Annotated in this window: 51 protein-coding genes (2 of these 51 cut by a window edge); 36 read left to right on the plus strand and 15 right to left on the minus strand. The window is 50.8% G+C overall.

Features of this window, described 5'->3' with window-relative positions:
- The 21 genes from Q7T66_RS07205 to Q7T66_RS07305 all read left to right on the plus strand — a co-directional run.
- On the plus strand, positions 1 to 1,274 hold the 3' portion of the coding sequence (locus Q7T66_RS07205) for an NAD(P)/FAD-dependent oxidoreductase (RefSeq protein WP_304932651.1). 85 nt of this gene lie to the left of the window's left edge; the window shows 1,274 of its 1,359 coding nt (coding positions 86–1,359); the start codon falls outside the window, past its left edge; the stop codon is at positions 1,272 to 1,274.
- Positions 1,275 to 1,299: 25 nt separating this feature from the next.
- Positions 1,300 to 2,112, plus strand: a complete 813-nt coding sequence (locus tag Q7T66_RS07210; protein ID WP_304932652.1) for a DUF1365 domain-containing protein — start codon at positions 1,300 to 1,302, stop codon at positions 2,110 to 2,112.
- Positions 2,109 to 3,359 carry a cyclopropane-fatty-acyl-phospholipid synthase family protein gene (locus Q7T66_RS07215; protein ID WP_304932653.1) on the plus strand — a complete coding sequence of 417 codons (1,251 nt, stop codon included), beginning with the start codon at positions 2,109 to 2,111 and terminating at the stop codon, positions 3,357 to 3,359. Before Q7T66_RS07210 ends, Q7T66_RS07215 begins: the two co-directional genes overlap by 4 nt.
- 86 nt (positions 3,360 to 3,445) lie before the next feature.
- On the plus strand, positions 3,446 to 3,979 hold the full coding sequence (locus Q7T66_RS07220; protein WP_304932654.1) for a DUF3833 domain-containing protein: 534 nt from the start codon (positions 3,446 to 3,448) through the stop codon (positions 3,977 to 3,979).
- 36 nt (positions 3,980 to 4,015) lie between these two features.
- Entirely contained in the window at positions 4,016 to 4,783 is a 768-nt protein-coding gene (locus Q7T66_RS07225; protein ID WP_304932655.1) for an SDR family oxidoreductase, read from the plus strand.
- Entirely contained in the window at positions 4,780 to 5,238 is a 459-nt protein-coding gene (locus Q7T66_RS07230; RefSeq protein WP_304932656.1) for a nuclear transport factor 2 family protein, read from the plus strand. The genes Q7T66_RS07225 and Q7T66_RS07230 overlap by 4 nt, the downstream gene beginning before the upstream one ends.
- Positions 5,239 to 5,568: 330 nt before the next feature.
- Positions 5,569 to 7,830 carry a TonB-dependent receptor gene (locus Q7T66_RS07235; RefSeq protein WP_370691619.1) on the plus strand — a complete coding sequence of 754 codons (2,262 nt, stop codon included), beginning with the start codon at positions 5,569 to 5,571 and terminating at the stop codon, positions 7,828 to 7,830.
- Positions 7,830 to 8,963, plus strand: coding sequence for a PepSY domain-containing protein (locus Q7T66_RS07240; RefSeq protein WP_304932657.1), 1,134 nt, complete (start codon positions 7,830 to 7,832; stop codon positions 8,961 to 8,963). The genes Q7T66_RS07235 and Q7T66_RS07240 overlap by 1 nt, the downstream gene beginning before the upstream one ends.
- A gap of 17 nt (positions 8,964 to 8,980) precedes the next feature.
- Positions 8,981 to 9,493: a sigma-70 family RNA polymerase sigma factor gene (locus tag Q7T66_RS07245; protein WP_304932658.1), complete on the plus strand. Its 513-nt coding sequence runs from the start codon at positions 8,981 to 8,983 to the stop codon at positions 9,491 to 9,493.
- Positions 9,494 to 9,504: 11 nt separating this feature from the next.
- Positions 9,505 to 10,518 (plus strand): FecR domain-containing protein, encoded by a 1,014-nt coding sequence (locus Q7T66_RS07250; RefSeq protein WP_304932659.1) that lies wholly within the window; start codon positions 9,505 to 9,507, stop codon positions 10,516 to 10,518.
- Positions 10,519 to 10,670: 152 nt separating this feature from the next.
- Positions 10,671 to 13,124 carry a TonB-dependent receptor gene (locus Q7T66_RS07255; protein WP_304932660.1) on the plus strand — a complete coding sequence of 818 codons (2,454 nt, stop codon included), beginning with the start codon at positions 10,671 to 10,673 and terminating at the stop codon, positions 13,122 to 13,124.
- 222 nt (positions 13,125 to 13,346) lie between these two features.
- Positions 13,347 to 13,856 (plus strand): sigma-70 family RNA polymerase sigma factor, encoded by a 510-nt coding sequence (locus tag Q7T66_RS07260; protein WP_304932661.1) that lies wholly within the window; start codon positions 13,347 to 13,349, stop codon positions 13,854 to 13,856.
- Positions 13,853 to 14,842 (plus strand): FecR domain-containing protein, encoded by a 990-nt coding sequence (locus Q7T66_RS07265; protein ID WP_304932662.1) that lies wholly within the window; start codon positions 13,853 to 13,855, stop codon positions 14,840 to 14,842. The genes Q7T66_RS07260 and Q7T66_RS07265 overlap by 4 nt, the downstream gene beginning before the upstream one ends.
- A 106-nt stretch (positions 14,843 to 14,948) precedes the next feature.
- A complete protein-coding gene (locus Q7T66_RS07270; RefSeq protein WP_304932663.1) occupies positions 14,949 to 17,435 on the plus strand; it encodes a TonB-dependent receptor in 2,487 nt (828 codons plus the stop codon).
- Positions 17,436 to 17,640: 205 nt separating this feature from the next.
- Positions 17,641 to 17,841 (plus strand): hypothetical protein, encoded by a 201-nt coding sequence (locus Q7T66_RS07275; protein WP_304932664.1) that lies wholly within the window; start codon positions 17,641 to 17,643, stop codon positions 17,839 to 17,841.
- Positions 17,842 to 18,267: 426 nt separating this feature from the next.
- Positions 18,268 to 18,759: a chemotaxis protein CheW gene (locus Q7T66_RS07280; RefSeq protein ID WP_304932665.1), complete on the plus strand. Its 492-nt coding sequence runs from the start codon at positions 18,268 to 18,270 to the stop codon at positions 18,757 to 18,759.
- Between the two features lie 37 nt (positions 18,760 to 18,796).
- Positions 18,797 to 20,494 (plus strand): methyl-accepting chemotaxis protein, encoded by a 1,698-nt coding sequence (locus Q7T66_RS07285; protein ID WP_304932666.1) that lies wholly within the window; start codon positions 18,797 to 18,799, stop codon positions 20,492 to 20,494.
- 409 nt (positions 20,495 to 20,903) lie between these two features.
- Complete coding sequence (locus tag Q7T66_RS07290) at positions 20,904 to 24,365, plus strand: response regulator (protein WP_304932667.1); 3,462 nt, start codon at positions 20,904 to 20,906, stop codon at positions 24,363 to 24,365.
- Positions 24,365 to 25,186, plus strand: a complete 822-nt coding sequence (locus tag Q7T66_RS07295; protein ID WP_304932668.1) for a protein-glutamate O-methyltransferase CheR — start codon at positions 24,365 to 24,367, stop codon at positions 25,184 to 25,186. The genes Q7T66_RS07290 and Q7T66_RS07295 overlap by 1 nt, the downstream gene beginning before the upstream one ends.
- A gap of 2 nt (positions 25,187 to 25,188) precedes the next feature.
- Positions 25,189 to 25,785, plus strand: coding sequence for a chemotaxis protein CheB (locus Q7T66_RS07300; RefSeq protein WP_304932669.1), 597 nt, complete (start codon positions 25,189 to 25,191; stop codon positions 25,783 to 25,785).
- A gap of 2 nt (positions 25,786 to 25,787) precedes the next feature.
- On the plus strand, positions 25,788 to 26,948 hold the full coding sequence (locus tag Q7T66_RS07305; protein WP_304932670.1) for a hybrid sensor histidine kinase/response regulator: 1,161 nt from the start codon (positions 25,788 to 25,790) through the stop codon (positions 26,946 to 26,948).
- 125 nt (positions 26,949 to 27,073) lie between these two features.
- Here the strand turns inward: Q7T66_RS07305 and hmpA are convergent, their stop codons facing one another.
- Together hmpA and Q7T66_RS07315 are read right to left on the minus strand one after the other, a co-directional pair.
- Complete coding sequence (gene hmpA, locus Q7T66_RS07310; RefSeq protein WP_304932671.1) at positions 27,074 to 28,270, minus strand: NO-inducible flavohemoprotein; 1,197 nt, start codon at positions 28,268 to 28,270, stop codon at positions 27,074 to 27,076.
- Positions 28,271 to 28,351: 81 nt separating this feature from the next.
- Positions 28,352 to 28,807 carry an Rrf2 family transcriptional regulator gene (locus Q7T66_RS07315; protein WP_304932672.1) on the minus strand — a complete coding sequence of 152 codons (456 nt, stop codon included), beginning with the start codon at positions 28,805 to 28,807 and terminating at the stop codon, positions 28,352 to 28,354.
- 252 nt (positions 28,808 to 29,059) lie between these two features.
- On the opposite strand from Q7T66_RS07315, the gene Q7T66_RS07320 reads away from it, so the two are divergent.
- Positions 29,060 to 29,317: a hypothetical protein gene (locus tag Q7T66_RS07320; protein ID WP_304932673.1), complete on the plus strand. Its 258-nt coding sequence runs from the start codon at positions 29,060 to 29,062 to the stop codon at positions 29,315 to 29,317.
- 42 nt (positions 29,318 to 29,359) lie between these two features.
- Here Q7T66_RS07320 and Q7T66_RS07325 read toward each other — a convergent pair whose 3' ends face one another.
- Positions 29,360 to 30,961, minus strand: a complete 1,602-nt coding sequence (locus tag Q7T66_RS07325; RefSeq protein WP_304932674.1) for a sensor domain-containing diguanylate cyclase — start codon at positions 30,959 to 30,961, stop codon at positions 29,360 to 29,362.
- Between the two features lie 211 nt (positions 30,962 to 31,172).
- On the minus strand, positions 31,173 to 31,562 hold the full coding sequence (locus Q7T66_RS07330; protein WP_304932675.1) for a YkvA family protein: 390 nt from the start codon (positions 31,560 to 31,562) through the stop codon (positions 31,173 to 31,175).
- Between the two features lie 150 nt (positions 31,563 to 31,712).
- Between Q7T66_RS07330 and Q7T66_RS07335 the strand changes: the two genes are divergently transcribed.
- The gene (locus Q7T66_RS07335) at positions 31,713 to 32,645 is read left to right on the plus strand and encodes a 5'-nucleotidase (RefSeq protein WP_304932676.1); all 933 of its coding nucleotides are present in this window, start codon (positions 31,713 to 31,715) and stop codon (positions 32,643 to 32,645) included.
- 108 nt (positions 32,646 to 32,753) lie between these two features.
- Here the strand turns inward: Q7T66_RS07335 and Q7T66_RS07340 are convergent, their stop codons facing one another.
- Positions 32,754 to 35,066 (minus strand): NADP-dependent malic enzyme, encoded by a 2,313-nt coding sequence (locus tag Q7T66_RS07340; RefSeq protein WP_304932677.1) that lies wholly within the window; start codon positions 35,064 to 35,066, stop codon positions 32,754 to 32,756.
- Positions 35,067 to 35,507: 441 nt separating this feature from the next.
- Between Q7T66_RS07340 and Q7T66_RS07345 the strand changes: the two genes are divergently transcribed.
- The 4 genes from Q7T66_RS07345 (at position 35,508) to Q7T66_RS07360 (ending at position 38,877) form a co-directional block, all read left to right on the plus strand.
- A complete protein-coding gene (locus Q7T66_RS07345; RefSeq protein ID WP_304932678.1) occupies positions 35,508 to 36,695 on the plus strand; it encodes an NAD(P)/FAD-dependent oxidoreductase in 1,188 nt (395 codons plus the stop codon).
- A gap of 193 nt (positions 36,696 to 36,888) precedes the next feature.
- A complete protein-coding gene (gene thiL, locus Q7T66_RS07350; RefSeq protein WP_304932679.1) occupies positions 36,889 to 37,848 on the plus strand; it encodes a thiamine-phosphate kinase in 960 nt (319 codons plus the stop codon).
- A 1-nt stretch (position 37,849) separates the two neighbouring features.
- Positions 37,850 to 38,374 (plus strand): phosphatidylglycerophosphatase A, encoded by a 525-nt coding sequence (locus Q7T66_RS07355; protein WP_304932680.1) that lies wholly within the window; start codon positions 37,850 to 37,852, stop codon positions 38,372 to 38,374.
- A gap of 2 nt (positions 38,375 to 38,376) precedes the next feature.
- Positions 38,377 to 38,877: a CinA family protein gene (locus Q7T66_RS07360; protein WP_304932681.1), complete on the plus strand. Its 501-nt coding sequence runs from the start codon at positions 38,377 to 38,379 to the stop codon at positions 38,875 to 38,877.
- Between the two features lie 233 nt (positions 38,878 to 39,110).
- Here Q7T66_RS07360 and pyrF read toward each other — a convergent pair whose 3' ends face one another.
- The gene (gene pyrF / locus Q7T66_RS07365; RefSeq protein WP_304932682.1) at positions 39,111 to 39,926 is read right to left on the minus strand and encodes an orotidine-5'-phosphate decarboxylase; all 816 of its coding nucleotides are present in this window, start codon (positions 39,924 to 39,926) and stop codon (positions 39,111 to 39,113) included.
- 117 nt (positions 39,927 to 40,043) lie between these two features.
- Here pyrF and Q7T66_RS07370 point away from each other — a divergent pair, with 117 nt between their 5' ends.
- From Q7T66_RS07370 to Q7T66_RS07385, 4 genes are all read left to right on the plus strand, one after another.
- Entirely contained in the window at positions 40,044 to 40,943 is a 900-nt protein-coding gene (locus Q7T66_RS07370; protein ID WP_304932683.1) for a DMT family transporter, read from the plus strand.
- 98 nt (positions 40,944 to 41,041) lie between these two features.
- Positions 41,042 to 41,635, plus strand: coding sequence for a LemA family protein (locus Q7T66_RS07375; protein ID WP_304932684.1), 594 nt, complete (start codon positions 41,042 to 41,044; stop codon positions 41,633 to 41,635).
- Positions 41,636 to 41,649: 14 nt separating this feature from the next.
- Positions 41,650 to 42,459 carry a YgcG family protein gene (locus tag Q7T66_RS07380; protein WP_304932685.1) on the plus strand — a complete coding sequence of 270 codons (810 nt, stop codon included), beginning with the start codon at positions 41,650 to 41,652 and terminating at the stop codon, positions 42,457 to 42,459.
- Positions 42,459 to 42,971 carry a TPM domain-containing protein gene (locus Q7T66_RS07385; protein WP_304932686.1) on the plus strand — a complete coding sequence of 171 codons (513 nt, stop codon included), beginning with the start codon at positions 42,459 to 42,461 and terminating at the stop codon, positions 42,969 to 42,971. Before Q7T66_RS07380 ends, Q7T66_RS07385 begins: the two co-directional genes overlap by 1 nt.
- 90 nt (positions 42,972 to 43,061) lie before the next feature.
- On the opposite strand, the gene dacB is transcribed toward Q7T66_RS07385, so the two are convergent.
- Positions 43,062 to 44,534 (minus strand): D-alanyl-D-alanine carboxypeptidase/D-alanyl-D-alanine-endopeptidase, encoded by a 1,473-nt coding sequence (dacB, locus tag Q7T66_RS07390; protein WP_304932687.1) that lies wholly within the window; start codon positions 44,532 to 44,534, stop codon positions 43,062 to 43,064.
- 385 nt (positions 44,535 to 44,919) lie between these two features.
- Between dacB and Q7T66_RS07395 the strand changes: the two genes are divergently transcribed.
- Together Q7T66_RS07395 and Q7T66_RS07400 are read left to right on the plus strand one after the other, a co-directional pair.
- On the plus strand, positions 44,920 to 45,972 hold the full coding sequence (locus Q7T66_RS07395; RefSeq protein ID WP_304932688.1) for a HEAT repeat domain-containing protein: 1,053 nt from the start codon (positions 44,920 to 44,922) through the stop codon (positions 45,970 to 45,972).
- Positions 45,969 to 47,363, plus strand: a complete 1,395-nt coding sequence (locus tag Q7T66_RS07400) for a glycosyltransferase family 2 protein (protein ID WP_304932689.1) — start codon at positions 45,969 to 45,971, stop codon at positions 47,361 to 47,363. The genes Q7T66_RS07395 and Q7T66_RS07400 overlap by 4 nt, the downstream gene beginning before the upstream one ends.
- A gap of 53 nt (positions 47,364 to 47,416) precedes the next feature.
- Here Q7T66_RS07400 and Q7T66_RS07405 read toward each other — a convergent pair whose 3' ends face one another.
- The 7 genes from Q7T66_RS07405 to rpsP form a co-directional block, all read right to left on the minus strand.
- Positions 47,417 to 50,284: an EAL domain-containing protein gene (locus tag Q7T66_RS07405; protein ID WP_304932690.1), complete on the minus strand. Its 2,868-nt coding sequence runs from the start codon at positions 50,282 to 50,284 to the stop codon at positions 47,417 to 47,419.
- A gap of 284 nt (positions 50,285 to 50,568) precedes the next feature.
- Positions 50,569 to 51,525, minus strand: a complete 957-nt coding sequence (locus Q7T66_RS07410) for a CobD/CbiB family protein (protein ID WP_304932691.1) — start codon at positions 51,523 to 51,525, stop codon at positions 50,569 to 50,571.
- 112 nt (positions 51,526 to 51,637) lie between these two features.
- Positions 51,638 to 52,303: a CoA pyrophosphatase gene (locus tag Q7T66_RS07415; RefSeq protein WP_304932692.1), complete on the minus strand. Its 666-nt coding sequence runs from the start codon at positions 52,301 to 52,303 to the stop codon at positions 51,638 to 51,640.
- Between the two features lie 361 nt (positions 52,304 to 52,664).
- Complete coding sequence (rplS, locus tag Q7T66_RS07420; RefSeq protein WP_304779382.1) at positions 52,665 to 53,051, minus strand: 50S ribosomal protein L19; 387 nt, start codon at positions 53,049 to 53,051, stop codon at positions 52,665 to 52,667.
- 144 nt (positions 53,052 to 53,195) lie between these two features.
- Positions 53,196 to 53,942, minus strand: coding sequence for a tRNA (guanosine(37)-N1)-methyltransferase TrmD (gene trmD / locus Q7T66_RS07425; protein ID WP_304932693.1), 747 nt, complete (start codon positions 53,940 to 53,942; stop codon positions 53,196 to 53,198).
- Positions 53,943 to 53,968: 26 nt separating this feature from the next.
- Complete coding sequence (gene rimM, locus Q7T66_RS07430; protein ID WP_304932694.1) at positions 53,969 to 54,502, minus strand: ribosome maturation factor RimM; 534 nt, start codon at positions 54,500 to 54,502, stop codon at positions 53,969 to 53,971.
- A 27-nt stretch (positions 54,503 to 54,529) separates the two neighbouring features.
- Positions 54,530 to 54,781 carry a 30S ribosomal protein S16 gene (gene rpsP / locus Q7T66_RS07435; protein ID WP_112993119.1) on the minus strand — a complete coding sequence of 84 codons (252 nt, stop codon included), beginning with the start codon at positions 54,779 to 54,781 and terminating at the stop codon, positions 54,530 to 54,532.
- A 258-nt stretch (positions 54,782 to 55,039) separates the two neighbouring features.
- On the opposite strand from rpsP, the gene Q7T66_RS07440 reads away from it, so the two are divergent.
- From Q7T66_RS07440 to Q7T66_RS07450, 3 genes are all read left to right on the plus strand, one after another.
- A complete protein-coding gene (locus Q7T66_RS07440) occupies positions 55,040 to 55,459 on the plus strand; it encodes an NINE protein (RefSeq protein ID WP_304932695.1) in 420 nt (139 codons plus the stop codon).
- 232 nt (positions 55,460 to 55,691) lie between these two features.
- A complete protein-coding gene (gene amt, locus Q7T66_RS07445; protein WP_370691620.1) occupies positions 55,692 to 57,158 on the plus strand; it encodes an ammonium transporter in 1,467 nt (488 codons plus the stop codon).
- Positions 57,155 to 57,541 carry a hypothetical protein gene (locus tag Q7T66_RS07450; RefSeq protein WP_304932696.1) on the plus strand — a complete coding sequence of 129 codons (387 nt, stop codon included), beginning with the start codon at positions 57,155 to 57,157 and terminating at the stop codon, positions 57,539 to 57,541. The genes amt and Q7T66_RS07450 overlap by 4 nt, the downstream gene beginning before the upstream one ends.
- A 46-nt stretch (positions 57,542 to 57,587) precedes the next feature.
- Here the strand turns inward: Q7T66_RS07450 and Q7T66_RS07455 are convergent, their stop codons facing one another.
- Positions 57,588 to 57,671: the end of an acyl-CoA dehydrogenase gene (locus tag Q7T66_RS07455; protein ID WP_304932697.1), read on the minus strand. 1,707 nt of this gene lie beyond the right edge of the window; only the last 84 of its 1,791 coding nucleotides appear in the window; its start codon lies off the right edge, out of view; it ends in the stop codon at positions 57,588 to 57,590.

Here is a 57,671-nt window from a genome sequence, read left to right on the forward strand (position 1 = left end):
ACGTCACCTTGTTTGAGGCGAATGACTATTTTGGCGGTCATACGCATACCGTCGACGTCACGCTGGACGGCTATACGCATGGCGTGGATACGGGGTTTTTGGTGTTTAACAAAAAGACCTATCCAAATCTGATCGCCCTCTTCGCTGAGCTCAAAGTAGAAACTGCGGCGACCGACATGTCCTTCTCGGTCAAGCTGCCGCTTGCCAATCGCACACTCGAATGGGCAGGCGGCAATCTGGATGCGGTGTTTGCACAAAGACGCAATATCGTCAGCCCACGCTTTCACCAGATGCTGCGCGACATCCTGCGCTTTAACCAGAACGCGACAAAGCTGGCGATGGATGAAGAATCCAGCTTTGAGCTACAGACTGAATCAGGCCAGGAAATGAGCTTGGGCACCTACCTTACCCAGCAAAGCTACAGCAAAGAATTCCGCGAATGGTATTTACTGCCAATGGCGGGTTGTATCTGGTCCTGCCCGACCGAGCAGATGCTGGAGTTTCCACTGAAATCATTCCTGCACTTTTGCCACAACCACGGACTGCTGCAAATTAACGACAGACCGCAATGGCAAACCGTCAGAGGTGGTGCACGACGTTATGTCGACAAGATGCTGGCAAAGATTCCGAACAAACATTTGAATACAAGTATCGAATCGGTCACGCGCACCACCATCAGCAATGTCACCAAAATTAAAGTGCAGACACGACTAGGCAACGCGCTGAGCGAACAAACCTTCGATCACATCGTACTGGCCTGTCATAGCGACCAATCATTACGCGCACTGAAAGATCCACGGCCGGCAGAAAAAACACTGCTGTCTTCTATCACTTACCAGCCGAATACCGCGGTGCTGCACACCGACACGACCTGTCTGCCGAAACAAAAGAAAACCTGGTCAGCGTGGAATTATCAAAGCGGACAAAGTGGCAGCGAGCCGCGCGTCTGCGTGCATTACCTGATCAACCAGTTGCAACCGCTGCCGTTCAAACAGTCGGTCATCGTTTCGCTCAACCCTATCGATGCGCCACGGCCGGACAGCGTACTCGGCAGCTATGAGTATGCGCATCCGGTATTTGATGCCAAGGCGATCGCAGCGCAACGCAGGCTGCCATTAATTCAGGGCAAACAGAACACCTGGTTTGCTGGCGCCTGGACCGGTTACGGCTTTCATGAAGACGGTTTGAAGTCAGGCTTGGCAGTTGCGCAAGCAATCATGGAACAAGCAGAAGAATTTGCAATCTATGCACCGCGGGTACTTGAAAGCGCATAATAATTTTAATAAAGCCAGACAGATCATGAGCGCCATCAATCAACCGCAATTATGCTTTGGCACCGTGCGCCACAGTCGCTTGCGCCCTGCTGCCCATGCGTTCAACTACGGCGTGTACTTCATGCGCTTGCCCTTGCGCACGATGGCCAATTCTCATACCGGAATTAGTCGTTTATCGCGGCTGTTCTCGCACAACCGTTTCAATCTCTTGTCGTTTTACGACAAAGATCACGGAGATGACAAACATCCGCCCTTGGTATGGATAGACGCATTGCTGGAACGTGAAGGCATCACCGATGCCGATGGTGAAATCTGGCTGCAAGCTTTCCCGCGCGTGTTGGGCTATGTGTTTAACCCCGTGTCGTTCTGGTTCTGCCATCGCAGCGATGGCGAGCTGCGCGCAGTGCTATGCGAAGTACGCAATACCTTTGGCGAATGTCATCGCTATCTGCTCGATACCGGCGAGGCCATGCCGTATGGCATAGAGCTGAGCGCACGCAAAGTCTTCCATGTCTCACCTTTTTGCGAAGTCCAGGGTGACTACCGTTTTCGCTTCATGCGCACCGCACAAAGCTATGTAAACGATAAAGATGGCGTGGTCGAACGCACAATCGCGCGCATCAATTATGACGATGCTGCGGGGCCATTATTGCTGACCAGTCTGTCCGGAATATCACGACCATTGAGCAATGCCGCGGTTGCCCAAGCATTCTTTTTTTATCCACTGATGACCTTCGGCGTCGTCGCAAAAATCCATTGGCAGGCATTGCGCCTGTGGATCAAGCGCGTGCCATTTTTCAGAAAACCACAGCCACCTTCCCATGAGATGAGCCGATGACTACCAACTCACTAGAACAACAATCATTTGCTTACGATGCGCCAACAGGGCTGCAGGTCGATGTACTGAACACATCGGATCTGCCATCGCAGGTCAAATTCATCCTGCAACTTTTAGGCAAGATGGAACACGGTGCCTTGCGTATGGAAATGCCGGACGGACGCGTTGCGCACTTCGGCAATGGCAGCACTCCAGTAACGCTTTCGCTAAGCAACTGGGAAATCTGCAACGCCTCTTTAAAGTCCGGCGATATCGGTTTTGCGGAAACCTTCATCAATGGCAATTGGCGCACTGACAATCTGCCAGGTCTGATCGAAATCTTTATCCGCAATCGTCAGCAAATTGAATCGGTTATTTACGGCACATGGTGGGGTCGCCTACTGTATCGCGTGCGTCATTTATTCAATCGTAATTCGCGCAACGGCAGCCGCAAAAATATTCATGCGCATTACGACATTGGTAATGACTTCTATCAGTTGTGGCTGGATCCATCGATGACGTATTCCAGCGCACTGTTCAAGGATGCTCACACCGATAATTTGCAGCATGCGCAAGATGCAAAATATCAACGCATTCTGGAGCAACTTCAATTACCAATGTATGCCCGCGTATTAGAAATAGGCTGCGGCTGGGGCGGATTTGCCGAGTTGGCAACCACCTCAGGCGCACATGTGACCGGACTGACACTTTCGACCGAACAACTGGAATTTGCCAATCAACGTTTGGCAAAAGCCGGCCTGAACAATCGAGCCGAATTGATGTTGAAAGATTATCGGGATGCGGATGGTCAATTCGATGCGATCGCTTCCATCGAAATGTTTGAAGCAGTTGGTGAAGCGTATTGGCCTAGTTACTTCGAGTGCATTGCGCGCAACCTCAAACCGCAAGGGCGCGCCTGCATCCAAACTATCGTGATCGATGATGCCTTGTTCGAGCGCTATCGCAAAGGTACAGACTTTATCCAGCAATATATTTTCCCGGGCGGCATGCTGCCTTCGCCTTCTGTATTCAAACAGCAAGCGGAACAACATGGCTTGCGCGTGGTCGATGAATTCAAGTTTGGCATCGATTACGCCCGCACACTTGAACAATGGCGCGACGCTTTTAAAGAGCGTTTGTCGCAAGTACGTGAGCAAGGTTTTGATGATCGGTTTTTGCGGACGTGGGAATTCTATCTGGCGTATTGCGAAGCGGGATTCCGTGCGGGAAGTATCGATGTGATGCAGTTCACCTTAGAAAAAAACTGAAGTATCAATACATGCGCAGTGCATGCTCATTACATGCGTCATGTATTGCGTCGACATAAATAGCAAATCACATGAAGAGGCAAGCTATGCGATATTTAAAATTAGTGCTGGCAACAATCGCAGCAACCATGCTCGTATCCTGCGCGCAAATCGAGCCGTCGCATTACGCAGCCGAGAAGCCGGTACTCGACATCAAGCAATACTTCAACGGTACGCTGGATGCATGGGGTATGTTCCAGGACAGATCGGGAAAAGTGGTTAAGCGCTTTACCGTTGTTATGCGTTGCACATGGGATGGCGATGTCGGCACACTGGATGAAGACTTCACCTATTCAGACGGCACCAAACAAAAGCGCGTATGGACTATTAAACAGGTTGCGCCCGGCAGTTATATAGGCACGGCATCGGACGTGGTTGGTGAAGCCATCGGCACTGCATCCGGCAATGCCTTGAACTGGAAGTATGTGCTGGCCTTGCCGGTAGATGGCAAGGTTTACAACATGCAGATGGATGACTGGATGATACTGATGGATGATCGCGTAATGCTGAACCGCACTGCGATGAGTAAATTTGGTGTCAACCTCGGTTCGGTGACATTGTCTTTTACCAAGCGTCCTTAAACATTATTTGACGATGTCACTCCACAAGAGCACTCCATGAATCCTCGCATCACAGATTGGCATAATAAACGCGTCTGGATCGTTGGCGCATCCACCGGCATAGGTGCAGAAACTGCGCGAATGCTGCTAGACAAAGGCGCATGCGTTGCGCTTTCTGCGCGACGCACAGAGATGCTGAACGAGATCGCCAACGGCAACCCAAACGCATTGGTCGCAGCGATGGACGTCACTGATCACGCAACGGTGTTGGCAGCGCGCGATGCGATCTTGCAGCAATGGGATGGCTTCGATTTGATCTTGCTAGTGGCGGGCAGCTATCAGGAAATGCGTGCAGATAGCTTCGACCTTGCTATCGCTAATCAAATGATCGATCTGAACTTGCGTGGCGTCTTGAATTGTCTGGACACCGTACTGCCAAATTTAATCGCGCAAGGTAAAGGCGGTATTGGTATTGTCGCCTCAGTCGTCGGATTTAGCGGCTTGCCGAAAGCGTTGATTTACGGCCCGACCAAGGCTGCCTTGATCAATCTGTGTGAATCACTTTATCTAGACCTGCATCCACGCGGCATCGCGGTACATTTGATCACACCGGGATTTGTAGATACACCGTTGACGCAAAAAAATGACTTCCCTATGCCTGCGTTGATGTCAGGCACGGATGCGGCGCAAGCGTTGGTGCACGGACTGGAAAGAGGACAATTTCATATACACTTTCCACGGCGTTTTACAAACTTCTTGCGCTTGCTCCGATTGCTACCCTACCGCATGTACTTCTGGTTGATCCACAAAGGCACAGGACTATGAGTGACTCCACAAACCCGACACCAGATCACACCGCTGCACTCGAACGCCTCGTACTTTTTTTTGAAACGCTGACCGTCGAATCGGCGCAAACACAACTGTCGAACATTTACGCGGCAGATGCCAGCTTCAAAGATCCGTTCAACGAAGTCCGTGGGCTGACTGCTATCACGCCGTTATTCACACACATGTTCGTGCAGGTGGAGAATCCACGCTTCGTGATCGACACGCACATCCTGCAAGGTAATCAGGCATTTATTACTTGGGATTTTCTATTCCACATGAAACGCTACGCACGCGACGAACAATGCATACGCGGCGCAACGCAATTGCGCTTCAATGACGCAGGGTTGGTCGAAATGCATAGAGATTTTTGGGACGCCGCGGAAGAGCTTTATGAAAAGTTGCCAGTACTCGGTAGCTTGATGCGCGCACTGAAAAAGATCGCACGCAAGTAAATTGGTGCTCCACCATTTGCGTCAAACATTCTCAGCGCCTACTGTTTAAGTTTGTATTTTTAGCAATTTCGCGTACTCCCATCAGCACTGCGAACACTTTTCAATAGCTGAGTTGCAATAACTCCAGCCGTCGAACGAGTGCTATCTCGCCCCGCCCTAAATAGACTTCGCTTCTGCCTACCACTTTCCCCTATTTGCAACGCTCAACGCAGTCTTGTATTGCGAGAGCGATCCTGCTCAAACTATAATGAGAACAATTCGTATTTGTATTAACTTCTTGCAATAGTTCCCTCATAACGTCCCCGCCAGAACGGCACCAAAGGAAATTCCATGTCTTCCCACAATTCATCCCCAATTTTCAAACAGACATTGCTCGCATGCGCATTGCAAGCCGCACTGCCTATGCTGACTGGAGCCGCTTTGTTGACGAGTGGTGCTGCATTTGCGCAAACTGCCGATCCAACGAAAACCACGGAGCTGGCCGAGATTGTTGTTACTTCAAGTGCGGATGCTTCTGCGGAAGGTTTGTCGAAACCGTATGCGGGTGGCCAGGTTGCACGTGGTGGGCGGGCTGGTATTTTGGGTACGCAAGACAATATGGATACGCCCTTTTCCATTACCAGCTATACCAATGAGTTCATTCAAAATCAACAAGCACGTAGTGTGGGCGATGTACTCCAAAGTGATCCATCGGTTCGCGTAGCACGGGGTTTTGGTAATTTCCAAGAGTCTTACTTTATTCGTGGCTTTATCGTTAATTCGGACGATATTGCGTACAACGGTTTATATGGCCTATTACCAAGACAATATATTTCTTCTGAATTGTTTGAACGCGTTGAGGTTCTCAAAGGAGCAAGTGGATTCCTTACTGGCGCAACTCCAAGTGGTGGCGGTGTTGGTGGCAACATCAACTTGTTGCCGAAACGCGCACCGAATGAACCCCTGACTCGTGTAAGTATCGGCACAGCCAGTGGATCGCAATTTTATGCTTCCGGTGACATTGCAAGGCGGTTTGGTCCGAATCAAGAAACCGGTATTCGCATTAATGCGGCACACAGAAGTGGGGGCACTGCGGTTGATCGTGAACACGTCGAACTCAACGTCGTATCAGTAGGCTTAGATTGGCATAGCAGGGATGTACGCTTATCCGCTGATATTGGTCATCAAGAACACTCACTAAATGAATCTCGTCCCAATGTCACTCCGGCTGCTGGTTTAACTAGTATCCCTGCCCCCGCCAACAACAAAACCAATTTCGCGCAGCCTTGGACTTACTCTGACGAACGAGAAACATTTGGCTCGTTCCGAGGCGAATATGACATCAATGCTAAAACTACTGCGTGGTTTGCGGCCGGAGCAAAAGAAAGTTACGAAGCAAACTCTTTAGCAGGAGTTAACTTAAGTAATTCAACCACAGGTGCAGGTACTGCTTCGCGATTCGATAATACCCGTGAAGATAGTGTAAAAACCGCAGAATTTGGCTTACGTTCAAAAGTCACGACAGGTTCAGTTGGCCATGAATTGGTTGCTGCATTTTCATATTTTGATTTTGAAAAGAAAAATGCATATGCAACAGGCGCTGCCTCGGCAACAAATATTTATAATCCAATAAGCTTTGCTCGCCCAGCATTAAGCAGTTTCGGCAATGATTTAGCAAACCCGGCATTGAACGGAACCACGACGTTAAAGAGTTTGGCAATTGGCGACACTATGTCGTTCTATGAAGACAAGGTTCGTCTAACCTTAGGCGTACGTCATCAAAATCTTGAATCTACATCCATCAGCTATCGCACCGTAAACGGTCTTGGCGTTGTGACTGGGCCGGGCGGCGTAACAAGTGGGTATGAGAAAAGCCGCAACAGCCCAGTTTTAGGTTTGGTTATCAAGCCCTCAGAAAACATATCTGTCTACGCAAACTACATTGAGAGTCTCGCACAAGGCGACACTGCACCGACTACATCAGGTGGCGTAACTATTTCAAATCCTGGAACACAGTTTGCCCCTTACGTTTCAAAGCAAAAAGAAATCGGACTGAAATATGATGCTGGCCGATTCGGCGCAAATATCGCTGCATTTTCAACGGAAAAACCTCGCTCCGCGGTTATTGGAAACGTATTCACCGCAGAAGGAAAAGATCGCCATCAAGGCGTGGAATTGTCTGTGTATGGTGAAGCAACCAAAGGTTTGAAACTTTTGGGTGGAGTAACATTTTTGGATGCTAAGCAACTTGCTACCGGCAATGCTAATTTAGACGGCAAACGAGTCATCGGTACTCCAAGTTCACAAGCTAGCTTAGGTGCAGAATGGGATGTTCCAGGGCTGCAAGGACTCACTTTGGATGCCCGCACTACGGCAACCGGCGCTGTTTACGCGAATGCGGCAAATACTCAAAAGGTTTCAGGCTGGGCCAGACTTGATGTCGGTGCAAGATACTTGACCGAAGTCCAAGGTCGCTTATTGACACTTCGTGCTCGCGTCGACAATGTAACTGATCGTGACTACTGGTCATCAGTAGGTGGATATCCAGGTAGCGGTTATATGGTTCTCAGCAATCCACGCACGTTTACTTTGACAGCTTCCATCGACTTCTAATGAACACAGCAAGCCTGCGCCGCTGGGCATGGATCCATAAATGGACCAGCCTGGTGTGCACCATATTCATGCTGCTGCTCTGCCTAACAGGGCTGCCGCTGATCTTCCATCACGAGATCGGGCATCTGCTCGGCACTGAGGTAGAAGCGCCGGAGATGGCGGCTGATGCTCCGCGTATCAGCATGGACAAGGTGATGGAAGTCGCAAAGGCGCGGCATCCTGGCCTGGTCGGCATGTTTGCTTCGCAGGAAGCCGATGACGATCGCGTCTGGTTTGTTACGCTGTCGACCTCACCTACCTCGGAAGTCGGGATGAAGCAGGTTGCCGTCGATGCGCGTACTGGCGAGGCATTGGCCGAACCAAAGCTGGATGAAGGCTTCATTTACATCATGTTCAAGCTGCATGTGGATTTGTTTGCCGGTTTGCCGGGCATGCTGTTCCTCGGCTTCATGGGTATTCTGCTCATCGTTGCGATTATTTCCGGCATCGTGTTGTATGGCCCATTCATGAAAAAGCTGAAGTTCGGCACTGTGCGCGACCAGCGTTCATCGCGCTTGAAATGGCTGGACCTGCACAATCTTTTGGGCATTGTCACGCTATCGTGGTTGTTGGTCGTTGGCGCAACCGGCGTCATCAATACCTGGGCCGATCTACTAGTCAAATACTGGCAGTACGATCAGATGTCTGAGATGGTCGCGCCCTACAAGGGAAAGCCGCCGTTGACTGAATTAGGTTCTCTGCAAAACGCAGTCGATGCAGCCATTGCGCTGGAGCCGAGCATGAAAATGGGATTCATCGCATTCCCCGGCACCACTTTCAGCAGCCCCCATCACTACGGCATTTTCATGCGTGGCACTGAGCCATTGACCTCACGTCTTTTCAAACCAGTACTAGTCGATGCGCAGACCAGTGAAGTGACGGACAGTCGCGTATTGCCGTGGTACTTAACCGCATTGCTCGTATCACAGCCACTACACTTTGGCGATTACGGCGGCATGCCGATGAAGATCATCTGGACCCTCTTCGACTTGATGACGATCGTCGTTCTGGGCAGCGGATTGTATTTATGGTTCGTGCGACGCAAGACTAATCAATCTCGAATGGAAAAACTGATTCAGGCGCATCAAGCTTAAATACCAGCAAATTATTCATGTCGACTACTCATACGCCAATGCAAGAACTGGAACTTCTCTACAGCAATCATCACGGATGGCTGGTAGGTTTTCTGCGTCGCAAACTGGGAAATGTCGACAATGCCAATGATCTGGCGCAGGACACTTTTGCTCGGATACTTACCGCGCGCGACAGCGATGTGATTCGCGAACCGCGTGCCTACCTCACCACGATTGCTTCTCGCCTGACTGCACAATACTTTCGCCGACTTGCATTGGAGCGCGCCTATCTGGATGCGTTGGCAGGCATGCCGGAAGAGACATCACCGTCACCTGAAACTCGTATGCTCGTCGTCGAAGCACTCACGGCAATCAGTCGCGTACTTGATGGTTTGTCGCCTCGCGTGCGCGATATTTTTCTACTGTCGCAACTCGATGGATTAACGTACGCAGAGATAGCTACGCAGTTCGACATGTCCGTGAATGCAGTACAAAAATCCATGATCAGAGCTTTTCAACATTGCTATGCCGCAGTCTACGCACCACAATAAATATTCATACCATGGCATCTCATACTCTATTCACAAAGCTATCTGACACGAGCGGGCACATCGATCCAGCCATCGTCAAACAGGCGATAGCCTGGTTAGTTACACTGCAATCGGGCGGGGCGAATGATGCGGAACGACGCGCATGCGCGACATGGCGCAAGGCTGATCCAGCACATGAACAAGCATGGCAACGATTGAATATGCTCGGGCAAGATTTACGCAGTGGCAGTAATCACGTAACACCACCATTACTTCGCTCAGTCTTGCGAAATGCGGATGGCAACACACGCCGCATGGTCTTGCGATCACTCGTCGGTCTTGGTGTCATCGCTGGCAGCGCAGTCGTTATACGCAAACAAGCAGTATGGCAAACCGCAACAGCAGATCATCACACCAACACCGGCGAACAACGCAATATCGTGCTGACAGATGGCACACGCGTCATGCTCAACACTGCAACAGCGATCGATGTGCGTTTCGATAATAATCTGCGCCAAATTGTGTTGCATAGCGGCGAGATCATGGTGACAACAGCAAAAGACATTACTGGCAGACCGTTTGAAGTTGCGACCAATAATGGCAGCATTCGTCCTATTGGCACGCGCTTTACGGTCAGACACAATCTTTTGAATAGCCCATCTACCACCGCCGTTGCAGTGATGGAGGGTGCAGTCAACGTCGCAGCATCCAGTGGCGATACTTTACGCGTCAACGCTGGCGAGCAAACACGCTTCACTGCAATGTCGGTTTTGACACCATTTACTTTGGATGACGCCATCGCAGCATGGACCGACGGCGTGCTGGTGGTAGAGCGGATGCGACTGGCTGAATTTGTAAACGAACTTGACCGCTATCGCAAAGGCGTATTGCGCTGCGATTCGGCAGTGGCAGACCTCTTGGTCAGCGGCTCCTACCCTTTGCATGATACCGACGCAGTGCTCGGATTATTAAGCGAAACCTTGCCCTTGAAAATCAGTCATCTGACACGCTATTGGACAACCATCGAAGCCAGTAAAAAAACTTGAAGCGCCGCGTCAATAATTTACCCACATGCTTAGTTAAGCAGCCAAAAAATATTTTCAAATACGAAGGCAGGTTTCCAGAACTCGTGCATCAACAGAAATAGAGGCGCTGCAAACAGAGCGCCGCATTTCCAGCCCGATTAAAAGGAACCAAGATGCCCCACCAGTTCAAGCACGATGCAGGCATGCATCGTCACCCAGCCATGACCATCACACCAATCGCCCATGCCGCACGCCTCGCGCTGTGCAGTGCGTTGCTGGTTAGTACCGCCTTTGTACCGGCGATGGCGCAAAACACTCCTGATGCAGCTGTTCGTTCAGAAGCTGCCCGTCAATACAATATTCCTGCAGGCTCGCTGGACCAAGTACTCGGTCGCTTTGGTCGCGAAGCCGGTGCACTGGTCGCGATTGATCCTGAACTGACGGCAGGTGAGCAAAGCTCCGGCCTCAAAGGTAGTTATTCGGTAAGCGGCGGCCTGGATGCAATTCTTGGCACACATCGTTTGGAAGCCGTGCCAGGTACGAATGGTGGTTATCGTCTGCGTCGCGTTGCCCCTGGTGTCAGCACACTGCCTGCAGTAACTGTTTCTGGCGTAGCGACAACCGATTTACCAGCAGTTTATGCGGGTGGACAAATTGCGCGTGGCGGCAGCCTGGGATTGTTGGGCACACAGAACGTAATGGATACCCCATTCAGCACTGTCAACTACACCGCTGAACTATTGGAAGACCAGCAAGCCCGCACACTGGCTGACGTTGTTGTGAATGATGCATCCGTGCGTATGACGACTGGTGGTGGTGGCTTCGACGATACCTTCCAAATTCGCGGTTATGCCGTAGGTGCAGGAGACGTTGGCCTTAACGGCCTCTACGGTCTGATCTCTTCGAGCCGTGTGCCAGCACAAATAGTAGAACGCGCCGAATTACTAAAGGGACCAGGCGCACTAGTAAACGGTATGCCACCCGGCGGTAGTGTCGGCGGTAGTATCAACACCGTTACAAAACGCGCGAACGATACCCCACTCACGCGTCTCACAACTACCTATCAAAGCGAATCCAACTTTACTTTGCACTTGGACACGGGGCGACGCTTCGGTGAAGACAACGCTTGGGGCATTCGCTTCAATGGATTAGCACGCGATGGTGAGGGAAGCGTCAATGGCAATGACCAAAAAAGCACGCTAGGCGCGGTTGCTTTAGATTATCGTGGCAGCAAGTTACGCTGGTCGCTCGACGTGATCGATCAACGCGACGACACTGACAACTACCGTCCTCAAATCAGTCTTTCCAGCGTAACTGGTGTTATTCCAGCACCGCCAGACGCGCGTACAAATTTCTTCCCCGGCACATCGCTGCAACAAACTGATTCAACCATAGCAACACGAGTTGATTACGACTTTAACGACTCATTGAGCGGTTTCGCTGCAATCGGCTACCGCGATGGGCATAACGAACAAATTTTCCCAACCACAACTGCTGTGCTCGCAAACGGGAACTTCGACGCAACTAGTTCTTTTTATGACTCTTACAGCAAAACCCGCAGCGCCGCCGCCGGCCTGCGCTGGCGCTTTGATACAGCAAGCGTTAAGCACAATATTTCAATCGGTGTAAACCAACTTTGGCAAGAAACAGGCAATGCCTCACTGGGTCAACCCGGGACCGTTGCGTCCAACATTTACAGACCGGTACCGATTCTTCCTGTCACTGTCTTCCGGCGCGCTCCTGGCAGAGCTTCCGATACCACACTCAGCAGCTTCGCAATCTCGGACACCATGTCATTCGCAAACGACCGAGTATTGTTAACAGTCGGCGCTCGTGATCAGACTGTAGATGCAAAAAGCTGGACCCCAGCGACTAGCGTGCCGGGTACACCTTATAAGGCCAGCTCCATTACTCCAATCGGGGCTGTTGTGTTCAAGCCCGTTGAAAATGTTTCTCTGTATGCAAATTACACAGCGGGTCTATCTCGAGGGGCCGTTGTCGGCACGGGCTTCAACAATACCGGTTCGGTACTTGCACCTTTTAAATCAAAGCAATATGAAGGTGGTGTCAAAGTAGATTGGGGCCGTTTCACGACCACTGCCGCGGTCTACCAAATTACTCGTCCAGCTATCCAGAACGACACTACGACAACGCCTCTGCCAACCCGCGGTTATTTTGGCGAGCAACGCAATCGCGGTTTGGAACTGACAACCTATGGCGAACTGCAACGCGGCTTGCGCGGCATGGCTAGCATCGCTTTTGTCGAACCAAAGCTGACAAGCACACCAAATGGAGCAAATCAAGGTAACGATGCGGCTGGGGTACCAGATACTACTGCAAGCGCCAGCCTAGATTGGGACACCCCATGGGTCTCAGGCTTGGCACTCAACACCCGCGTAATTTACACCTCAGGTTCGTTTCTAACGACAACGAATACTCAGAAGTTTGATAGTTGGACTCGTTATGACATCGGCGCTCGTTACCGCAGTTCGGTAGGCAATAAACCAGTTGTTTTCCGCGCCAATATCGAGAATCTGTTCGACAAAAATTATTGGCTCACAACAGGTACATATGTTGCTGTCGGCTCGCCACGCACATTGGTCTTGTCTGCATCGATCGACTTCTAAAATCGTCTGCATTAGTTTTACTTAATGCCTTCTTTTCTTAACTGGAAAAGAAGGCATTTTTATGTACGCCAGCTACAACTCTCAACATCACCAATCATTGACGATGGCACGATCCCAATGCATAATGAGAACAATTCTCAACAAAGCCCAGCCAGCACACCCATCGCGGATTGCAAGCCAGCTTGATGATGCCGCTCAGGCATCGCATTTCTGGAGCATGTCGTGCACGCCGCAATTCCTTCCGATCCTGTCGCACAGTTATACAGCGAGCATCATGGCTGGCTCTTGGGCTGGCTACGTCGCAAATTGAATTCCGCCGATCATGCGGCTGATCTTGCTCAAGATACTTTTGTCCGCTTGCTCACCGTTCCGGCAGAACGTACCGCATTCAATCTACGCGAACCGCGCGCCTATTTGACTACCGTTGCGCAACGACTGGTGATCGATCATTACCGTCGGCAATCGCTTGAACAGGCATGGCTGGATACGCTGGCCTTGATGCCCGAGCCGATGACGCCATCACTGGAAGAGCGCCTAATCATTTTGGAAATGTTGCACAAGGTCGATGCGATGCTAGATGGCTTAGCGCCAAGGGTACGCAGCACCTTTTTGCTATCCCAGCTGGAAGGTCTCGGTTATGCGGCGATTGCCACGCGTCTGCACATTAGCGAACGGACAGTTAAGCGCTATATGGCACAGGCGTTCGAACAATGCATTTTGCTCATCGCATGAATCCCACCATCGATACTCTTGCCATGCCGGTCGATCCGCAAGCAGCACGCGAAGCTGCGCACTGGTTGATGCGACTTCACTCTGGCCAGCCCAATGACGACGATAAACAGGAATGTCTAGCGTGGCGAGCGCGCCATCCTAAACATGAAATCGCATGGCAACGCGCAGAGCTGGTGAGTCGTACTTTTGGCATGATTCCCTCTTCGCTCGGTATGCCGACGCTGGATCGCCCCACTTCGTTTGATCGCCGTGCCTCACTTAAAACACTGGCACTACTGATTGCTGGCGGACCGATGGTCTGGGCGGCTTATCGCACACAACCATGGCAGGAATGGCTAGCCAGCGCGCAAACAGCGACTGGGGAAATTCGGCAGATGACGCTTAGCGATGGCACGCGCATCGCATTGAATACCGATAGCGCCATTGACGTTGTTTTCGACGAATCGACACGTCTGATCAAGTTGCACCTTGGTGAAGTTCATATCGAAACTGCAGCTGATACTGCACCGCACTATCGGCCATTTATCGTGCAATCAGCCAGTGGCACTGCACGTGCACTCGGCACACGTTTTACCGTACGGCAGGAAGACAAACTATTTTTTGCAAAAACACATGTCGCCGTAACCGAAGGGGCGGTTGAGCTGAGGCCAGCGGATGCACGACTCGCATTACGTGTGATCAAGGCTGGTGAGCAAGGAAGTTTTGATCGCGATGGTAGCGATGAGATCACTTCTATCGAACTACAAGCGGATGCATGGGTAGATGGCATCCTCTTTGCAGAAAACACCCGACTCGCTGATATCGTGCCGCAGATCGCACGCTACCGCAGCGGTGTCCTGCGCTGCGATCCAGCAATTGCAGACCTGCGCGTTTCCGGCGCGTTTCAACTAAAAGATACCGACAATATCCTCGCGCTGCTGCAACAATCGTTGCCGATCCGTATACGCAAACATACAAACTATTGGGTCATGCTGGAACCAGCCTGACTAAAAATAAATCACAAACTACCTCTTTAACGTGTCCCTTTTTCAAAAACGCTTCGTCAGATTAAACAGGACCAGAACAATCTGATCAATCGAAAGGGAAAGTTTCATGTCGCAAGCAACTCGCCGCATTACGCCGGCACCAACGCTCACACTCCGACCTTCTGCACGTGCCGTTCGTCATGTATTGACGCTGATGCTGGCCGCAAGCTGCATCGCAGGATTTGATGCGCATCAAGCACACGCTGCTGAAGCAAATGAAATTACCAACACGCGCAGCTACAACATCAGCGCTGGCGCATTGAGTCCGGCCTTATCCTCTTTTGCAGCAAAAGCTGGTGTCAGCATTTCTGCTGAAGCCTCACTGCTGGCCGGTCTGACAAGCAAGGGCTTACAAGGCAATTATTCATTGCAAGAAGGTTTTAATCGCTTGCTGGAAGGCAGCGGTTTGGAGGCCGTGTCGCAAGGAAGTGGCAACTACACCGTGCGCAAACTGCCGGCGAATAATGCTACGACCTTGCCAACCATCACGGCGACTGCTGCTAATACTGCCGTAAGTGAAGGTAGCAATTCTTATACAACTGGCAGCATGAGTACAGCCACCGGACTATCCTTGTCGCAACGACAAACGCCGCAGTCCATCAGCATCGTGTCGCGCCAGCAGATGGATGATTTTGGCCTGACCACTTTGCAGGACGTAGCGCAGGTAACGCCAGGTATTTACAGCAAGGGACAGGGCGTCAGCGAGCAGGAAATGACTTATTACTCGCGCGGCTTTGCGATGAACCATGTGAATGTCGATGGCCTGGCGCTGGATGTCACCGGCTTTAATGAACGCAATGTGTCGGCCGACATGATCATGTACGACCGCGTGGAAGTGGTACGTGGCGCTACCGGTTTGATGGAAGGGGCTGGCGCGCCGGCCGGCAGCATCAATCTGATACGCAAGCGCCCGGTTGCGTCGCCTCTTTTCAATGCCTCGGCCAGCATAGGTTCGTGGAACAGCAAACAACTGACGGTCGATGCCAGCCGCGCATTGAATGAAGCGGCGACTCTGCGCGGCCGCGTTGCCGCAAGCTGGAGTGACAGCGAGAGCTTCGTCGATGTGGTCAACACCAAGAACGGCACGCTGTACGGGATAGTCGAAGCGGACCTGACACCGGACACGACGCTTGGTCTTGGCTTTTCCCTGCAGCGCACGCGCAACGATGGCATCTCCATCGGTCTGCCTACGTATGCCGATGGACGCCACATGAATCTGCCGCGCTCGACTTTCCTCAACGAGGCGAATTCTTTTATAAATCGCGACAACGATGTGCTGTTTGCAGATCTTGAAACTCGGCTTGCAGGCGGCTGGCGCAGCAAATTTTCGATCTCCCACATCAATGCAGAATCCGATTCGCGCTATACCAATAACAACCGCATCCTGGGACAAGCATTTACATTCAACAAGTCAGAAACTGGCTGGGCATACAGCACGCAACAAGTGATTGCTGACATGCGCGTGAGCGGTCCGATTGAATTATTCGGACGCCAGCACGAGCTACTGCTTGGCGCCAGTTATCGCAACGATGATTCCGACGCCAGTCAGACATGGAGATCGGGAGGGAACCAGGCTTTCGATATCAATAACTGGAATCCCTATTCCTACATATCAAATGGCAGTCCTGCAGCACCGTACAACTGGGGCAGAAAAACCAAGGAAAAAGGCTTGTACGCAAGCGGCAATTTCAGCCTGGCCGAACCCTTGCATTTGATTGCGGGTGCTCGCGTAGGTTGGTACACCCAGGATGTCACCGGATGGTACGGCACCACACCGACCTGGCGCCGCGGCCTGGAAGAAAATGCAAAAATCATTCCTTATCTCGGGCTGGTATACGACCTCGACAAACAGCATTCCGTGTATGCCAGCTGGACACAGATTTTTCAGCCGCAAAGCTCCATGGACGTCAACGGCAATACGCTGGATCCAATGTCGGGGACCAATTATGAAATTGGTGTGAAAGGCGAATATTTTGGTGGCAAGCTCAACACCAGCGCAGCGCTGTTCCGTATAGAGCAAAGCAATCGCGCCATACGTGACGAACAGAACTGCCCGACGAGTGGCGCAATTTCCTGCTCGCGCGCAGCCGGCGAAATCCTCAGTGAGGGTGTAGAACTGGAATTGTCCGGCGCGCTTACACCGCGCTGGCAGATTGCCGGTGGCTACACTTATGTGATGGCGACCTTCACCAAGGACGGCAATCCCAACAATATTGGCAAACGCGCGGCCACCGATGAACCGCGCCATCTGTTCAAGTTGTATACCAACTATCGTTTGCCGGGCGCGCTGGAAAAATGGAATGTAGGCGCTTCCGTCTATTCACAAAACAGGATCTATCGCAATGACGCCACTTACAACACGGAGCAAGGCACCTATGCGATCTTCGGTTTGACGGCCGGTTACAAGGTCAGCGAAAACCTTCAACTACGATTAAATATCGACAACGTATTTGACCGCACTTATTACTCGGCGCTGGGCTATACGTGGTCGGGCGGACTGGAACGCTACGGCGCACCACGCAGCGCACTTCTTACGTTGAATTACAAAATGTAATCGTCTAATTGATGGAGCCGTTCCCGCTAAAGCCGGAACGGTTTTTTTATAACGTGACATCATGTGCTTGCCGCTATTTTTTTGCGCACCACGAAAGTTGATCGTGATAACTGCGTTGCTCGATCGTGCATTCTGCAAAAGACAGGTTTCGATGGCTACGACAAAGGCCGTTACAATACAAATTCGCGTCCTTTAAAATCCCGCCATGACAAATAACTCAACTACCCGCAGCAACTTCTGGTTCGTCTGGCGCGCACCGATCATTCTGGCAATCCTGACAGTATTCGGCTTGCTCGCAGCTTTGCTGGAAACCGGCGCGTGGCATTGGGCGGCGTGGCTTGCGCTTGCTGCGCCGATTGTTGTCGGTCTGTGGTTCAGCTTCAAGCGCTCTTCTCAACGCCCTTAAAAAGTCAACGTGCGTGATGTACGCGAACTTTTTACATATCAAAATCTACTACGCAATATCAATTTTCCCTGCAGTAAATATATCCATCCCATTCGCCTTGGCTTCATCAAGCAACACTATTTGATCATCCTCATAAACTCGCGATCACGCATAGGAACCTGCGCGAATACGCGCTGGCAATCCTGATTGTTACTTTGTGAATAATCCTAAAATTGGATTTTTATAACGTACTGCCAATAGGTCTTATGCTTTACAAATTAACAATTCTGCAAAGTTTTTTGCTTGCCAATTGTAAAAACTTGTCACATCCGTGGTTTTAAAGATGACACATTGGGCAAATTCATAGCCGACGAAATGAATGCTGACTATACTAAATCAAAGTTTCCTCAAGGAAACAAACCATTTCATTATTGATAAGGCCTTTTGATGAACCCGTCGCCACAATCCTCCAACACTTCCGCCGTTACTCCAGTTGAATTTCTTGCCTTTACACTTGGCAAGGAAGAATATGGAATCGACATCCAAAAAGTACAAGAGCTGCGTGGATACGATGCGGTTACGCGTATCGCCAATACTCCAGAGTTTATAAAGGGTGTCGTCAATCTGCGCGGCATCATCGTGCCGATTATCGATATGCGTATCAAGTTCAATCTCGGCACACCAGTCTACGACCAGTTCACGGTCGTGATCATTCTGAATATTGGGGGACGCATCATGGGGATGGTGGTCGATAGCGTATCTGACGTCATCACACTCACCAATGACCAACTCAAACCGGCGCCTCAAATGGGCTCCATCGTCGCAGACGATTACCTGATGGGGCTGGGCACTATTGACGAACGTATGCTGATTTTGCTGGATATAGACAAATTAATGAGCTCTACAGAAATGGGTTTGATCGAAAAACTTGCAGCATAAAACTAACGTCAATACTAACCATTACTACGGAAAAATCATGTTGAACAATCTATCAATCAAGCTGCGTTTGGTTCTGACCATGGCATTTATGGGTGTCATGCTCATAATCGGTGGCGCAATGGGTGTATTCGGTCTGCAAACTACAAATAACACTTTGAAGGATATTTACACCAATCAAATGCCGTCATCCAACGCGATCAACGTGATGACAACGCGACTGCTGCAAGCGCGCGCCGCGCTCAATCGCGTCGCGATGCGACCGGACGAAGCTAGTGCAGAAACTACCATCAAGCGTGCAGAAAATTTCTACACCCAATCGGACGACGAATGGAAAAAGTACTTGGCGCTGCCGGTAGAGAATGACGCAGAGAAAAAGCTGGCAGAAGAAGTCACCGCCAAGCGCCTCACTTACCTGCAAGTCGGCAATCAGCAATTGACTGCGGCGCTGCGCGAACATCGCGTGGATGAAGCCGAAGTTATTCTCTTGAACAAAATGTCCCCGCTCTTTCAGGATTTGTCTAAAAGCACAGATGCTCTGCTTACTCTCCAGATGGAAAACGCAGCAGCAGGTTACGCAAAAAGCCAGTCGCTGTTTGCACAATTTCGTCTGGCTGCCATCGCGGGCGTTTTATTCGGTCTGCTCGCAGTTGCGATCTCAGCCTTCTTCCTGATCCGCGCCATCAACCAGCCTTTGCAAGAAATGATGGTTCACTTCGACTCTATTGCAGCCGGTGACCTGACCAGCAATATCGAAGTCAAATCCAAAAATGAAATGGGTACCTTGATGCTCGGTCTGCAGAAAATGCAGGCGCGCCTAACCGATACCGTGTCGCAAGTGCGTGAAGGCAGCACCGCCATCAGTGCAGCGACGACACAGATCGCAGCCGGTAATCTGGACTTGTCCAGCCGCACTGAGCAACAAGCTGCATCACTGGAAGAAACCGCATCATCGATGGAAGAACTCACCTCCACCGTCAAGCAGAATGCTGACAATGCACGTCAGGCTAATCAGTTGGCAGTGACTGCGTCTTCGGTTGCAGTCAAAGGTGGCGCAGTTGTTTCTGATGTAGTTGATACGATGGATTCGATCAATACTTCTGCCAAGAAAATCGTCGACATCATTGGTGTCATCGATGGCATCGCCTTCCAGACCAACATCCTCGCGTTGAATGCAGCCGTTGAAGCAGCACGCGCTGGTGAACAAGGTCGTGGCTTTGCGGTGGTCGCTAGCGAAGTCAGAAATCTTGCACAACGCTCGGCAGCAGCAGCGAAAGAAATCAAATCCCTGATCGACGATTCAGTCACCAAGGTAGATGCCGGTAGCAAGCTGGTTGCACAAGCCGGTTCGACCATGACCGAAGTGGTCGATAGCGTCAGACACGTTACCGACATCATGGCGGAGATTTTGGCTGCGAGCCAAGAGCAAAGCGCAGGTATCGAGCAGGTCAATACCGCGATTGTGCAAATGGATGAAGTCACACAACAAAATGCCGCATTGGTTGAAGAAGCTGCAGCTGCAGCTGCATCACTCAACGATCAAGCTAGCAATTTGTCAGCGGTGGTCAGCGTATTCAAATTACACGGTCACACCAACAATCAACACATTAGCCCGCAAGCACGCTCTAAGACATTAGCAAGTCGCCCGGCGGCGCCAGCAAAGCGCAGTATTACGACAAGCACGCCGGCAAAAATCGCCAACAACAAAGACTCCGATGGCGACTGGGAACAGTTCTGATCTGAATAAGGAACACGCAAGTGTTCATTAAAAAAGAGACACAATAAAAAATCCGCTGCGGCGGATTTTTTAGTTTAACAAGTGTGCGCTTGAGTGAAGCTACAAACGGTTAGGACATTTATCAATGTGTAATTTTTACAACCATGATTGTCACGAATTAAATTTTCTGAGAGATCGAATGCCATTTCTCTGTGGAATAGATTGAGCTCGATTAAAGAGACGAAATGTAAATTTTACAGAAAGTGATATGAGCGATTCCACCATAGAACCTGATGACCATCATCGTCATATTCCCGGTCTGCCAAAGCTCCTGAAAAAAACCATGTTTTCCCTATAAACAGGTGCCAAGAGTTGTGCTCTATCAATTGATTTTGCATTAAACTTTCCCGTTTATGTTTTGGAAGAAGACATGCCAACCGCCCCTGCTATCGACCAAACCGGTTTTCGTCGTATCCTCATACGCAACATCACCTTGCCTTTGGCGGCTGGGGTCACCAGCGCGGCAATTTTTGTTGCGCTCATCTTTTATCTTATTTCCGTTCTCAATTGGGTCGAACATACCGAGCGCGTGATCGGCAATGCGAATGAAATAACAAAATTGTCCGTCGACATGGAGTCCGGCATACGCGGCTATGTCCTCTCCAACGATATCGCTTTTCTCGCCCCGTATGAAATAGCCAAGCCGAGAATCGCGGCAGAGATGCTTACTTTAAGCGAGCTAGTTCGTGACAATCCTGAACAAGTCGATAGGCTGCAACGCATCAAGGCAATGCAAATCCAATGGGATGAATTTGCACAAACCGCTATCAAGATGCGTCGCAACCAAGAAGATGCCGCCAGCTTTGTTGCAAGTGGTCGAGGCAAGCTGCAATTCGATGAAATTCGCAAGGAGTTCAGCGCCTTTCTGGAGTTCGAACAAAGACTGCGCAAAGAGCGTAATGAATCCGCAAAAAACGTTACGACAATCGTCGTCGCTCTGTATTTGACCATCAGTGTTTTACTAAGTGGATTGCTCGCTCTTTTTGGCCGACGCGAGTTGCTCGGTCTTACCACCACTTACAGCAGCGCACTCCTGCAACAACAACAACATGCGAGCTCATTGGAACAGCTCGCATGGCAACGTGCCGGTCAAGCGCAGTTGGGCGAACAAGGTATAGGCCAAATGGCATTGCCGCAACTTGGGCGTGCGGTGCTTGATTTTCTCGCGCGTTACATCGGCGCTTCTGTCGCCGCTCTTTATGTGCGCGAAGAAAACGGCAGCTTGCGACGGATCGCCAGTTTCGGTTTCAGCAGGGAAAGTGAATTTATTGAACAGTCTTTCGATCATGCAGAAAGCCTGGTTGGGCAAGCAGCGCTGAGCAAACGCATGATCCATCTGGATAACGTGCCAGAAAATTATTTGAAAGTGACTTCAGGCCTGGGCAATTCCAAGCCACGTAATGTCGTGATGCTGCCTATTAGTAATGATGGCGATATCAACGGCGTGGTTGAACTCGGATTTTTGCACACGCCGACTGAACGTGATCTGGATTTCTTGAAGATCGTCGCGCCAAGTTTGGGCATGGCGGTAGAAGCATCACTGTATCGTCGACGCCTGCAAGATGTCTTGGCTGAAACGCAGCAGCTCAATGAAGAACTGCAAGTGCAGCAAGAAGAATTGCGCACTGCAAATGAAGAGCTCGAAGAACAGTCCCGCGTACTGGAAGAGTCTCAAGTCAATCTGGAAAATCAAAAAGCGGAACTGGAACAAACCAATGAGCAATTGGCCAGCCAAGCCGTAGCCCTTGATCAAAAAAATGTCGCATTGAATGAAGTGCAAGGCGAACTGGAAGAGCGCGCGTTGGAACTGCAACGTGCAAGCAAATACAAATCCGAATTCCTGGCCAATATGTCGCACGAGTTGCGCACGCCACTGAATAGTTCGTTGATCCTTTCCAAATTATTGGCCGACAATCAAAAAGGTAATCTGGACGAAGAGCAGGTCAAGTTCGCCAATACGATTTACTCGGCAGGTAATGATCTGCTCAATCTGATCAACGACATTCTGGATATTTCCAAGGTTGAAGCAGGCAAGCTTGATCTGGAGCCGGAAGATATTCGTCTTTCTGCTTTGATCGAAGGCTTGAAAATGACTTTTGAACCTTTGGCCGGGCAAAAGCATTTGCAGTTCACAACGAGTATAGAAACGACTGCACCACAAACGATGTTTGTCGATCGTCAGCGCATAGAACAAATCATCAAAAATCTGTTGTCGAATGCAATTAAATTTACCGAAGCCGGCCACGTCACACTGACCGTCTCAGGAAAACAAGATGGTCACATTGCTTTCGCTGTAACTGATTCTGGTATAGGCATTTCGCCTGACCAGCAAGAAAGCATCTTCGAAGCCTTCCGCCAAGCCGATGGCACCACCAGTCGCCGTTATGGTGGCACCGGTTTGGGTCTTTCGATTTCACGCGACCTTGCAGCATTATTAGGCGGTTCTATTTCCATCTGCAGCACACCTGGCAAAGGTAGCACCTTCACCTTGCTACTTCCGACCAAAGCCACGGCAAGCGTACCTGTGATCACACATACCACTGTGACGCCACCAGCCAGCTTTACGTCGGAGGTTGTTACAACACCTGTGCCCGTTTCTGTCGTTGTGCCTACATTCCCTGATGATCGGGATAATGACAAACATAGCGCGCGTACGGTATTGGTGATCGAAGACGAAATTGCGTTCGCCCATATTCTGTACGATCTTGCGCACGAGATGCAGTATCGCTGCCTGGTATCGCACGGCGCGGTCGACGGTTTGCAAACTGCAATGCGTTATGTACCCGACGCTATTTTGCTCGACATGGGTTTGCCTGACGGTTCTGGCATGAGCCTTTTGCAGCAGTTGAAGACAGAGCCTAAAACACGTCATATTCCAGTGCATATTGTTTCTGCATCAGACAGAAGCGAGGTTGCCCTGCAGATGGGCGCCATCGGCTATGTGACAAAACCAACTTCACGTGAACAACTGAAGCAAGTCTTCCAAAAACTGGAAAGCAAATTCTCGCAAAAGATGAAGCACATCCTGCTGGTTGAGGATGATGCGCGCCAACGTGAAAGCGTGGTGCAACTCATCAGCGATGCTGACGTAGATATTACCGCGGTTGCAAGTGGCGAAGAAGCAATGGCGCTGTTGCGCACGACCGTATTCGACTGCATGATCATCGATCTGAAGCTCCCTGACATTCAGGGTGAAGAACTATTGCAAAGAATGTCTTCGGAAGAGATCTGCTCCTTCCCGCCTGTGATCGTTTATACCGGCCGCAATTTGACGCGCGACGAAGAAGCCAATCTGCTCAAGTACTCGCGCTCCATCATTATCAAAGGTGCGCGTTCGCCAGAACGTTTGCTGGATGAAGTCACGCTCTTCCTGCACAAGGTTGAATCCGAATTATCGGTTGAACGCCAAAGCATGCTGAAGACCTTGCGTAGCCGCGATCGCGTATTCGAAGGACGTCGCATCCTGATTGTTGACGATGATGTGCGCAACATCTTTGCATTAACCAGCGCCTTGGAACAGAAAGGCGCGGTGATCGAAATCGGTCGTAACGGCTTTGAAGCGATTGAGAAGCTGGATCAAACCCCAGAGATCGATCTGGTATTGATGGACGTGATGATGCCTGGCATGGATGGGTTGGAAGCAACGCGTCGCATCCGTAGCGATCCGCGTTTCCAGAAGTTGCCTATCATCGCCATCACTGCCAAAGCGATGAAAGACGATCAAGAACAATGTCTGCAAGCCGGCACCTCTGATTACTTGGCCAAGCCAATTGATCTTGATCGTCTGTACTCGCTGGTAAGAGTCTGGATGCCAAATATGGAACGCCTGTAATGTCGGAATCCAGCAGCATTGATATCGAGTTACGTCTGTTGGTTGAGGCGATTTACCTCAAGTACAGCTATGACTTTCGTAACTATTCCGGCGCTTCGCAGAAGCGTCGGGTGCTGCATGCATTGCCGCAAATGGAATGTAATACGATCTCCGATTTGCAGGCGCGCGTACTGCATGATCCGAATGCCTTCATGCAGTTGCTGCAGTACCTGACGATTCCCGTAAGTGAGATGTTTCGCGACCCGTCGTATTACCTGGCATTGCGCCAGCAAGTTGTACCTTTCCTGAAAACGTATCCATCGCTAAAAATATGGATAGCAGGCTGCAGCACCGGCGAAGAAGTTTATTCGATGGCGATCATGCTGAAGGAAGAAGGCCTGCTTGATCGCAGCATCATTTATGCAACCGACATCAATCCGGTTTCTCTCGAGCGCGCGCGTAAAGGTGTTTTTGCACTCGACAGGATCAAGGAATACACCAGCAATTATCAAAAGGCTGGCGGCAAATCAACTTTCTCCGATTACTACACTGCAGCCTATGACGCGGCGCTGTTTGACCGCGCATTAGTGGAGAACGTCAGCTTTTCTGATCACAGTCTGGCAACTGACAGCGTATTTTCAGAAACCAATTTGGTGTGCTGCCGCAATGTCTTGATCTACTTCAATCGAAAACTGCAGGAACGTGCATTTGGACTCTTCCACGAATCCTTATGCCATCGAGGCTTTCTCGGCTTGGGTAGCAAGGAAAGCATAGAGTTCTCCGCATATACGAATCGCTTTGATCCACTGGACAAACCCCAGCGTATTTATCGCAAGAGTTAAACATGACGCAAACCTCAAGATCGAAAAGAGAAAGCGAAATAGCCGCCATTGCGATAGGTGCATCGGCTGGGGGCGTTGACGCATTGCTGAAAATTTTAGGCGGCTTGCCTGCTAATTATCGTTTACCTATCTTCGTTGTTTTGCATATACGCGATGACAGAGAAAGTCGTCTGGCTGCTGTATTTGAACAGCATGTTCAAATCCCTGTGCGTCAGGCAAGGGACAAGGAAGAAATCGAAGAAGGTGTGCTGTACTTTGCCGGTCCCGGTTATCACCTTTCAGTGGAACAGGATCGCAGCTTCTCACTGAGCGGCGAAGACCCTGTGCATTACTCGCGACCCGCGATCGACATCTTGATGAGTTCGGCGGCAGATGTGTACGGTTCTACGCTGGCTGGTTTCTTACTAACCGGCGCGAATCAAGATGGTGCGGAAGGCTTGGCAAACATACGGCAGGCAGGCGGTTTGACCGTCGTGCAAGATCCAGCCGAAGCCTTGATAGCCATCATGCCGCAGGCCGCCATAGACCGTCATCAACCGGATTTGATATTGCCCTTGCATGACATGCACACCTTATTAATCAAGCTGGGAACATCCTGAATATGCACGCCGAGAAACTTACCAAACTGTTGATCGTCGACGATTTGCCAGAAAACTTGATGGCACTGAATGAGATCATCAAGCAAAACGATCGCATCGTTTATCAAGCCATGTCTGGTGAAGATGCGTTGATGCTCTTGCTGCAACATGAATTTGCCTTGGCTATCTTGGATGTCACGATGCCAGGCATGGACGGCTTTGAGCTGGCGGAATTAATGCGCAGCACGGAAAAAACACGCCACATTCCTATCGTGTTTGTCAGTGCTGCCGGCAAGGAATTGAATTACGCGTTCAAAGGTTATGAAACCGGGGCTGTCGATTTTCTCCACAAGCCGCTGGATATTGCTGCGGTTAAAAGCAAGGTCAATGTTTTCGTGTCGCTTTACCAGCAACGCAATGAAGTAAAGCGCCAAGTCGAAGCACTGGAAAAGAGCCAACAAGAATTGCATGCAACGCAGATAGAACTGCAGCGCTCACTGCGTATGCGTGATGATTTCATGTCTATGGTGGCGCATGAATTACGTACCCCGCTGAATACTCTCTTTCTTGAAACGCAGATGCGCAAGATGCAATTGGAGAAATCCAATATGGAAGCATTCAACGAAGAAAAACTACAGCGCATGGTCGCGCGTGATGGTCGACAAATCCAAAGCATGATTCGCTTGATCGACGACATGGTCGATGTATCGCGCATACGCAGCGGCAAGCTGTCTATACGTCCTACCGAGACCGAACTGTCGGATCTCTTGCAACGCATCGTCAGCGATTTATCCCATCAAGCAGCTGCGGCTGGCGCAAGCATCATGCTCGACGCCGAGAAAATAGCCAACGGCACTTGGGATGAGTTTCGTGTCGAGCAAATCATCATCAATCTTTTGACGAACGCTCTACGCTACGGTGGTGGCAAGCCGGTTACTGTGACGCTGCAAGCCAACCCTGTCTACGCTGAAGTAACTGTGCGTGATCAGGGCAATGGCATTACCGCCGCCGATCAACATCGCATCTTTGAACCGTTCGAAAGAGCGGGCACCAAGACAGGTGCGGGGCTGGGCTTGGGCTTGTACATTGCGCGACAATTGGCAGAAGCGCATGGTGGCAGCCTGACCGTAGAAAGCACTTACGGCGAAGGCGCGGCGTTCACCTTACGACTGCCCTTCAATTAAAAAAGATTTTTCTATTCCGTCGAGCGCTCAGTAAAACCTCGTATTCAAAGATTTCTTTAGCTGCTTCACATAATGAAAAAGCTCCTATTTTTCAATAGGAGCTTTTTTCATTTCAGGTTCAACATTTACAGCAGGTGATCAAGCATATCCGGGCCAAACACCTCGCGATGGAGGCGAAACTCTGGCACACCTTTTTCAACCAGATCAGCCCACTGCGCCTGCATGAACGGCAATGGACCGCACATATAGATATTGGCTTTATTCACGTCCCATTGTGGCAGTTTTTTTAATTGCATTCTGCCGGCCAGACACGTCACACTGTCTTGATCAACTTCATCCTCTTCGTAAAACGTAACGCTATGCAGATTCGGCATCAGTGCAACTGCTTGTGCGATATCCGCTTGATGCGGATGATGACTTGCATTACGTGCAGCATGCGCGAAAATTACGCGCCGACCCGGCGACACTTTTGCAATACGGTTGAGCGCAGAAATCATCGGCGTAATGCCTACACCTGCGGACAACAACACAATCGGTCCATCGCTTTCCGTATCCGGCGTGAAATCACCAAAAGGTTTACTGGCAGGAATGACGCTGCCCACGACAACATTGTCATGCAACCAGTTCGATACCATGCCGGCTGTTTCCTTACCTGCGTCTTCACGTTTGACCGAAATGCGCAGATGTTGATGATCTGGCGTATCCGACAAACTGTACTGACGCAGTTGGCGCAAGCCGCTAGGCAGATGTACGGCAACGCTGATGTATTGACCAGGTTTGAATGTTGGCAATTTTCCTTCAACCGGCACCAAAGAAAACGACTTGATTTGATCGCTCTGTTGATCGATCGCGACCACGCGCATGTCGAATAAATCGCCGGGCTGCGTGCCTGCTGCTTTATACAATTTGTTTTCTTCATTGATCAATGCTTGTGCCAGCAAGCCATAAGCTTCAGCCCATGCAGCAATCAACTCCGGCGTTGCTGCATCACCTAGCACTTGCTTGATCGAAGCCAGCAAATGATGTCCAACGATAGGATAGTGTTCAGCCGTTACACCCAGAGAAACATGTTTGTGAACAATGCGCGAAATCACTGGCGCCAAGGCAGCCTGATTATCGATATTTGCCGCGTAGGCAAATACAGCGGAGGCCAGCGATTGCTGCTGAGAACCATTCGCCTGATTACCGGCATTGAAAATATTGTGTAATTGCGGATGCGCTTCGAACAGCGCTTTGTAAAACACTGTAGTGATGGCAAGCCCATGCTCACGCAAAACGGGGACGCTCGCATCGATATACGGACGGGATTCAGCAGATAACATTTTCACTCCTATGTAGCATTTATAATGCAACTTATAAGTTTTAAAAAAAGACCTTGCGGTCCAGTTACTTACAAAACCGCGCTAGATGCTAGCGCGGTCCATCAAGAAGACACGATGCATGTGGACGATCTGTTCACCCACATTGCCGCCTACGATATCGGCCAGCGTGTATTGATTCATGGTGTCGTAAAACGCTTCGACTCCTACTCGCAAGGCATTGCGCAAAACACAATCGCCGGAAAGTCGACAACCGAGGCCTTCGCAATCCACTAATTCCGTATCGCCTTCAAGCACGCGCAAGGCAACGCCTATGCGCAATGAATCGGGAGCGACTGCAAGACGGATGCCGCCATTGCGGCCGCGCACAGCGTCTATCCAACCCATTTTTGCCAATGCCCCAACGACCTTGACCAAATGATTGTGCGGCACGTTGAACTGCACTGCGACTTCAGCAACGGTAACCGCAGGGCTGCGCGTTTCCTTTGCCAAATACATCAGCACACGCAATCCAATATCCGAAAATCTGGTGAGCTTCATCAGTAAGTGCACTCCAATGCGGTCATTCTATTAAATATGCATTTTAAAAGCAACATATAGTTTCATTCCATTTTTAACAATAGAATAAGTGGAGCAAGCAATGTGCCACCCCTGGTTTTCTGCCGTGATTCTGAGGGTAATTGTTAGCGCGATTTTTTCAGACCAATAGAAAATTTCGGATGCTAGAATGCGCGTACTTCTAGCGCGCTAGTGTCGCACTTCTGTCGAATTTCTGTATTGGGAATAAATTCTATGCTGATCGCCTACATTGGTCTTTTTGTTGTCTACGGATTGTCGCATTACTGGATTACGTTGAACAAGCGTGATTTCTTCTCGACCGTGCTGGTGATCATATTGCCGTTCGTTGGCATGTATTACCTGGGCTGGAGGGCGTTGTTTTGCTGCCTGCTCGCAGCCTACCTTGGTACCAAATGGGGCTTGAAGAAGCTGCAGAGAAAACAAACGGTACGCGTCTCTTTTTATGAAGACGACGAAGAAGCAAAAAAATAAAATATCGGCAAGGTGTCATATGACTACCTTGCCGTTTTACTTCTAGACTTCTACAACTTTCACCACAACCTGATTGCGGCCATTACTCTTGGCCTCATACAGCGCCTCATCCGCACGTTTGATCGTTTCATCCACACCAGCCTCGGTAAAGCGATAGCGTGAGATGCCGCAACTCACGGTGAGTGACAGCATCTGACCATTGACTTCAAATGGACGCGCCATGATGTTGCTGCGCAGACGCTCACCAATTTGTCTGGCCGCATACTCATCGGTATCGGGAAATGCCATGATGAATTCTTCACCACCAAAGCGTGCGAATACATCCTCGGTACGCAAGATATCCTTGCAGGCGACCGTCAATAACTGCAAAACTTTGTCGCCAGTAGGATGGCCATACACATCGTTGATGCGTTTGAAGTAATCAACGTCGATCATCATGATCGTCAAAGCACAATCGGCATTGTTAATATCATTAGCCAGCTTGCCCGCTACATCGAGAAAATAGCGACGGTTAAATGCACCTGTCAGCGAATCGGTAATCGATACGATGCGCAGCTCTTCGCTCAGCGTTTCCAGTTCTTTATGTTTATGCTCCAAGGCATCGTGCGCCGCCTGCAGTTCGCGACCTGAGCGCTCGCGTTCATCGATGCGACTGCGCGTTTCCATCAAATACATGAATGCCAATATCAAGAATCCAAACATCGCGACTGCCAGCATCGCAATGCGGCTCGCGACTAGATTGATCGGTTTGACAGGTACAAATACATTTACCATCCACGAAGAGCCGGGCAATTGGCCAGAGCGCGCCAGGTACTGAATTTGACGTCTGGCATTGGGGCTATCATCCGATAGATTGACATTGACGATACGTTCATCGGGGCCGAACGATCTTTCCACCGTGGCAGGCAAAGGCGTTTTTAGCACGCGCTCGTATTGACGCGTGCTCTTCACTTTTTTCTCTGCTTCTTCGGTCAAGGTTGCAATCGGCCGATATTTCCAGTCCTCTACTGTACTGAGAAAGGCAATGCCGTTTTCATCAGTCACGGTGACTTCCGACAAACTTCTCTCTTGCGCGCGATTCAAATTATCCAGATTGTCCATTGCGATCTTGATCACAACGACGCCCAGCACTTCTCCATCTTTTTCCACAACACTGGAGAGGTAATAGCCAGGAATCAGGCTGATCGTACCCATCGCATAAAACTTGCCGGCGCCGTCTTGCACGGCATCCTGAAAGTAAGGACGAAAGCTGTAGTTTTGTCCGAGGAAAGATGTCTTCTCCTGCCAGTTGCTGGTCGCAATGGTCAGGCCAGTGGCGTCCATCAGATAAATGACAGCCAGTTCAGTATCGTTATTGAGCTGCTGCAAGAATGCATTACCCGCTTCGATCACCGCAGGATCGTTTTTGCCGAGCAAGGTTTTAATGGTGATGGGATGGTCGGCAATGATGCCGGGTAAATAACGGTACTTGTCAGCAGGGCCTTGCAGAACCGCACTGACAATACTTAAACGTACATCAGCCTCGTGACGCAGGTTCTCGATACCGCGCTGATGACTCCACGAATAGGCAAGGTAGCCCACGCAAGCCATGGCTAGAATCACAATGAGTGCATTGCGAACATTGGTAACCAGCTTGATTGCCATGGCAACGCTATCAAAAGAAGGGAATCACTGTCATCACGACAGATCGAGAGTAAGTCAGCCTATACAACGATTACAAAATGACAGTGAAAAAGCAGAGGGAAATCGATTTGTCATTTGCGCTGGCTGCAGATACTAACACCGCCTTTTTCTGACTAAAAAATCTGGCGTTGCATCCGCACCACTGATACGGGCCAAAGCCATCAGCATCTCCTTATAAAACTGACATCCAACGCCAGCAAAGATAGGCAAACAAGCACCAAAGCGCGACAACAATCGCGGCACCAATATAACTTCGTGGCTTGAAGTTGTGCCGTCTCGTCCAATCATCTGCCTGTTCCCTGCACAGGGCAAGCACTTGCGGCGGCAACAAGCGCACCGCAAGCCAGATCATCGCAGGCAGTAAAAGCGCATCGTCGATATACCCGAGAATCGGAATAAAATCCGGGATCAAATCTATCGGACTCAATGCGTATAGAACCGCCACGATGCAGACGATTTTCGCCAGCAGCGGCGTATCCGGATGTTTGCGTGCAAACCACAGCATGACCGCATCACCCTTGATGCGCCTGGCCCACAGACCGACTAATTTCCTTATTTTCATATTGGTTCAAGCCTGAAAAGAAACCACATGGCAGGAATGCTTATAATGATTCCAGCCTTTCGCTGATGTGTATGTGACATTGAGTTTATCTTTTTCATTCATACCTGCGACAAATCGATAGCAAAGAATAACCTAAGAGAAAAATCAACCATGCCTGTTTCACTCGATCGCTTGCTGGTAGTCGGCATTTCGTCACGCGCCCTATTCGACCTCGAAGTTGAAGAAGCCATTTTCCGCACCCAGGGTCTGGAAGCGTATCGCCAGCATCAGCTCGATAATGAAAATGAAATCCTGAAACTTGGTGCCGGCTTCGCCCTGGTACGCGCCCTGCTCAAGCTCAATGCATTGACGCCCGATCAACGCCTCGTCGAAGTTGTCATCATGTCGCGCAATTCGACAGAAACATCGATGCGCATCTTTAATTCGATCAAGCATTACGATTTGGACATCACGCGCGCCGTTTTATCCGGAGGTGCATCCTTGGCTCCTTATCTGCAAGCATTCAATGTCAGCTTGTTTCTGTCCTTGCATGAAGATGATGTGCAGGCCGCGGTTAATTGTGGTGTGGCTTCTGCATTGCTTTATCAAAAACCTGCAAATGCGTTTGAAGAGCTGGATCAAATCCGCATTGCCTTCGATGGCGATGCAGTTATTTTCTCGGATGAATCCGAACGTATTTATCAAACCCAGGGCATAGAAGCATTTGAAAATCACGAACGCGAAAATGCCTTGAAGCCATTGCCGGAAGGACCATTCGCACGCTTGCTGAAAGCACTGTCCTTTATCCAGAATGGCTTCAAGAATGTCGAAGGCCGTACCGCCCTCGCACCGATACGCACTGCGCTTGTCACCGCACGCTCATCGCCCGCACATGAACGCGTAATCCGTACGCTGCGCGCGTGGGACGTCACCATCGACGAAACCTTCTTCATGGGCGGCGTTGCCAAGTCCGATGTACTGGCTGCATTCAAACCGCATATGTTTTTCGATGACCAAGCAGGCCACTGCGAACGCGCATCACCGTTAGTGCAAACCGGCCGTGTGCCCTTGCGCGACGGCATAGCGATCGCCAAGACAAACTAAAGCACAAACATAAAGAGCAAGAATCTGGCTACAAATAAAAAAAGCCGCTCTGGCTATTCACCAGAGCGGCTTTTTTACGATTTCTTATTTCTTTTATTTCTTCAAAGTCTAGCGTTCAGCAACCGCATCTGCCACGCACAATGCCGTCATGTTGACGATACGTCGTACCGTTGCCGATGGTGTCAGGATGTGTACCGGTTTTTCGCAGCCCAGCAAAATAGGACCAATCGCCACACCGCTACCAACCGTCGTTTTCAACAAGTTGTATGAAATATTCGCCGCATCGATATTCGGCAACACGAGCAAATTAGCATCGCCTTTCAAAGTCGAATTTGGAATCGATTTTTTCAGTTGTGCTGAATTGAGTGCGATGTCGCCATGCATCTCGCCATCGATTTCCAGGTCTGGCGCACGCTCTCTGACCAACTGCAAAACCTTACGCATCTTCTGCGCTGATTCGCTATTGCTGGTACCGAAGTTGGAATGCGACAGCAACGCTGCACGCGGTGCCAAACCAAAGCGACGCATTTCTTCAGCAGCCAGAATCGTGATTTCTGCCAACTCTTCCGCGGTCGGATTTTCATTGACGTGGGTATCGACGATGAACAATTGGCGATCCGACAGAATCAAGCAATTCATCGCGGCGTACACATTGACGTTCGCGCGCTTGCCCAACACTTGATCCACATATTTCAGATGCAGATCTGTCGTACCAAAGGTGCCGCAAATCATGCCGTCCGCATATTTCTTGTGGATCGCCATGGCACCGATCAGGGTATGACGACGGCGCATTTCCAGCTTGGCGTATTGTTCGGTCACGCCTTTACGCAGGGTCATTTCCAGATAGGTTTGCCAGAAATCCTTATAGCGATCATCGTGCTCAGGATTGATGATGGTGAAATCAACATCCGGCTTGATGCGCAAACCAAAACGCTCGATACGTTGCAACAGAACAGCAGGACGACCAATCAAAATCGGACGCGCCAGCTTCTCGTCAACCACGACTTGCACCGCACGCAAGACGCGCTCTTCTTCGGCTTCTGCATACACAATACGTTTCAGCTCTGGCGGCGTTGCCTTGGCGATCTGGAAGATCGGTTTCATGAAGGTGCCGCTGCGATAAACAAATTGCTGCAGACGATCGGCGTAGGCTTCCATGTCCTTGATAGGACGTGCCGCGACGCCGCATTCTTCCGCCGACTTGGCAACTGCCATCGCGATCTTGATCATCAGACGCGGATCGAAAGGCATAGGAATAATGTAATCCGGGCCGAAGCTCAGATTATTAATGCCGTAGGTTGTCGCCACGATGTCCGATTGCTCAGCTTGCGCCAATTGTGCAATCGCATGCACTGCTGCGATTTCCATTTCACGTGTGATAGTGGTTGCGCCGCAATCCAGCGCGCCGCGGAAAATGTACGGGAAGCACAGAACGTTGTTGACCTGATTCGGGAAATCGGAACGACCCGTTGCGATCACTGCATCGTCACGCACTGCACGAATTTCATCCGGCAAAATTTCTGGCGTTGGATTAGCCAGCGCCAGAATCACGGGACGTTTCGCCATCGCCGCAACCATCGCCGGTTTCAACACGCCACCAGCTGACAGACCGAGGAAAATATCTGCATCGGCAATGACATCACCCAAAGTGCGTGCGTCGGTTTTTTGCGCGAATTTTTCCTTGTCCGGATCCATCAACTCGACACGGCCTTGATAAACCACGCCAGCCAAATCGGTCACGAAAATGTTTTCGCGCGGGAAGCCCAAATCGACCATCAAATCCAGACAAGCCAATGCTGCAGCACCAGCGCCGGAGACAACCAGTTTGGCTTTCTTGATATCTTTATTGACGACTTTCAAGCCATTCAAAATCGCGGCCGAAACAATAATCGCGGTGCCATGTTGATCGTCATGGAAGACCGGAATCTTCATGCGATCGCGCAAGGTACGCTCAATGTAAAAACATTCAGGCGCTTTGATGTCTTCCAGATTGATGCCGCCGAAAGTCGGTTCCAGCGAGGCGATGATGTCGCACAGCTTGTCTGGATCGGTTTCGTTGATTTCGATATCGAATACGTCGATGCCAGCAAATTTCTTGAACAGAACTGCTTTGCCTTCCATCACTGGCTTGGCGGCCAGCGGGCCGATGTTGCCCAAACCCAGCACGGCAGTGCCGTTGGTGATCACCGCAACCAGGTTGCCGCGCGCCGTATAGCGATAGGAATCTGCAGGGTTAAGAGCAATTTCTTCACAGGCGACCGCAACACCAGGTGTGTATGCCAGAGCCAGATCACGCTGATTGGTAACTTGTTTGGTGGGAGTGACGCTGATTTTGCCGGGAGTGGGAAACTCGTGGTATTCCAGTGCTGCCTGACGTAACTGAAGGCGAAGTTCTTCTTTTTTGTCGATGTTCGAATCCATACTAAGCAGCCATCCTTTTTAGGCATAGGGAAGCCGTTGATTTTAGCAGAGGCAAGATTTTGATGACGGTCTTTCTACGTATTTCTACTGATATTTAGCCCTTCCATGCCCCGAAATACGTAAAAAACTCGAAGAAAAGCTATCAGACATAAGACTTGCATCAATTTCATTGATAGTTCGATGGAATCGCCATTTTTCAGCCCGTCGAAGCGATTGCTCTTTTAATATCATTGAAAAACTTGCTGCGATGGCGCCAGCGAAGTAAATCAGCCATATAGATGCAAAAAATATGCAGGTAAATTTGCGGCATCTTGCTTTGAAACGGTAACATGGCGGCCGCAGCAGATTTCGATACGCGCCTCGCGGAAACGAGCAACCAGCTTTGCAGGATCACGACCTTGTCGATTCATTCGACACGGCATTTTGACAATAGGAAAAACAATGAAACCGATCATCATCATCGGAGCAGGATTAGCCGGCTACACCGTCGCACGCGAATTTCGCAAACTGGACAAAGCGACGCCACTGATCATGATCACGGAAGACAGCGGCGGCTATTATTCAAAACCAATGCTGTCGAATGCCTTCGCGCAAAACAAAGGCGCGCAACAATTAATCACGCAAAGTGCGGAGCAAATGGCTGCGCAACTGGATGCGGCCTTGGTGACAAACACCCGCGTCAACGGCATTGATACAGCAGCCAAAACCGTAGACACCAGTTCCGGCACTTACGAATTTGAAAAACTTGTACTCGCAGTCGGCGCGCAAGCAATCCAACTGGGCCTCAAAGGCGATGCGGCCGATCAAGTACTGTCAGTCAATCACATCGATGATTACGCAGCTTTCCGCGAGCGCATCAGCGCACCAAACGCAGCATCGGTACGCGTCGCCATTCTCGGCGCAGGTTTGATCGGTTGCGAATTCGCAGATGATTTGGCTGGTGCGGGACACGCGGTCACGTTGATAGATCCAAGCACACGTCCACTGGCGGCATTGGCTGCACCAGCACTGTCGGCTGGTTTGCAAGCGGCGTTGATCGCGCGCGGCGTGCAATTCCATCTAGGTACAGTGGCAGAAACCGTCACGCATTCCGGCACTGATTTACGCGTAACACTGGCCGATGGCAACACAGTAGAAACAGATATCGTATTGTCAGCAGTAGGCTTGCGTCCCGATCTGCGTCTGGCACAAGCGGCACGACTCAAAACCGCTCGCGGCATCATCATCGATACGGCAGGACAAACCAGCGCCGCCGATATTTATGCATTGGGTGATTGCGCAGAATACACATCGATTGTTGATGGCAGCACACGCATCCTGCCGTACGTCACGCCTATCATGACTGCTGGCCGCGCGATTGCCCGCACGTTGACTGGCGAACGTACAGAGATCGATTTGAAGCCATCGCCGGTATTGATCAAGACCCCTAGCTTTCCACTGGCATTGATTCCGCCAGCACCGCACATCGTGGCCGATGGCAGCTGGGCCGATGAAACCACCGAAACTGGTCGCAACATCTGCCGTTTTTACGATGCGAATGGCGTGCTGGAAGGTTTCGGCGTGTCGCCGCATGACAATGCAATACGCCAGGAGTTGCTGGCTGCGTTAGGACAAAAAGCTAGTCAGTAATTTGTACTTGAATCGGGCCGAATTGATTTTAATTCGGCCCATCAATCTAACCGTCATCCTCGCACTCGCGGGCATGACGGTTATTTTTTATCTGCTTCTTTTGCTAGCTTGTTTTAATTGCGCCCTTGTTGACATCATCAACGCCATTAGCAAGCGATAAGGAATCGGCCACATCATTCTGTACAATAAGCACATGTCTGAATTCGATCTGATCGCGCGCTATTTTGTGCGCCCTGCTCATCCCAAAAACCGTGCAGCGCTCGGTATCGGGGACGATTGTGCATTGCTGACGCAAAAGAATGGAATGCAAACCGCAATTTCATCCGACATGCTGGTCGAAGGTCGTCATTTTTTTGCCGGTGCCGATGCCTACAAATTGGGACACAAATCTTTAGCCGTCAATTTGTCTGACCTGGCCGCGATGGGCGCAGAACCTGTTGCATTTACCTTGGCATTGTCATTGCCAAACGTAGACGAACAATGGCTGGCGAAATTTTCTGGCGGTTTGTTTGCCTTGGCCGATGAACACAACTGCGAATTGATAGGCGGCGACACCACTAAAGGACCGCTGAATATCTGCATCACGATTTTTGGGCAGACTGCCATCGGCCTCGCTTTGCGTCGCGATACTGCACAAATCGGCGACGACATCTGGGTCTCCGGTACTTTGGGCGACGCGCGTTTAGCGCTCGGTGCGCTGTACAAGGAATATGAGTTGGATGCGAAAGTGCTGAATGCCGCGTCTGTGCGTTTGCATACACCGCAACCACGTGTTGCGCTCGGACTTGCATTGCGCGGAATCGCGCATGCAGCTCTAGACGTATCTGATGGCTTGATAGGCGATCTGGGTCACATCCTGAAAAAATCCGGCCTCGGCGCCAGTTTGAATGTTGATGCCTTGCCTATAGGCGCGATGCTGCAAAAACAATCTTTGGAAATGCGTAGGCGCTTCACATTAGCGGGAGGCGATGATTACGAACTCTGTTTTACCGCGCCTGTATCAAGACGCGAAGCCGTGCTGGGCGCTGCATTGTCCGCCAATACGCCAGTGACGCGCATAGGCAGCATAGAAGCGGCAACCGGTACGCGCTTGCTGGACAGCGACGGCAAATCCATAGACCTTCAGCTCACTTCATTCGACCACTTCGCCTGACATGAATTCAACGCCAGCATCACCCACTGTCACTATCGTCAAACCTAATTCCGGCTTCATGCTGTCACATCCCGCTCACATGATTGCGCAGGGTTTCGGTAGCGGCTTGTCGAAAATCATGCCTGGTACTTTTGGTACATTGTTCGGCTGGTTGTCGTTCAATGTATTGACCTTGCGCTGGCCGGAAGTTTTTTCTCCGCTCAACTGGTGGATCATCATCGTCGCCGGTTTTTTTGTCGGTGTCTGGGCTTGCGATAAAACCGGCCGCGATCTCGGCGTTGCCGATCATGGCAGCATGGTGTGGGATGAAGTGATCGCGATATGGTTAGTGCTGCTATTCATCACGCCTGCCGATTTGTGGACGCAGTTTTATGCCTTCCTCGTGTTCCGTTTTTTCGATATGGTCAAACCACCACCGATCAATTATTTCGACAGACGCTTCAAGGGTGGCATGGGCGTGATGTTCGATGACATCGTCGCTGCATTTTTCACATTATTGGTGTTTGCCATATGGCGCTCGATCTAAGCATGCAGACTGATGCACGCGACATTTTCGAGCTTGCCACTTTAGTCGGGCAAGATTTGAAAGGTCGTGGCTTGATATTGGCTACAGCAGAATCCTGTACCGGTGGCGGCGTGGCGCAAGCGATTACCGAAATTGCTGGTTCATCTGTATGGTTCGATTGCGGCTTCGTCACTTACTCCAACGCGTCGAAGATGAGATTGTTGAGCGTCCCTGCCGAAGTATTGGAACAACACGGTGCTGTCAGCAATGAAACAGCGGCGGCCATGTGTGCAGGTGCGCTGCGCAATAGTCTGGCGAGCGTCGCGCTATCAACCACAGGCATTGCAGGTCCGGATGGTGGCGTCCCCGGCAAGCCGGTAGGTACGATTTACTTTGGTTGGGCTTATGGCGATGTAACGCAGGTAGAGCGCATGCAGTTTGATGGCGATCGGCGTTCAATCAGAGAACAAACCGTCAAGCACGCCTTGCGCGGCTTGTTGGAACTACTCGCTAGTAGGAAGTAATTCCCAAAATTTCAAACGCATCAATGTCATTCAAACCTCGACATTGATCGCATCAAAAATCGTCTAATCAGAATAAAAAGAGCAAGCTCGATACGGCTAATGCGATGGCGGCTGCCATCGTTTTGACAGGATGATTTTCAATTAGATAATTCATGACAGGCAGGCCGATAATTCAGATGCCGCAGTATAGCGGCCGACCTGACGGTTCAACTATCCCATGAATATGGGAGTTGTTATTTACAAAACTGATTGATCGCGTCGCGCGTTTCCAGCGCAACTTGACGCGCGGCTTGCGCAAAATTCTCATCCGACTTTGCGTACAGAATTGCGCGCGATGAATTGATCATCATGCCAGTGCCGTTTGCGGTACGACCCGCTTCAACAGTCGCCTTGATATCGCCACCTTGTGCACCGATGCCTGGAATCAGCAAAGGCATGTCACCGACAATCGCACGCACTTGCGCCAACTCATTCGGGAAGGTCGCGCCGACGACCAGTGCGCATTGACCATTAGTATTCCATTTATCCGCGACCAGATGCGCTACGTGTTGATATAGAGGTTTGCCATCCACATTCAAGAACTGCAAATCAGAGCCGCCCGCATTTGAGGTCCGGCACAATACGATCACGCCTTTATCTTTGCGTTCTACATACGGCTGCACAGAATCGAAGCCCATATACGGATTGACCGTCACCGCATCCGCACCGTAGCGCTCGAAAGCTTCACGCGCATATTGTTCGGCCGTTGCGCCGATATCACCGCGCTTGGCATCCAGCACGATAGGAATATGCGGATACCGTTCGTGCAAATATTTGCAGATATCTTCCAGTTGATCTTCTGCACGCAAGGCCGCGAAATAAGCGATCTGTGGTTTGAATGAACATGCGATATCCGCAGTCGCGTCGATGATCGCTTTACTGAAAGTCAGGATCGCGTCTGGCTTGCCCTGCAAATGTGCCGGGAACTTGGCCAGATCGGGGTCGAGGCCGATACAGAGTTGCGAATTTTGTGTCTGCCAGGCGGCGGATAATTGTTCTATGAAGGTCACAGCGATATCTCTCTTTTTCGTGCAGACCGTATTGTAACTCGTCGTGATATCGTGCCGTACCAGATCGATCCACACGCCACATCGATATTTTTAAATCACGTCCATGACTTTTTCTCTATGAGTTCGCTTAGTTCGCTTTCCCGCAAAGACTGGATCCTGCTGGCGCTTCTGACATTTTGCTGGGGTATCAACTGGCCCATCATGAAGATGGCGGTGCAAGACTTCCCGCCTATCGCTTTCCGCACCTTGTGCATCATGGGCGCGGTGCCGGTTTTATGGCTGGCGGCACGCTGGAGCCGTACTTCGCTCAAGGTATCGCAGGACGATCTGGGAACCATTTTCACGCTGGCCATTCCTAATATCATTATTTGGAATACCTTCATGATCGTCGGCGTAAAAATGCTGTCATCCGGCCGTGCCGCGATCCTGGGCTATACGATGCCGATTTGGGCGGTGCTTTCCGGCTTGATATTTTTTCGAGATCGCATCAGTCGACTAGGCTGGCTGGGAATAGCATTCGCGCTCAGCGGCGCATTATTATTGTTATCGAGCGAATTTGCCAATCTGCGCGGCCAACCCTTGGGCAGCGTGATGACGCTGGTCGCGGCAGCAGCTTGGGGTTATGGCACAGTATTGATGAAGCGCACCAAGATCGAAATCCCGACCATGGCGCTGACGTTCTGGATGTTGCTGATGGCTAGCATCTGCATGGGCATCACATCGGCATTGTTTGAATATCAGTTGTGGCGTTTGCCAACGGCCAAGGAAGCGGCGGCGATTGCCTATAACGGACTCATCATCTTTGGTTTTGCGCAGGTAATCTGGTTTTCATTGGCGCGTAAATTGCCGCCAGTCGCATCCAGTTTGTCCGTAATGATGATTCCGGTATTGGGTGTTTTTTCCGGCGCATGGTGGTTAAATGAAACGCCGCACTGGCAAGACTATGTCGCGATGTGTTTGATTTCAGCGGCGATGAGCACGGTACTATTGAAACCTCGTAGCAGCAGCATCAAATAGGCGACACAAAGAACGGCATCCACAACTGAATCTGAAATACAGTCAGATCTGGATCCAAATTATATTCAGTAGAATTTTTATATTCACGGAGAAATAAAATGTCGAAATTATTGAAGTGGCTGGCGATTGCCATGTTTGCCTCGATGCTGAGCGCGTGTGGTTATAACGACTTTCAATCGAAAGATGAAGCGACCAAAGCGGCATGGAGCGAAGTCGTCAATCAATACCAACGCCGCGCCGATTTGATTCCAAATCTGGTGAATACCGTCAAAGGTTATGCGTCGCATGAGCGCGAAACATTTGAAGCGGTGACCAAGGCACGTGCTGCTGCGACCAGCTTCCAGATCACGCCGGAAGTATTGAACGATCCGCAAGCCTTCGCCAAATTCCAGCAAGTGCAAGGCGAATTATCATCGGCTTTGTCGCGCTTGATGGCGATCTCGGAAAACTATCCGCAATTGAAAGCTGACACCGGCTTCCGTGATCTGCAATCGCAGCTGGAAGGGACCGAAAATCGCATCACCGTTGCACGTCAGCGTTACATCGCATCGGTGCAGGAATATAACGTGCTGGCACGCAGCTTCCCAACTAATATCACCGCGAAGATTTTCGGCTATCCAGTAAAACCATCGTTCACGGTTGAAAACGAAAAAGCGATTTCCGTACCGCCTACTGTCAATTTCGGCAAATAAGCTAAACGACGATCATGAAAACCATGCGCTATCTGTTGGCCTGCACGCTGGCATTTTTTTGCGTGCTTGCCAGCGCACAAAATCTGGTCGCTGTGCCGCCGCTCACTGCGCGCGTCACGGACCAGATTGGCATGCTGAACGCCGGCCAACGCGACACCCTGGAAAATGTATTGGCGGATTACGAAACGCGCACTGGCAGCCAGATTGCGGTGTTGCTGGTCAATACCACCGAGCCGGAAACCATAGAGCAATACAGCATACGCGTCGCTGATGCATGGAAGCTGGGGCGCAAAGGTCTGGATGACGGCGTGATCTTGTTGATTGCAAAAAGTAATTCTGCAGCGTCGGGCCGCATGCGGATTGAAACCGGACGCGGCGTACAAGGCGTATTAACCGACGCCCAATCCAAACGTGTTTTACAGGATGTGATCGCCCCGCATTTTCGCCAGAATGATTATTACGGTGGCCTCGCTGCGGGCATCTCGGTCATTACCGGCTTGCTCGACAAGGAAGCATTTCCTGAACCGGCTAAAAACGGTGAGGCCAAAAGCAATGATGGCTTCAGCTGGTCGCCGTTCATTTTCTTTGCTTTTCTGATTATCGTCATGATGATGCGCAGCCGCGGCGGCGGCAGACGCGGTCACAGCCGTGACGATTGGGGCAATTCGGCTGGCGTTATTTTGGGCAGTGCCATTGGTGGCATACTCGGCGGCCGCTCATCGGGCGGCGGTTTCGGTAGTGGCGGCGGAGGATTTGGCGGTGGTGGCGGCTTCTCTGGAGGTGGCGGTGGTTTTGATGGCGGCGGCGCCTCGGGGAACTGGTAATGAATAAAATCTCACGCGCTTTGCGCCATGTCAAAACCACCAAGTCACACGGAAAAAGCGCATTCCCAAGCGCCACGCTGGCAGCGATCCAAGCCATCATCACCGAAGGTGAGAGCAAGCATCGTGCAGAAGTTCGACTGATCGTTGAACCCTCGCTGGATCTGGCGGCAGTCATGAGCGGGATGACCTCGCGCGAACGTGCCGGCGAATTATTTACCGACTATCGGATCTGGGATACGGAAGAAAATTGCGGCGTCCTGATTTACATTAATCTCGCCGACCATCAAGTCGAAATCATCGCTGATCGCGGCATTGCACGTCTGGTTTCCAATGAACATTGGCAGGCGGTGTGCAAAACCATGACGAATGGTTTCGCACAAGGGCTGTATCACGAGAGCGCGTTAAATGGCTTGACGCAATTGAATGCGATTCTGAAAAAGTATTTTCCAGAAAACGAAGCAGCACAAAGTCCGCAGCACAATCAATTATCGAATCAACCGATTTTGCTGTAAGCGTGCGCAAGTCGCAGGTTCACGCTGCCTTAAGTCAATCTTCCTATTCGCTTGTGCGTCATTAAAGATGCACAAGCGTCTTAATCCATATCAACCGTTTTCATAAATCCACTGCAGCAATGCATCATGCGCAGCCTGACCGCTAGCTGCGTTGATGTGATTGATGATGCAGACCACTGCATAACGTTTACCAGATGCCGCAAGTACATAACCTGCGACTGCGCGTACGTCATTCAAGGAGCCGGTTTTGATATGCGCCTGACCCGCTACGGTTTGCTTCAGCAATCGCTTGCGCATCGTGCCATCAAATCCAACCAGCGGTAGTGCCGACATTAGCTCTGGCATCACAGGTGATTGAAAAGCTGCCACCAACATGCGCCCCATCGTCTCTGCCGAAATACGTTCTGTGCGTGACAAACCCGAACCGTTTTCTATCACCAGCTGGTCCGCCTCTATACCTTTGCCGGCCAACCATGTTTTGATGACACGCGCACCGCGTTCCGGCGACGCCGGTATTTTGAGCACATCAGCTGCAAGCGTCAGCAACAATTGACGCGCCATCACATTATTGCTGTACTTGTTGATGTCACGTATCACTTCAGGCAAGGCTGGTGATTGCCATTCCGTCAGCAGACGCGCATTCGCGGGCAATACACCATCAACAATAGAACCTTTGAAAGTACCGCCTACATCTGTCCATAACTGACGGAACACCAGACCAAAATATTCTGCATGCGTCATTTGATAAGGATGCAGATACCAAGTTTTTTCGCCGCAAGCAGCAGAGAATGTACCGCCAAAGTTAGTGCCATTTTTATCCAGCGTTGGCTGTAATTTGGCTTGCCAATCAGTACAAGGACCATCTGAGAAAACCGGCACAGAGATCGGATACCCAGCCAGCGGCGGATCAACGCTGACATTCACCACACGACGGCTGACTTCAGGCAAGAAATGAAAAGCCAGCGCTTTGTAATTCAACAGCAAGGCATCCGGCCCTGCGTTATAAGGCTTTAAAGGATCGCCATCGAAGCGCGAAGCGTCATACGACATATCTTCAAAAACAGTTCTATCCAGAATCAGATTGCCGCGAATTTCACGAATCCCTGCAGCGCGAATTTGACGCAGAAATTGCCAGAACTTTTCCGTCACCAGTTTAGGATCGCCACTGCCCTTGATCACCAAATCACCGTTCAGCACATCGCCATTTTGCGTGCCGGTCGCATAGACCTGCGTTTTCCAGGTGAAGGCCGGACCCAGAATATCCAACGCCGCATTACTCGTTACCAGCTTCATCGTCGAAGCCGGATTGAAACCTGTTGTGCTGTTAATCGAGATGCGTGGCACCGGGCCGGACACTTCCTGCACATAGGTCGCCACCGCATTTTGCGGAATGCCGCCACGCTTCAAGGCATCGACCACAGTCGTCGGCAAGCCTGCCGCGTGCGCGCAAGAGACGCCGACATTGATCGCAATAAAAACAGGGATTAACAGGGATGCAACAGGCAAGCGCAGTGTATTAATTTGCTTGGTAATTCTTTGAGTGATTCGTGTATTGATTTGCATGGTTTTGAGCTTAAGGAAGTGACTCAATTATTACATGCACGACAAAATCACCAATAGACCTTTGCCGACCCAGCGCGTTTCCATGACCGCAGTCAGCTCTCATGTTGTGCAAAAGAGTCGAATCTTTAACTTCAATCAAAAACAGTTTGAGGAATCGGGCGATATCACAGGTCAGCTCGCTATCTCGCCAACAATCAGCATTACAATTAGATGCTTAAATGCATCACTCGCACTCGCTTGCAAGACAACCACATTATGTTGCCGATCATTTGTTTGTCACCTTCCTGCTTTGTTGTTGCCACTTTATTCAGTACTTGCAAAGTGAGTCACACAAGCTCGCATAAAAACGTACACCGCTCAGCGCATTTTCAATAGAAATCGCCCCATGACCAGCGCATCTCAAGACCTGCACTTTGCAAGCATCGCCTGGATCGGCATCAGTGCCGTTGGCCTGACTGTATTGCTGGTGTTGATGATGGTGTATCTGCGCACATCACTGAATCGCCGAGCACAAGAAGAACGTGCTTTTTTGTCTGTCTGGCGCCCTTTGTTACTCAGCTCCTTGCACTCTTCTATCTCTGCGGTTTTGCCTATGATGGCGGCCAAAGAGCGCGTCTACTTCCTCAAGCTCTGGAACAATCTGATGCGTACCTCGAGCGGCGAAGCGGCGACCAATCTAATCAGCATTGCCTACTCGGTCGGTTGCGATCATTTCTCACGCCGTCTGGTCAGATACGGCGATCGCGTCGAATGCCTGCTGGCGACCTTAGCGCTCGGACACATGCGGGATCATCCGTCGTGGGATTTGCTGGTTACACAAACACTGGCGGTTGATAACGTGACGTCGATCAATGCATTCCAGGCGCTGGTACAGATAGATGCAGAAGCGACCGCGCAACAATTGATGCCTTTGCTGCTGGCCCGTGAAGATTGGCCAATTGCACACGTGGCCGCCATCTTGCAATCGGCTCAAGGTGCATTTCTGCAGCCCTTGCTGGAAGCCACAGTTGAAATAAAATCCGTGCATCTGGTGCGCACCTTGCGCCTTATCGAAGCACTGCATCTGGCGATTCCGCAAGCAATCGTATTGCGTCTATTGGATCAAGCCAATGACATCGATACCATCATCGCCGCTTTGCGCATCGCTAACGATGCCGGCCTGTTGAAGCAAGTACGCGCTTATCTGAATCATCCCGACTGGCGCGTTAGAGTACAGGCAGCAAAGGGAATCGGACGCATAGGCGAACACGCAGATATCAATCGTCTGATTCCTCTGCTGGCCGATACCGAATGGTGGGTACGTTACCGTGCCGCTCGCGCCCTCATAGCCATGCCGTTTTTCAGCATCGCCGAGATCGAACAATTACGCGACAATCTATCTGACCGCTTTGCGCGCGATATGCTGGGCCAGGTACTGGCAGAAAGAAATCCGGCATGACATTGTCTTCACTCATCTCAGCTGCGACCTGGTGCATACTCGGCTACTTCATCGTTTCCAAGACCAGTTATTTTCTGTTGAATGCATTGTCGATTTTTCGCATGCATAAAATGGAACAGGAAAAAGTGCTGGCAGATTTACCGCAAATTTATTCCGGTCTTGAGCAACCCATCAGCCTGCTGTTACGCACGCACAATAACGCCGCAACAATTGCCACCTCGGTACACGCCTTATTACAACTCGATTATTCTCATTTTGAAATCATCGTAATCAATGATGGTTCTGTGGATGCAACGCTGGATACCTTGATTGATGCCTTCGATCTGCATGCATTTCCAGAGGCGTATCGAATACAACTGGCAACGCAGCAAGTACATCGTATTTATCGTTCGACACGCTTCCCGAATCTACGCATCATCGACAAAAAATATGGCGGCAAGGCCGATGCATTAAATGCCGGCATCAATGCTTCTCGCTATCCCTTATTCTGCAGCGTGGATGACAATACCATTCTGCACCGCGACAGCCTGCGCCGCATCGTCGCGCCATTCCTGAATCAAAATACGGTTATTGCAACCGCCGGTGCAGTAAGAGTTGCGAACGGTTGTGAAATAGAAAATGGCTTGCTTCACAAAGTCGCTTTACCAAAACGCTGGTTACCGGTTTTTCAAATTATTGAATATTTGCGCACGTCTTTATTTGCGCCATTAGGCTGGTCGTCGATGAACGGCATGCTGATCGTTCCAGCTGCGGGCGTTGGCTTATTTCAGAAAGACATCGTGATTGAAGCGGGCGGTTATCGTACTGATACGACGACGGGAAATATGGAGCTCATCGTGCGCATGCATCGCTTGATGCGCCAGAAAAAACAGGAATATCAAATCACCTTCATCGCCGATCCGGTTTGCTGGCAACAGGTGCCGCAAGATCTGGCGACGCTGAAAAATCTGCGTATGCGATGGCAACATGGTTTGCTGGATAGCCTAAGCCAAAATATGGGATTGCTGTTCTCACGTAACGGCGGCGTGCCGGGCAACCTGGCGTTCCCATTCTTCATCGTATTTGAATGCGTGGGCCCGATACTGGAATTGTTCGGCTATGCATTCATCGTGATTGCCTACGCTTGCGGCCTGCTATCAGCAGAAGCTTGCATTGCATTCTTTTCGGTCGCGATAGGGTTGGGAGTTTTGTTGTCGGCTTCAGGCTTGTTGCTGGAAGAAATGTCCTTCCATCTTTATCCTAAAGCAAGTGACATCGCGAAGCTGGCTATCGTCGCAGTTCTTGGTAATCTTGGATATCGTCAGTTGAATATCGCGTGGCGCTCATACAGTACCGCGCGCTGGTTGCTGGATCATAGAAGCCGCACGAGCAACAAAGATCTGGTGGGATAAAACTGCAGACGAACGATTGAGCATTGCGGTTCAAGCAGAGCAGCAAACCTGCATCAAATCGTGGTGATCTCGATAGGCAAGCGCTTGCCTTCTTCCAGCATCACGGTGATCGCAGCGGCAGTCACAGGACGGCTGAAGAAGTAGCCCTGGATTTGATCGCAGTCGTGTTCACGCAGATAGTTGAGCTGCGCTTCCGTTTCCACACCTTCCGCAATAACCTGCAGTCGCAAGCTGTGCGCCAGCGACACGATGGATGCAACGATGGCTGCATCATCAGGATCGATGGTGATGTCGTTGACGAAGGATCTGTCAATTTTCAAGACATCAATCGGGAAGCGTTTCAGATACGACAAACTTGAATAGCCAGTACCGAAATCATCAATCGAGAGTTTGACGCCCAAGGCTTTCAACTCGCGCAAAATGCCGATCGCTCTATCAACGTCGGCCATAACCAGGCTTTCGGTCAATTCGATTTCCAGATATTGCGGCTCCAGATCGGCTTCACGCAAACTGCTTGCAATCGATTCCACCAAATCTTCTTGTGCGAATTGGCGCGCAGATAAATTGACTGATACGCGCAGATGACAAAGTCCACTTTTTTGCCACGCCTTGTTTTGCAAACAGGCGGCACGCACGACCCAGGCACCGATAGGGACGATCAAACCATTTTCTTCTGCCAAGCCGATAAAGCGTACCGGCGGCACCATTCCCAACTCCGGATGCTGCCAACGTATCAGTGCTTCAACCCCAACGATTTCACCAGTGCGCAAATCAACCTGCGGTTGATAATGCAACATGAACTCTTCACGCTCCAGCGCATTGCGTAAATCACCTTCAATATGTAAACGCTCCAAGGCGCGTTCATTCATCGCCGGCGTATAGAACTGGAAGTTATTACGTCCCGTCTCTTTCGCGCGATACATCGCAATATCAGCATGCTTGATCAATTCTTCCGGCGTATCCCCATCGGCCGGATAGACTGCAACGCCAATACTGCAGCTGACGAAAAATTCGTGTCCTTCAATCGTCAGTGGCTGTCCAATCGCTTCCATGATGCGTTGCACGATGTGCGTAGACAAACCTGCATCAGTGCGCTCTGGCAAAATCAATACAAACTCATCGCCGCCCATGCGTGCGACCGTATCCGTATCCCGTACTGCTGCCTGCAAACGAGACGAAACAGCTGTCAACAAAATATCGCCAGCTTGATGTCCCAACGTGTCATTCACAAACTTGAAGCGATCCAGATCAACGAACAGCACCCAAATCGGATGGCCGTAACGGTAGGCGTACGACACTGCCTGACTTAGGCGATCGCGCAACAGACTACGATTTGCAAGCCCGGTCAATGCATCGCGGTTGGTTTGAAATTCCAGTTCTGATTCGTAGCGTTTGGTGGCCGTAATATCGTACTGCACCACGATGAAATGACTGACTACACCTGTGTCGTCTTTAACCGGCGCGATGTACCAATCGCTCCAGAACAAGGTGCCATCCTTGCGGTAATTGCGCAGGACTGCATGGCCTTCTCTTTCTTCGTTTGCGGTGGCACGGATTTCTTCAATGCCTGGCTGATCGACATCTTCATTCCACAAGAAACAAAGATTCACACCAATCGCTTCTTCTGCGGAATAACCAGTGATGCGTTCGAAAGCAGGATTGACGTATTCAATCAGGTAGTGAGGTGACTCAGCATTCGTAATAATGATGGAATTAGCGCTGGCCTCGATCGCACGCTCGCGCAATTGCAGTTGGTGCTCTGTGCGCTTGCGCGCGGCGATATCTGCGTTCAAATCCTCATTGGCCGAACGTAGTTGCGCGGTACGTTCATCGACCAGCAATTGAATACGTCGGGATCTATCGACCACCGTTTGCAAATACACAGCACCACCGATGCTGAACAACAAACCCGCGATAAATGCCCACAATGCAGTGCTGCCTTCGCTTAAGAACCACACGGGAGGTGTGGACACCACCATGTGCCACGGCTGTCCCGCGACATTAAACAAATGCTTGTATGGCTCGGGCTGGTTATAGAACAGCCATCTTGGAAGACCTAAACTTGACTCAAAGACTTCCAAAGGCGCACCTTGATGAAAGATCAGTGCATCTTTATTGCCTTCTTTGTCGCTCGCATAAACGCTGATATTCAAATTGAGCTTGGCGTCAGAGACCAACATAAAGCTGTCAGCCGCCAGTGATTTGGCAATCATGTCGCCGGCGCGGAATACCGCCGCGGTATCGCCGATAATCGCGGCCCGTCTAGACGCAACATCCGTCAAAGGCATACCAGCCCGGTAAACCGGCATCAATACAATGAAGCCTTTTTGCGTACCGCGCTCCTGCGTCAATCGCAACAAACCGGTCGAGGCTGGTTCACCGCTATCCACCGAACGCTGCATTGCCGAATCCTGGAAGGGATAAGAATCTGCATCTACCCCTAGTGCGGCCTGATTGCCTTCCATAGGCTCAATGTAATCGACTACGCGATACCTGGCTTTTTCTTCCGAAGGGACAGGCGTACCTTTAGAAATGTCGCCTATCGTAAAGCCAGGAAACTGCGCGCGCATCGCGGCCTCATACTGCGGACGTTCTTGCGCTGAAATATAGCGATGAAAATTTATTGCCTGGATATACGGATTGCTCGCAAGGAGCGGTTTGGTGAACGAGTGAAATTGTTCACGACTGACATTGTCGAACGCGACAAATAATTGATTCACGTCGCGTAGAACATCGATCGAATTGTCGAGGCCGTTTTGAATTGCGGCGACCCGAACCTTGGCTTGTTGCTGAAAATCGATGTCGACCTTGTCATGCTCAAGCCGGCGCACTGCTGTAAACAACAGTGCACTAATGAGCACGCCGATCACAAGTGCCAACAAGGCTGCAATTGACAGAGAAAAAGGAAGTCGCCTACGCATCAATAAAATTTCCTGTGCGTTACTGTCTTAAAACTGGAATGATCTATCGACTGATTCAATATAGAAGCTCACGCTTGTTTTGGACATATTTATTGCAGCGTAACTTATTTATGTGCTCTTGGTAAGACGCAATTGTTAATTTAGACGACAAACAACAAGCGATTATTTAACACTATAGAAGACTTGACGACATGACCGCTGCATCGTATTGCAGCGCATTGATGAGATGGAGCGTCACGTAAAAAACGCGCCATCACAGCGCGCTTTTTTATAAATTAACAAACTTAACCCAACCACTTTGCTATCGATAGCAACAGCACCAGCAACATCCACAAGAGCAAAGCTCGCCATACCAAGCCGACCGTACTTTGCAACGCGCGTCCGGTAGCCTCTTCGCCAACTGGCGCTTCCGTTTCCAGATTAATTGAATCCACTGTCGTTGCATCAACCGGCATGACATTGGTGGCATTTTCAGCGGGCGCACCCAAACGTATACCCATCGCTCCACTGCCGGCGGACAGAATGATGCCGTCCGCTTCGTCTTGCCAGCGACCTGCAAAATTACGCCATGCGTAAATCGCATCTTCGAAATTACCAACGACAGCAAATGCAGAGGCAGTCAAACGCACCGGTATCCAATCTATCCAGTAAAAGGCTTGTACAGCGAAACGACCAAACTCCTCACGTTCCGCTGTCTTAGGCTCGCTCCACGCACGCGCAAGATATTCGGCAACTCGATACATGACTGCGCCGACTGCGCCCAATGGCGTCAGCAACCAGAAGAACACGCCAAACACATTTCTATGCGTAGTGATCAAGGCCTTCTCAACTGCAATGCGCGCTATTTCACTGACATCCATACCCGCCGTATCGCGCTTGGTCCATTCAGCCAGCAACGAACGAGCAGTCGCTTCATCGCCGTTGTTCAATGCAATTTGAATCGATGTAAAGAAATGACTGTAATGACGAAAGCCCATCGTCACATACACCACCGCGATGTTCACAATCAATGCTGCCAGCGGACCGATCTTGACCGCAACCCAGTAAAGCAAAGCAGTTGGAATCGTGAAAGCAAGAATCATCAAGAGCCAGGCGATGCGTCCATGCTGGACTTGTCCGGCGTTGAATGAACCTTCCAGTTTTGTAGCTAGCGCACGTGCGCCCGCATAGACCGGATTGTCCGCGCGCAAAGGTTTTAATTGTTCAATCAGTAGCGCAAAGAGAATGGAGAAAAATGTCATTAAGGCGCCTTGTGAGTCAGTCAACCTATACGATAACGCAGCACTTGATCAGAATCAAATAAACCGGCGTAAAGCAAGGTTTGAGAATGCACACTCTTGCGTGCGATTACAGTCAAGCACGCAAGAAATGGAAAAGATTACGCAGCATACCTGCAGTCGCGCCCCAGATAAAGAAGCGCTCATAAGGCATTACGTAAAAGGTACGTGGACCGGTAAGGAAGTCGGCGGTGCGGCGCTGATGATGCATGCCATTCATCAGGAACGATAAAGGCACTTCAAATATTTCAGCTACCTCGAAAGGATCTGCCCGCATCTCAAATGGCGGCTGCACAATTGCCACCACCGGCGTCACTCTGAAACCAGTGCCGGTATGATATTCCGGCAGCGTACCGATGACATCGATGTGCGATCTATCGAGGCCGATTTCCTCTTCCGTTTCGCGCAAGGCTGTTTCGATAGGCGATGCATCGTACGCCTCCATACGGCCACCGGGGAAACTGATCTGTCCGGCGTGCGCGGTGAGATGCGCGGCGCGCTGCGTGAACAATAAGGTCGGGCCATCATCGCGCAATATGATGGGCAACAACACAGCCGCGTCGGTTAACGGCCCAGCCATCGGCCTGACTAAACGTTCTATCGTGATTTCCGGCGACCATGCAGGCGGATTGGAAAAACGGGCGCGCAAGGCGTCCGCTCTTAAATGGTCCAAGGTGATTGCATCCTCACCTCCCAATGAATCAATCGGGAGTAATTCTGGATCGAAATGCAGCGTCGCCAAGTGTGTTCCTACATACAAGAATTATTCATTGCTGCAATCGATTCTGCATCGCTAAGCTAACTCACAGCGTCTAACTCAAGTCTTGTGAGCGAAAGCTTATGGATTAAGCCGAGGCATCACAACTTGAAAACAGCCGTGAATCTCACTGCATGATGCGAGGCCGATTGCGCAGCTTCAATGAAAGAGATCGTTGCAAACAATATATCTGCAGCCATCCCCATCATTTGATTGATGTTAACCCGCCGCCTGAGTAAGCGCCAACATTTAACATTTCTGAATTGTGCCACCAAAACAAAAAAGACACCCGAAGGTGTCTTTTTTTTGATGCCGAATAGTTTGCACGGACGAAGCCGTATCGCAATTATTCTGCCGCAGCTTTTGAAGCAACGCGACGTTGTGGCAATTTTTCTTTGATACGTGCCGATTTGCCCGAACGTTCGCGCAAGTAGTACAACTTTGCACGACGTACGTCACCGCGACGTTTCACTTCGATCGAAGCGATCAGTGGCGAGTACAGTTGGAATGTACGCTCAACGCCTTCGCCTGACGAGATCTTACGAACGATGAAGTTCGAATTCAAGCCACGGTTACGACGGGAGATTACAACGCCTTCGTAAGCCTGGGCGCGCTTACGCGTACCTTCGACTACGTTGACGTTAACGATCACTGTATCGCCAGGAGCGAAGTCAGGGATGTTCTTTGCCAGGCGAGCAATTTCTTCTTGCTCTAATGTTTGGATCAGATCCATTTTTATTACTCCAATAACCATCTTGCCGGCGCCAGGTATTTCTAATATGCCCGGTAGAGGATGGGGTTACACATTGCAGGAATATGATGCCTTCCTGCTCGATACTACAAACTGCTGAACAACTTATTCGGTGCTGCTTACTGCTCACATACTGCTTAAAAACTTTTCATCGGAACGCGTCAGCAAACCTGCTTCGCGTGCCTTGATGATCATGTCCGGGCGTTTCTTCGCGGTTGCTTCCAACGCGCGTTCACGTCGCCATTTTTCAATCTCGACGTGATGGCCACCCATCAAAACTGCCGGCACTGCGGACCCTTCATACACTTCAGGTCGCGTGTAGTGCGGACAATCGAGCAAGCCATTTACAAAACTGTCTTCAACTGCAGAAGCATCGTCGTGCAACACGCCGGGCAATTGTCGGATCACTGCATCCATTAAGGCCATCGCCGGCAATTCACCGCCTGACAACACGAAATCACCAAGACTGATTTCTTCATCGACACACGTATCGAGAAAGCGCTGGTCGACTGCTTCATATCGACCGCACAATAAAACCAGACCGGGCTCAGCCGTCAACTGCATTACCCGTTCATGCGTCAAGGCTTTGCCTTGCGGCGAAAGATAAATTACACGAGGTGCAGGCAAATCAGTTGCAATCTGTCGCTTCTTGGCTTCCAGCACCGCTGCTTCCAGCGGTTTGACCATCATCACCATGCCGGGACCGCCACCATAGGGCCGGTCATCGACAGTGCGATGCTTGTCACTGGTGAAATCACGCGGATTCCACAATGCCAATTCGCATTTCTTTTGTTCGAAAGCACGTCGCGTAATACCCGACTGCGTAATCGCGGTGAACATTTCCGGGAACAGCGTGACGACATCAAATTGCATCTCGCCCACTCCTCAAAACGGACTGACTAATAGTCAAGTCCCCAGTCCACCGTAATTTTTTTTGCCGTTCGATCAACCGTTATGATGAACTGCTCGACAAACGGGATCAGCAATTCTTGCGCTGCTTTCGGGTCAGACTCTGCAACTTGAGGCACCGCAACACGCAAAATTGGATGCGCGCCGTTGTCCATCATGTCGCTGACTTGACCTAGATGCACGCCCTGCAGGTTCTCGACTTCCAGACCGATCAAATCGACCCAGTAATATTCATCGTCGGACAGAGCCGGGAAATGACTGCGCGGGATTTGTACGGCTGCACCTTTCAGCGCCTCCGCAGCATCTCGCCCTGCCACACCCATCAACTGCGCGACCACATCGCCGGAATGAATCTTGGATTGCATCATCGCCACGTCACGGACTTCTGGCTTATCCAGCCACCATGTCTTGGCATTCAACAACGCATCCGCATCGGCTGAATAGGGTTTGACCCGTACCCAGCCATTCAATCCATATGCACCGGAGATGTAACCAACCAGCACCAAATCCTCAGGAATTTTCATTCCCGATGCCGTTTGATTCGACAAAACTTAAGCTGCTGCTTTGCCGGCTTGAGCGACCAAACGAGCAACTGTCGGCGACAATTGTGCGCCTACGCCTTGCCAGTACGACAAACGGTCTTGAGCGATACGAATGCTTTCTTCAGCGCCGGATGCAACCGGGTTGTAGAAACCGATACGTTCGATGAAACGACCGTCGCGACGATTGCGCGAATCAGTAGCAACAATATTGTAAAAAGGGCGCTTTTTTGCACCACCACGAGCTAAACGAATAACGACCATAATATTTCCAAAAAGTGTCTGAACACGGAAAAAGCCGCAAATTATAGCCCAACTAGCGGCGCAACCGCAACCTCATTCACTGCATTTACGCAGTCTGCGTGGCGAATCAGGGAATATTCACTGCGGATCATCGCCAAACTCGGACGGCGCGCCATGCATCTGCCCGTACAATGCCCGCTGGAATCCATTTATTCCAGCCATTGTCGGCAAAATCCCGTCTTGAAATTCGTCCTACCTTACCAGCGATCAAAATCATCCATGGTCATCAGCCACAAGAATAAAACTCTCAGCACCCTGCTCGCAACCGTGTTTGGCGGCTTGGGCGCACATCGCTTTTATCTTTATGGCAAGAAAGACTATTGGGCCTGGCTATCCATACTAGCTTTCGCATTGCTTTCTTTGGCGGCGATCACTGAAATGCCGCAATCAGTCTTCATCGCTTTCTTGATATTAGCCATCATCTCGTTTTTTGCCGGCTTGATAGGCGCGCTGGTAATCGGCCTTACTCCAGATGAAAAATGGGATGCACAATTCAATACCCAATCCGGCCGTAGCTCGAATTCTGGCTGGACGGTGATTTTGCTGGTGGTGATCACCTTCGCACTCGGCTCGACAGCTCTGATCGCAACCCTCGCGCGTGGCTTCGACCTATATCTGACTGGCGGAGCATTCGGCTAAAACCGGTAGCGAGCTTGTACCCAAGCTGGCTGGCATTCCCCAAGCCAGTGCAAAATAGAAACTAGATGTGCAAGAGAAGTGCAATTCAGCAAGATTGCCACGCGTAATTACACGTATTAAATCTTCCCCCCACTCCCATTTGATTTGATTTTCCACATGGCACACATAGTGCTTTTATGGAATGTGCTCTTGACGTCGTCGGAGCGATCAATTCAAGTCAATGGGAGTTGCAATGGCCATACGCTCTACGTCCGCTTCGATGGCAGTCGCCGTCCTGGCTTTAGGCTGGTGTTTGAATATCGCCTCTGCGCAACCGGCACCGCCGGAAACCGCGCCGCCTGCCGCGACCGTCGAAGCTGCAGATACCCCAGCGCCGCCGCTTACCATGCCTGCTCCTATGATTGTCGAGCCTGCCGCCGCCACTCCGCCCACGCCGGAACCAGCAAGCGAAGCACCGATGACCAAGCCTACCTTGGTCGATGCATCAAAAATCAATTCTGGCGATACTGCTTGGGTATTGGCGGCTACCGCACTGGTTCTGTTCATGACGATTCCCGGCCTGGCATTGTTCTACGCCGGCATGGTTCGCAAGAAAAACGTACTGACGACGATGGCCCACAGCTTTGTCGTTACCTGCCTCGTCACTATCATTTGGGTCGTTATCGGCTACAGCCTGGCTTTCACCCCCAACTCCCCGTACATCGGTGGACTCGATCGCGTCTTGTTAAACGGCATGGACTTCTTCAAGGAAACCGGCAAGCTGACCGTCAGTGAAATTGCACCGACGATTCCGGAAAGCGTTTTCGTCATGTTCCAGATGACATTCGCGATCATTACACCTGCACTGATTACCGGCGCCTTCGCTGAGCGCATGAAGTTTTCTGCGCTGTTGATGTTCATCACGCTGTGGTCCATCTTTGTTTATTCACCAGTTGCACACTGGGTATGGGAACCGACAGGCTGGTTGGCAGCGCGCGGCATTCTTGATTTTGCCGGCGGCACCGTGGTGCATATCAACGCTGGCGTATCCGGTCTGGTTGCCGCGCTGATCATCGGACCACGCCTGGGCTTCGGCAAAGAACCTATGCCGCCGCACAATCTGGTCCTGACAGTTATCGGTGCCTCGATGCTCTGGGTAGGCTGGTTCGGCTTTAACGCCGGCTCGGCAGTGGCTGCGGACGGTCGCGCTGGTATGGCGATGCTGGTTACTCAAATAGCAACCGCAGTCGGCGCTTTGTCATGGATGTTCATCGAATGGGCTCGCCGCGGCAAACCTTCGGTGCTTGGACTGGTATCGGGTGCCGTTTCCGGTCTGGTTGCGATTACACCCGCATCCGGCTTTGTCGGCGTCACCGGCGCCTTGGTCATCGGTGCTGCTGCCGGTCTGGCCTGTTACTGGGGTGCGACTACGCTCAAATCAAAAATGGGCTACGACGACTCGCTCGACGTCTTCGGCGTTCACGCCATCGGCGGTATCGTCGGCGCTTTGCTGACCGGTGTGTTTGCTGTGAAAAGCATAGGCGGCGTCGAAAGCAGTTTCGGCAATCAGGCTTTCGGCGTGATCGTTACTGTCGTCTTCTCAGCCGTCATGACCGCGATCATTCTGGGCATCGTCAACGCCTTGGTCGGCCTGCGCGTCAGCGAAGAATCGGAACGTGAAGGCCTCGATCTTGAGCAACATGGTGAGCACGTACTATGAGCGAAGAACACCACACGCGTGCAGCGCTGGAGAATCAGGCGTTCGCCCTGATGGGCCGGCTGCACGTCACCCTACGCCGGCAAACCGGGCGGGTAACCGATATCGAGTACATGCGTATCGACCCCGCGTATTGCCGTTACTTGTTGAAAATGGCGTCGCTATCGCCTATCGAAGACTTGCAGGATCTGAGCGTCAAGCTGCAGGAAATCTTCTTTGGCCCTGATGGATTATTCGTGGTCGCCGAACCAAAACCACCTTTGATTGACCGCCTGAAAGAACACGCGCCAGCGCCTGCACCAGCGGCGCCCGCTGCTGCCGCACCGGCAGCGCCAACCGACAACGGCGATCCGGTTGATCGTGGTTACATAGGGCGTTTGCGCTAAGCAGCATCATCGTCGGGCGGCTCAATAGCGTCCGACAGGAAGTACTTCAGAACTGATCTTCATCCAGCGCAAGTACGCCGTTACTACCATCCACAATCGCACTGCGATATCCGCCAGCCTGGGATAAATA

It is taken from the genome of Herminiimonas sp. (genome assembly GCF_030655415.1).

Excerpts from the sequence above, each read along its gene's own strand:
- Q7T66_RS07370 (WP_304932683.1), top strand. The coding sequence starts at position 40,044 with ATGAGTTCGCTTAGTTCGCTTTCCCGCAAAGACTGGATCCTGCTGGCG.
- Q7T66_RS07325 (WP_304932674.1), bottom strand. The coding sequence starts at position 30,961 with ATGGCAATCAAGCTGGTTACCAATGTTCGCAATGCACTCATTGTGATT.
- Q7T66_RS07240 (WP_304932657.1), top strand. The coding sequence starts at position 7,830 with ATGAACACAGCAAGCCTGCGCCGCTGGGCATGGATCCATAAATGGACC.
- Q7T66_RS07360 (WP_304932681.1), top strand. The coding sequence starts at position 38,377 with ATGCAGACTGATGCACGCGACATTTTCGAGCTTGCCACTTTAGTCGGG.
- Q7T66_RS07340 (WP_304932677.1), bottom strand. The coding sequence starts at position 35,066 with ATGGATTCGAACATCGACAAAAAAGAAGAACTTCGCCTTCAGTTACGT.
- rimM (WP_304932694.1), bottom strand. The coding sequence starts at position 54,502 with ATGAAAATTCCTGAGGATTTGGTGCTGGTTGGTTACATCTCCGGTGCA.
- Q7T66_RS07275 (WP_304932664.1), top strand. The coding sequence starts at position 17,641 with ATGACAAATAACTCAACTACCCGCAGCAACTTCTGGTTCGTCTGGCGC.
- Q7T66_RS07220 (WP_304932654.1), top strand. The coding sequence starts at position 3,446 with ATGCGATATTTAAAATTAGTGCTGGCAACAATCGCAGCAACCATGCTC.
- Q7T66_RS07285 (WP_304932666.1), top strand. The coding sequence starts at position 18,797 with ATGTTGAACAATCTATCAATCAAGCTGCGTTTGGTTCTGACCATGGCA.
- rplS (WP_304779382.1), bottom strand. The coding sequence starts at position 53,051 with ATGGATCTGATCCAAACATTAGAGCAAGAAGAAATTGCTCGCCTGGCA.
- dacB (WP_304932687.1), bottom strand. The coding sequence starts at position 44,534 with ATGCAAATCAATACACGAATCACTCAAAGAATTACCAAGCAAATTAAT.
- hmpA (WP_304932671.1), bottom strand. The coding sequence starts at position 28,270 with ATGTTATCTGCTGAATCCCGTCCGTATATCGATGCGAGCGTCCCCGTT.
- Q7T66_RS07320 (WP_304932673.1), top strand. The coding sequence starts at position 29,060 with ATGCTGATCGCCTACATTGGTCTTTTTGTTGTCTACGGATTGTCGCAT.
- Q7T66_RS07315 (WP_304932672.1), bottom strand. The coding sequence starts at position 28,807 with ATGAAGCTCACCAGATTTTCGGATATTGGATTGCGTGTGCTGATGTAT.
- Q7T66_RS07265 (WP_304932662.1), top strand. The coding sequence starts at position 13,853 with ATGAATCCCACCATCGATACTCTTGCCATGCCGGTCGATCCGCAAGCA.
- Q7T66_RS07215 (WP_304932653.1), top strand. The coding sequence starts at position 2,109 with ATGACTACCAACTCACTAGAACAACAATCATTTGCTTACGATGCGCCA.
- Q7T66_RS07410 (WP_304932691.1), bottom strand. The coding sequence starts at position 51,525 with ATGACATTTTTCTCCATTCTCTTTGCGCTACTGATTGAACAATTAAAA.
- Q7T66_RS07225 (WP_304932655.1), top strand. The coding sequence starts at position 4,016 with ATGAATCCTCGCATCACAGATTGGCATAATAAACGCGTCTGGATCGTT.
- Q7T66_RS07440 (WP_304932695.1), top strand. The coding sequence starts at position 55,040 with ATGGTCATCAGCCACAAGAATAAAACTCTCAGCACCCTGCTCGCAACC.
- Q7T66_RS07345 (WP_304932678.1), top strand. The coding sequence starts at position 35,508 with ATGAAACCGATCATCATCATCGGAGCAGGATTAGCCGGCTACACCGTC.
- Q7T66_RS07280 (WP_304932665.1), top strand. The coding sequence starts at position 18,268 with ATGAACCCGTCGCCACAATCCTCCAACACTTCCGCCGTTACTCCAGTT.
- Q7T66_RS07295 (WP_304932668.1), top strand. The coding sequence starts at position 24,365 with ATGTCGGAATCCAGCAGCATTGATATCGAGTTACGTCTGTTGGTTGAG.
- Q7T66_RS07330 (WP_304932675.1), bottom strand. The coding sequence starts at position 31,562 with ATGAAAATAAGGAAATTAGTCGGTCTGTGGGCCAGGCGCATCAAGGGT.
- Q7T66_RS07395 (WP_304932688.1), top strand. The coding sequence starts at position 44,920 with ATGACCAGCGCATCTCAAGACCTGCACTTTGCAAGCATCGCCTGGATC.
- Q7T66_RS07375 (WP_304932684.1), top strand. The coding sequence starts at position 41,042 with ATGTCGAAATTATTGAAGTGGCTGGCGATTGCCATGTTTGCCTCGATG.
- Q7T66_RS07270 (WP_304932663.1), top strand. The coding sequence starts at position 14,949 with ATGTCGCAAGCAACTCGCCGCATTACGCCGGCACCAACGCTCACACTC.
- rpsP (WP_112993119.1), bottom strand. The coding sequence starts at position 54,781 with ATGGTCGTTATTCGTTTAGCTCGTGGTGGTGCAAAAAAGCGCCCTTTT.
- Q7T66_RS07235 (WP_370691619.1), top strand. The coding sequence starts at position 5,569 with ATGTCTTCCCACAATTCATCCCCAATTTTCAAACAGACATTGCTCGCA.
- Q7T66_RS07405 (WP_304932690.1), bottom strand. The coding sequence starts at position 50,284 with ATGCGTAGGCGACTTCCTTTTTCTCTGTCAATTGCAGCCTTGTTGGCA.
- Q7T66_RS07305 (WP_304932670.1), top strand. The coding sequence starts at position 25,788 with ATGCACGCCGAGAAACTTACCAAACTGTTGATCGTCGACGATTTGCCA.
- Q7T66_RS07300 (WP_304932669.1), top strand. The coding sequence starts at position 25,189 with ATGACGCAAACCTCAAGATCGAAAAGAGAAAGCGAAATAGCCGCCATT.
- Q7T66_RS07250 (WP_304932659.1), top strand. The coding sequence starts at position 9,505 with ATGGCATCTCATACTCTATTCACAAAGCTATCTGACACGAGCGGGCAC.
- Q7T66_RS07335 (WP_304932676.1), top strand. The coding sequence starts at position 31,713 with ATGCCTGTTTCACTCGATCGCTTGCTGGTAGTCGGCATTTCGTCACGC.
- trmD (WP_304932693.1), bottom strand. The coding sequence starts at position 53,942 with ATGCAATTTGATGTCGTCACGCTGTTCCCGGAAATGTTCACCGCGATT.
- Q7T66_RS07245 (WP_304932658.1), top strand. The coding sequence starts at position 8,981 with ATGTCGACTACTCATACGCCAATGCAAGAACTGGAACTTCTCTACAGC.
- Q7T66_RS07400 (WP_304932689.1), top strand. The coding sequence starts at position 45,969 with ATGACATTGTCTTCACTCATCTCAGCTGCGACCTGGTGCATACTCGGC.
- Q7T66_RS07450 (WP_304932696.1), top strand. The coding sequence starts at position 57,155 with ATGAGCGAAGAACACCACACGCGTGCAGCGCTGGAGAATCAGGCGTTC.
- Q7T66_RS07210 (WP_304932652.1), top strand. The coding sequence starts at position 1,300 with ATGAGCGCCATCAATCAACCGCAATTATGCTTTGGCACCGTGCGCCAC.
- Q7T66_RS07385 (WP_304932686.1), top strand. The coding sequence starts at position 42,459 with ATGAATAAAATCTCACGCGCTTTGCGCCATGTCAAAACCACCAAGTCA.
- thiL (WP_304932679.1), top strand. The coding sequence starts at position 36,889 with ATGTCTGAATTCGATCTGATCGCGCGCTATTTTGTGCGCCCTGCTCAT.
- Q7T66_RS07380 (WP_304932685.1), top strand. The coding sequence starts at position 41,650 with ATGAAAACCATGCGCTATCTGTTGGCCTGCACGCTGGCATTTTTTTGC.
- Q7T66_RS07255 (WP_304932660.1), top strand. The coding sequence starts at position 10,671 with ATGCCCCACCAGTTCAAGCACGATGCAGGCATGCATCGTCACCCAGCC.
- Q7T66_RS07290 (WP_304932667.1), top strand. The coding sequence starts at position 20,904 with ATGCCAACCGCCCCTGCTATCGACCAAACCGGTTTTCGTCGTATCCTC.
- amt (WP_370691620.1), top strand. The coding sequence starts at position 55,692 with ATGGCCATACGCTCTACGTCCGCTTCGATGGCAGTCGCCGTCCTGGCT.
- Q7T66_RS07355 (WP_304932680.1), top strand. The coding sequence starts at position 37,850 with ATGAATTCAACGCCAGCATCACCCACTGTCACTATCGTCAAACCTAAT.
- Q7T66_RS07230 (WP_304932656.1), top strand. The coding sequence starts at position 4,780 with ATGAGTGACTCCACAAACCCGACACCAGATCACACCGCTGCACTCGAA.